Origin of the sequence: Rudanella paleaurantiibacter (assembly GCF_009184635.1) — a bacterium.
GTDB lineage: Bacteria > Bacteroidota > Bacteroidia > Cytophagales > Spirosomataceae > Rudanella > Rudanella paleaurantiibacter.
In genome coordinates this window covers 461,372-519,042 of sequence record NZ_WELI01000006.1, presented here as the reverse complement: position 1 = coordinate 519,042, position 57,671 = coordinate 461,372, and the positions used below count along the sequence as shown (strand labels likewise).

The window sequence follows — 57,671 nt, the reverse complement described above, 5'->3', positions numbered from 1 at the left end:
GTTCCTGCCATATTATTACTACCTGCGCCCCTACCAATTATTGTATTAGAAGCTCCACTCATGTTAAGGTTACCAGCTCCGACTCCAATAATTGTATTATCAGAACCAGGCGTAGATGAAGATGGCTGTGTATTCACGAAATTTGTCTGAGCTATAGTACTGTAACTATAGACCATCAGAAAATATATATTGGCCAATAAAAGTTTTGTATTCATCATTCTCTGTGTTTTGATTCAATTAAACACTCCTCTTTAAACCTTTTTAAGTTCAGTTAATTAAAGCTGATTCACAAAAAGGCTATCGTACCCTAACTTCAACACGCGCCTGGTCATCCTCACCGTTAAGAAATCCATTTCCTGGTACTGAGTCAGAATCAGGAACATCAGTAGTTGCAATCTGAGCATTACTACTCCAATAACCAGTCTGCGCAGCTTTGACTCTAAAATTGATGACTCTCGTTGAGTTTGATCTAATAACGCCTAAGTTATTTTTCAAAATCCCCGCTTCTACAAACCACCCTTCTCCATCCAAAAATGAAAGGCCAGTTGGTAAAATCTTTTGTATTTGTACAGTATTAACATCACGACCTCCCGCGTTATTAACTGTTAACGTACAACTAATGATGTCATTAACTTTGGCATCCATTTTACCATAAACCATATATAAGCTTAGGTCTGCTTTATCCGGACTTGGTGTTACTTCCGCCTTAAAGGGTGGAGGTAGAGGTCTTTGGATTAGGTTTGGCGACACAAATACAGGACTTGAGCTTGTTGTTTGAAATGTCCTAACCTCTTCAGTAGCTGAGTCATCCTCTCCATCCTCTGTTCCAGAGCTCGGTTCGCTATCCGGATCTAGAAAGTTCGAGGTAGCAACCTGTGCCGACAATCGATAAATTCCATCAACTAATGGACGCAAAGTAAAAGTAAAGTTTTTTGTACTACCAGAATTTAAATAGGTAAGGTCTGATCTAATATTACCAGATGAAAAACTTATCCCGCTTCCATTTACAAACTGTAAATTATTGGGTAATGACGCACTCCAAGTGACAGGAACTGAAATGCTGTTAGGCATTGTACTATTCGCTTTTACACTCAGTGTGTATTGTACAAGCTCATTAGGTTTGATGCTCCTCTTCGCTGCTTGCAGGGAAAGACTAACGTCAACAGGCGTTAATTCTGTTCTAAACAGTAATAGTGACGATAGAGAAGGAATACCTACTAAACCACTATATGCTTTCCCTGCTACATCAACAAAACTTCCGTTTGAGTTAAATTCCGTGTCATTTCGTGAGGGGTTCACGAGTAACTTTATGTACTTATCCGCATCAACCTTAGTTATTTCCGCTTCCTGAAAGCTAATGTTATCAAGCCATAAAACTTGACCATCCTCCGCAACACGAATCATAACGATTGCATCACTCTCATCATATTTAGCAGTAAAAGCAACTTCAAATCGGCCCCTTACATTATTTACAATAAAACTATAACGCTCATCAAGGTCATTGTAAGGCGCGTTGCGCTGTCTAATAAATACTTGTACTGCCTTATTTGAAGAGTTAGCTACTGCATCAAGCTTCAAAAGATAACTTTTGCCTTTTACCACTGAACCTATACCATTATATATAAACGAGTAAGAACCTTGCTGTCCAGATGGCGACGGAAAGTCTACCCTTAAGGTTCCCCCATCAATTTTTCCCGTATTGTCATAAGAAGCTTGTCCATTATTATAGTAACTTGTTGGATACCATCCGCTCACATCATTATCAAAAGAACTATATAGTCTTGGCTGCCCAATAATCTGATTTAATGTGAACGGTGCATATATTCTAGGACTCTCTTTTGAGTTAGTATCTTTTCCTAACAGTCGTTGCCACTCTGCAAGCGAAAGGTAACTTGTAACTTGATTGTTGTTGATACTGTAACCAACTAATATTTTTATTGCGTCGTCGAATGGCCTTGCATAGTAGTTATTATCGAATGTGCCATAGTTACCTAAGTCATTAGAGATTGTCTCATATCTTGCTACCCCTTGTGACACATTTTTCGCGACGAATATATTTCCTTGAACTATATTGCTTCTAGCTGGACACCGTCCAAAATTATGATATATAACAAACTGTTCATTATTATCGTAACTTGTATTATTAACAACACTAACGCTATTTGTAGCGTGTAGATAAATGCCCAGACCATTACACGAATAAACGGTATTGTTTGTAACTTCAATTGATCTAGTACAATCATCTAAATATATTCCATTCGCAGCCCCACCTAAATTAGCAGGCTGACCTGCAATAGCACCAATTCCACTCTTTACAACATTTGCAGTCACAATAGACTTTACTGTACTTACATTACTCTCATTTACCGTGTAAAGTCCACCACCATCGCTCTTCGTAAGACAAAAGTTTGACACCACATTACGCTGTATTGTAGAATTGCCCAAGAAAGTTATTCCAGAATATCCAATACTATCCACTAGATTTTCACTTATTGATATACCTCTTGTACTGAAGGAAGTAATTCCTCTATATTGCCCATCACCACTTTTTCCTCTTCCTGCTTGAGACCCAATATCCCTGACAACATTTCGCCTAAATACCGAATTTGAATAATCAATTATGTCAATTGCATTATTATTAGCTCTGTGTATGAGGTTATCCTCAAAAACGACGTTACTTCCAGTACCATAAAAACCTACAGCATCTTCACCTGCATTTAATATATCAACATTATTAACATTAAGATTGGAGACAAAAGCAAATGAAAGATTAGTATTCAAAGCCTCAATCACTTTTATATTTTGAATGTTTACATACGAGATATTAGAGCCTATAACTGCTCCAGGCTGTGCCGTTGCAGTTACAGTTGAACTCTTCACCTTGCCCTTTGTATCTAATATGAGTATTGACTTGTTTGAAGGGTTGTAATACCATTCTCCATCTTTACTGAGTGTTGCTGGATGGTTTTGAAAAAAGAACCCAAAACCATCTGCCAAATCATAAACTGAGTTGTTTGCAATTGTGATTGAGTTTCCACTCTGCTGCGTAACAACTGCTCTATCTAATATGAACTGTGTCGGTCGGATGACTACTTCAGCCCCAACCCAAGATTCTGCCAAGCTCTCACGACTTAAGAACTTTGTCTTTCCTTCGTGTGATAAGACAGTTAGGTAGCCTCTATTTTGATCATCCAAATCTGGGAACCTCCCTAAAGGTAAAGGAGAGCCATCCATAAATACCCCACTCACTACACTATTACAAGAAGGACATGACGCTTGCCATATGTTTCCACTTACCTGTGTCCATCCACTCAGCGTTGTAGAAGCTGCTATTGTTGGTTTTTCTCCGCTTCCATATGCATCAAATATAATCGGGTTTACAGCAGTTCCGGATTGTTGTATTCTTAGCGTTCCTCTAAATATATCTCCTCGCCTGAATAGTACTTTATCGCCAGGTTTTAAAATAACTGAGTTAATCCTATCCAATGTTTGAAATGGAGAATCGATAGTAAGTCCATTATTTGAGTCACGACCTGTTGAAGACAAATAATATGTCGATTGTCCGTTGCTCTGCTTAATATGTAACAACAGGCACAAGAAAAAAAGCGAATACATTCTCAACATATCTACCATTTCCATGATTGTATCTGTCTTGAAACTGACTATTTATACAATTGTTACTAAATTTAATTACTATCGCTGTAAAGACGACACATATTATTCGAAATCATGTTCATAATTTTGATATTGTCAGAAACGTTAATTGCCCATTTCAAGAAGCTCAGCACGAATCTGATTGTATGAGATTCCCAAAATCAACCATAAAGAAGGATACGAGAACTCTGATACACTTGTGAATAAAATGATGTAATTCAACCACAAGGCATATTTTAAGCCTTTGTTGCGCTTGTCTGCGCCTTTCAATTTGTATATGGGGTAAAACACTAATCCTGTAAATAATAAAATACCAAGAAAGCCATTATTGACTAAAAGAGTAGTTAAAAATTCTGGAGAACGTACAAAGCCAAATCCCATACCCAACAGCTTCGTTAATATGGGTAAATCTGAGTAAAAAATGAGGTTATCAATTATAGTCTTAATTCTATCTTCTCCAGAATCACTCTCTTGCCTGAGCTTGGCAAACAAGATTTCATCTACAATCCCACTAGCATATTCATTTGAAAAAACTATCCAAGCCAAAACAATACTAACTGTAATGTATAATAAACTTCGTTTGAGAGTACCACTTGTTACCACTAAAGCAAATGCAAACATTACAACCCCGATCAATAACGTACCTGAGAATGTCAACACAAGAGAGCTAACTAAAACAATAAACATTCTATATTTCCCTGTGTAAAAAAAATATACCGTAATGGGCAAAATAGAGTATACATACATTGACGGCTCACCGACTAAACCTACAAACCGCGATAAACTCACTGGCCCTACATTTATAGTTTGAAAGTGCCCTGGATTCAAATTACCATCACCAAACTCCCTATTTGATATTATATCACCATTCTCGCCTGTCAGTATATAAAACAGCCAGATATAATACCCGAAAATAACAACGAGTAGTGCTCCGATTGCAATGAATTTGTCGTGGTGTTCCTTTCTATAGTAAAGAGTTACGTATACAAATAAACAAATTGAAATAACAAAGTAAATCGACTGAGTTAATATACTACTTCTAAACAGAAGTTTGCTCTCATTACTTACTAATATTAGATGATTATAGTACGGTACACTAGGATCAATCAATAGAGCAAGCTGTGTAACTATTTGGTATAAAAAAAAACACCCGGTGATCACAGCCATTAGACGTACATAATGGCCTCTGGACTTGCGCGCTAGGCATAAAACCACCGGAATACTTAAGCCAGCGAATATAAATGCAGGTGTGGTTCCTTTTATAGAATTGCTAACCACAAAAGATGTAATAAAAATGAACACCAACCAAACCTGCAAGTAAGTTACTAAATTGAGCTTGAAGGCTATTTTACTTCTTTGCAACATCATAGAGATATGATACAAGTTTCTCCGCTGAATGATCCCAATTGAATTTAGCTACTCTTTCAAATCCCTTCTTAACTAGGCTTTGTCGTAAACTTTCATTTGTTACAACTTCTGTTATCACCTTTTCAATGTCATCTACTCTGTAGGGGTTTACATATGCACTTGCGTCACCACAAACCTCTGGTAGGCTGGTAGTATTTGCTACAATTGTTGGACATCCGCAAGCCATAGCTTCTAGAGGAGGAATTCCAAATCCTTCGAAAAAAGATGGATAAACAAATGCAAGTGCATTTTGATACAGCTTAACGAGTTCACGGTCACCAACATAACCTGTAAACTCTACATTATCCTTTTTAGCTGCCAGTTTTTCTATTCCGCTTGCGGCAAATAGGGAGTTGGTATTTCCAACAATAAGAAGTTTCACATTGTCTAATGGAGAATTCATAAATGCATTAATTAACCCAATAAAATTTTTTCGCGGATCCATTGACGATACAGCCAGTAGGTAGTTCGAATTATTAAGATTACTTACTTCAACATTTTTGTCAAATATTTTAGAAACACCTGGATATATGATTTGTATTTTTTGAGGATCGACATTGAAGTATTCAACAAGATCATCCGATGAGGCCTTGCTTATTGTTATTACTCCAATTGACTCTTGCACTAACCTAGGAATCAAAAAATTGTAGTATGCAGAGAATGATTTAGAAAACCATTCTGGATGAAGATGAAAAGATATGTCCATTATAGAGACTACTTTCCGAGTATAATACAACGGTCCTGTATTACACAGGTTTAACAATAATGGGGTACCGTGAGATTTTAAGTATAGAGGTAATTCTATTTGTTCCCACAAAATCCCATTTTTAAAATTACCTATAGTTTTAACCTCAAGTTGTCTAGCCAAATCTTGGTGCAAAATATTTTTAGGAGACACAAATATTAGATCAGGCATCAACTTTTTCAACCGGATTGATAACTCAATGGCAAAACGCTGTGTACCTGTTATTCTTTGCGTTAAAAATCTTGCGTTAATAACAATCTGCTTGTTCATATTGACATTATCCAGTCCGGAGCACACTTAAAACTTTTTTCTTTAGCCAAAAACCAAATTTATTAAGATAAAGCATCGGAAATGATATGATACCATACATATACCAAATATCATAAACTTCGAATGTGGCTTGAACTTTATGGGAGGCTCCCCCTTCCCTAAAGTTCGCGATAATAGAATCTACAGTACGAAAGTCAACACCTGCCTTTTTCAAGCGAAGCATCAATTCGTAATCAGCACCATACTTGTAAGTGGTATTAAACAAGCCATATTTTTCGTATAAAAGTTTGGGTAAAAAGCATGTTGGATGCTCAATCATTTGTTTATTAATCTGTGAGATATTTGTTCTAACTACATTTTTTTCTACATCGTCTTGAATAGTACGTTGAAAACCGTGAATAACACTATTTGCACTCTCTGCATAAGCTTCTACTATCACATTCACAGCGTCTTTCTCATACCAGTCATCGCTGTTAATCAGACCTATTAAATTTCCTTTTGCTATCTTTATACCTTTATTCATTGCGTCATAAATACCGGTATCAGGTTCTGATATTACCTTTATCATGCTGGGATATTTCTTTGCATACTCGTTGATTATATCTACAGTACTATCAGAAGAAGCCCCATCAACAATTATATATTCAATGTTATCGTACGTTTGATTAATAACAGAATCGATAGTTTGCCTTATATACTTCTCACTATTGAAGCATACGGTAATGATGCTGACCAGCGCATTTGAATTCACAGACATTAGTAATTTATCTTTAGAAGAGTTTTAGTCAAGCTCAAAATTATATTACGCTTTAAGCGACGGAAAATGTCATTTTTGTATCTTAAATCCTCTGTTCCAGAAAATCCGTCAAATATCGGTGGACTAATCGGAAAACACCATTTTAACCCAAATGACATAGCGCTATGTATAGCCCTAGCGTATATATGTTCAAAATAAATACCATCGATTTCGCTCACCTTTGGCCCCTGCGGAATAAAATATTCTCTGTAAAAATCCTTTCTTGCAATCATCAGTCTTGAGTCAGCAAATTCAAGGTTATGTTTCATCCAACCCATCACGAAAGCATTCTGTCGAATAACGTCAGACAAAATATTCATCAAATTTTCAACATAATACCTACCTGTTACCTTAATGATCAAATCACTCTCCTGTATAATACGAGAGTTTTTGAAAGCATATTCTATTATTTCTATTTCACCATGGCTCTTACCAAGAGAGCTATTCTGGCTCACATATGTCAGGTACTCCGTATTACTTATTTTTGCTAATTCACTTTTAACATTTTCCGAAGTTGTACCACTGTTTTCAACGAAAACAATGGGCAGGCCATGTGCGATCCATTTACTTACTGACTCTACATAATCTCTTTCCCTATCCAACGCACTTGTCCTTTTTAAGAATGGCACGCTCGTAGGTCTTATTGTCGCGCTTAGTAGTAAACAAACTTTAAGGTTGTCCATTATCGATTGTTAAAATGGCTGTTATTTTGGTGGCAGGTATGGAACTAGTATCTTTTCTCAAAATTTTAATCACTCGCTTAAAATACGTCATTAGTCCAGCGTCAATCAACCCCCTTTTAAGCGAATGTTTTATATCACTATGATCAACTGTGAAAAGAACCTGACCATTTCTGTTAAGCGTCTGAGTACGCCAAGGATCTGATAACTTTGGATAATTTGTTTGTCTTGAAACGAAAGGGGTAAAATCAATAAAGTCACAATTCATATTCAATGAGCTTGCTAACTCTTTGAAACTATTTTTAGAAAACCACCACAGATGTACAGGAGGAAGTTCTGTGTTCCAATATTGACTCGCATCAGGCTCAGCGTCTTTACTGGGAGTAGTAATAAGTAACTTACCCGAGCTAGATAAAAGTGACTTCAAACTAGACACAAAATTCTTAGGGTTGGGAATATGTTCAATAACTTCTGTCAAAATAACTATATCAAATTGACCATGATTTTGTCGAGCGAAATCGTGTACATCAGCACACACATAATAATCCCCATACTTCTTTTTAGCTTCAGCAACAGCCTTTTCTGAAATATCTAATCCTAGCGCATTATAACCATCTTTGTTTAAGGAATATGTTAGATAGCCTAACCCACATCCAACTTCTAAAATCTTGGGATTGACTTGTTTGTTATGCTCCTTCACAAAATGATAGATAGACCAGTAAGTATCCTCAATTTCTGATAGAAAAAGAAAAGGGTTACGTACTTTTAATACATCGTTAGCAAAACGATAATATCTATCATAACCTGGCACAATGTGAGCGTTACTATAAATTTTATTGTAAATATTTTCATCAACTGCCAAAGGATCAGCAAATGACGTGTTACAGTTCTTACAGTACTTGATGTCGTAAAAACTTCCCTCTTGGTATCCAGGTAACGACTGAATTACACTAATCGCGGAACTATTGCAAATTTCACACTTCGTCATAGTACTCGTTTGGACTTTAATAGATACAGGGATGGTAGAATATAGAGTAAAAACATTGGAACACTGGTACTCCAAAAAGCGCCAGGTATACCATAATTCTTAATGCAAATATACTTTATACCTATAGTGATCCCTACAGAAAATGTATAAAGTAAAACCTTGTACTTTATAAATGTATTCGAAAGCATTATATATGACACCAAACATCCCATATTCGCATAAAGAAGCATAAACATTGCTATTGATACCAGTGTTTTTTCGCTCAATACTATATCCCCTCCTACCCAAAAATGTATCAATTGATTTCCCAAAGTATATATTAGTGCTGCACTTACAAACGCCAGCAGAACTGCAAGTGTAATTGTTCTAACAACTATCTTGTTTACCCAATAGTAATCTCCCGTAAGTGTTGCTTCATTTACTGTTGGGGTAAGATAGGGAGCAGATGCTTCTAATGGTATGAGAAACAACAGAGCGAGTTTATAGCCTACATTAAAATCAGATACGGCTTCTGGTCCTGCATAGCTTATCAAAAACATGTTATTGCTGGCAAATAGAAGTAGACCCGTCAGTTGGACAATAAAGAAAGACAAACTGTCACTTATTATCGACCTTACGACAGAGAAATCTGCTAATCTAAACTGAGGACTTATATCAGGCCTTTTCCAAATAAACTGGTGTATAAAGTTTAGTAAAATGAAAAAGGCATTAGACCCATAAATTGCGATTATAAACAAAGGCGTTGATCCGATGTACTCATAACACAAGTAGATGAATACTAGGCTAAATAAATTGCCACATATAGTCCAAAGGTTTGTGTAATATCCTTCTTGAAGTCCAATTTGAATTTTTTGTACGATTGAAAATGGAATCGACACTGTAAAGCAAATTACAAAAAACCATACTGATACATTCGCTTCATCAATTGCGGTTTTTGATTTAAGGTGTAAAACCTCACCCCACAAGATCGAGTTATTTATCAATGAAAAAATCAGCAGAATTGCTATTGATGAACAAACTAAAAAAGCAAAAGTACTAGAGATTGCCTTCCTCAATTCTTGCTTACTTTTTTGAGCTAGATGGGCAATTTTATTTTGCAATCCGAATCCAAGACCTAAGTCAGCAAAATTGATCAATGCTGCCATCGAAGTTATGGTCAACAGCATTCCATATCTTTCTGAACCTATAGAACTAAGTATGAAAGGTAACGTTAAAATCGAAGATAAAATAGTAGTTGCTTTTACAGCTGCGCTACTCACTGAAGCATATAACAGACGTTTTTCACGTACATGTAGAGCGTCTGTATATTTTCTTATCAAACTTTTCATAAAGTCTCGCTTTTCAAAGCGATGAATCTGCTTATAAGCTCTATTGTAAGCTGCTCAATTTCGCTTGAACGATCATTTTGGCTACATCACTCATAGCATATTGAGCTTTCCATCCCAGAACTTTATAAGCTTTTTCAGGCTGAGCATGTCCCTCAGCTATATCAGTAGGCCTGAAGAGACTTTCATCACAGCTCACGTGTAAGGTCCAATCTAAATTCAAGTAGTCGAAAACACATTTGATGAAATCTTTCAACTGAAAAGTTTGGCCAGTTGCTATAACATAATCATCAGGTGTGTTTTGCTGCAACATTAACCACATAGCCTCTACATATTCTGGAGCCCAACCCCAGTCCCTGGCAATATTAATATTACCAAGTACTAGTTTTTCGCTACTGCCTCGCGCAATCCTACATGCAACCGATACAATTTTTTGTGTTACAAAACGCTCTGGACGTAAGGGAGATTCATGATTAAATAAAATGCCCGTGCTCGCATGTAAGTTATATGCCTCACGATAATTAGCTACCTGCCAAAAAGCAGCAGCCTTAGCTACTCCATATGGACTCCTTGGCCTAAAAGGAGTATTTTCATTCGCAGCAAGATTACCAGTATCGCCAAAACACTCACTCGAACCTGCATTGTAAAATCTAACTGGTAATTCGCTAAACCTAATAGCTTCAAGAAGATTTAGGGTACCTACACTTATACTCTCAAGTGTTTCGACCGGTTGTTCAAAAGACAACCCAACAGAACTCTGTCCAGCTAAATTGTAAATCTCATCAGGTCTAACTTTCAATATTGTCTGAAGTACACTACGGAAATCATTAATATTTATCGACAGTAAGTTAACTTTTTCTTTTATCTCCAATTTCGTTAAATTCTTGAACGAGGACATCTGGGAATCACGTGATCCCCCATATACTACATACCCTTTATTCAGTAATAACTGTGCCAAGTATGCCCCATCTTGACCGGAAACCCCACATATAAGTGCTTTTTTCATACAGACGTTATAAAAATGAGCGAACTAATCGAATACCAACAGAGATTAAAATGCCAATAGCAAGACCGGTAATAATCAAAGCGGCCCGGCTAGGAGCACTTTTTCTTAAAGGTATCTTTACAGGTTCAATTACATTAAATACTGGCGTATTCTCTTGAACTTTTACCTTTGCCATTTCAGTCTGCTTTGACAAGGTATTATAAAGGTCTTGAGCTAAAAGAAATTCTGCCTGAATACGTTGCTCTTCTACTTTCGCGGTGTTTAGAAATAACCCTCTGTTCTGATCCCTGTATAATGATAAGGCAAGCTCAGCCTTTTGATATCTTTCTTTAGCAATTTCCACTTGCTTGTTCAAAAAACTCACTTCGCGCCGAGACTTTTCCGTACGATATAATGTGATGTAATTGGTCAGGTACGACAATACGTGATTAGCAACACTCGCAGCCACCACAGGATCTTGCATAGTTGCTGAGATTGAAATTGTACTCGTTTTCTTGTCATACGTTGCAGAAACTCGTGAACCTATCTCTTTAATGTATCCTTCACGTGTTTTGGAGACGTACAAAACCCCATCCATTTTTCTCACCCATGGCCGTGAAGTAATGTCAGACTTCTCCTGCCAAAAAGAATTCAACCACCCAGCAAAACCTTGTTTGCGTTTCTTGGCCAAATAAACTTCAAATTTCTCCGAAACTTTAAACTCATCAGATACAACTTTCTGCTCAAGCATATGTAAGAAGAAAGGAACACTTTGCAGAATATTTGGATATAAATCAGGGCGAATAGCATCTGTACTGGAAGACAAACCTCCAACATCAATCCCGGCCAATCCAGCCAAAGATCCCAAATTCCCCAACGATCCAGCACCTTTACTTTGAATCTCTGGAATTATAGTACAACTAGCAGAATATTCATTCGGCTTGAGAAATGCATATACCCCAAATATTAAGGCTCCAGTAAATCCACCGACTAAGATAGCCCGCCGACTCTGCTTTAGAAAATGGACAACATCGCTGAGTCGAATTTCAATTTCGCTATCCTCCACAAGAGCTGATTTAGTTTCTTCTGTCACAACCTTGGTAATTATTGTGCCCTAGACAGATTAATGATGAGAGTTGTTGCTGTAGCGGCTAAAGTTCCAATTAACGACAGAATACCAATTCGCTCAGTAGGGGAAAGTTTACTTTCTTCCAAAGGCTTGAAGGGCACCACAATTGTCGAGCCGGGCTCTACTCTTGATGAACGACCTACATCTTTCCGGCCATTCTGGTACGTGATGTATGTCTTTTTTCGCCGGGCATTTTCAGTGAATCCACCAGCCTGCTGAATGTAGTCATTTACACTAAACTTCTGCTCAAAATTGACCAAAACAGGGTTTAAGACAGCACCTTGAATACTAACTACTTCCGACTTTTGGCTAACAAACAAACTATCACCATCTTCTAAAAGGATGTTCTGCTCACTACCGGGGTTTTCCAGGACTTTGCGCAAATCGGTAGCGACCAGGTTACCTTTTCGCTTAAACTGAGCTCCAGCCAAATAAGCCGCACTCTTCAAACCACCTGCCAGTTTGATTAGATCAGTCACACGCTCAGTACGGTTCAGGATAGCGTAATTACCAGGGTACATAACTTCTCCATCAACAAAAACACGCTGCTGCCGTTCGTAGAAAGGAGCCGACCGAACCGCCACAATATCAAAGGGCTCAAGCACAAACTGCGTTGCCCCATCACTAATCTTAAGGTCTTTATCGACAGTAAACGTAAATATTTTGACCGTATTCGGGCTACCAGTAGCTACTGTATCCTGGCGGATACGCCGTGAAACTTCGATACGAGAGGCCGATGCGCCTTCCTGGAACCCACCTGCCAGGGCAATCAGGTCGGCCACGCTCAGGTTATTGACAAATGGGTAGATGTCCGGGCGATTCACTGCTCCTTCGATCCGAATGGTGTACTCCTCCCGCAAATCACGCACTGATTGCACCACCACACTATCCTGCCGCAGTAACGGTATATCGGCAATTTCTCCCTTCAACAAACGGCCCACATCGAACGGTATGTTCTCGGTGTCCATGTTGTCGCGCTCCCGGTAAATATTCGCCCGGTTGGTAAACGCATCTTTCCGAAGTCCCTCCGCTTTCTGAAGCAGCTCCCGAACGGTTGTCAGTCCGGGCGTGAGCGCATACTCACCGGGGCGCATTACCGCACCTGTGATCTGAATCCGGTTTTCGTATCGCTCCAAAATCCGGCCTACTGTGTATTTATCTCCGCGTTGCGGCACAAACGTAGCCAGCTCTTCCTGACTGATCGTCAGAATTTTACGCTCACGAGCCGTATTTCGCCGTAACGATATAGAAGCCGTGTAGGCTTCGTCGGTGAAGTTACCCGCAAACCCGAGAACAGTTTTGAGGTTTTCGCCGGGCAATACCTCGTAGATAGCCGGACGGCGTACCTCACCGGCCAATTCCACCCGCACCTCGTAGTCAGCCACCCGGATCACGTCCTGATCCTGGAGTCGAATATTATCGCGTTGGTCGGCCCGGAGCAGGAAATCGTACAGATCGATGGTCCGAACGACCCGGTTACCCCGAATAACACTGATTCGCCGAAATGAACCGGTTTCGGGGTTGGGCCCTCCCCCCAGATAAAGGGCATTGAAAGCCGATCCGAGCGACGAAATCGTGTAGGTACCCGGTCGCACTACTTCGCCAACGAGCGTTACGCGAATACTCCGAATCTGACCAAGCGATATGTTAGCGTAGGTACCGCTGCCAGGCCGGTTCAACCCCTGATACGCCTGCCGCAAGCGGCCGATGATCCGCTGTTCGGCCTGCTCAATGGTAAGGCCCGACACGAAAATGGGAGCCAGATTCTGAACTTTGATCGTTCCCTCGGGGCTTACCCGTAACTTATAATTATCGGCCGAAGCTCCGTATATATCAATGATGATCTCATCGTCGGGGCCAACGATGTACCCACGCGGAGTGGCTATCCGAAGGTTTGGCTCGAAAATGCTACCCGTGTTTTCCTTGTCGGCATTCTGAAAAAGCGACGCTCCGAATACGACGGGGCGTTTCAGGGTATCGAGTTTCGGAAGCAGCAGCAAGGATGTATCGCGCAGGTTGCTGTTACGCCCCATGTTCCGGGAGTTCCGGTACGGACGCGACAGATCGCCCGGCAACGACCGGACCACACCAGTATCAGCCACACTTTGCCCGTTTTGTTTAGCGGTCTGCGAACGAATCTGAGCAATACGCCGACGCATCTTGGCAATATCGTCGAGCGTATAGCCCTGACTCATAGCAGCCTGTTCGATCTGAATCTCGGATAAACCACTTGCCTGAGCCCGGCGGTAGAACTCGGCCACCTGCTCATCGGTAAGCTGATCAACACGGGAGGGTGTTTGCTGCGCCAGTGCCGAAACACAGGCCCCCCACAAGCAAACGAAGACCAGCATCAGGCGGGCACTTCGAAGTAGGGAATGGGTATGTACTGACAATTTGTCGGAAACAGTCATGAAACTAAAGACTAACGAGATGCCTCATTAGAAAGGGCAAAAGTAACGGAAAAATCCTAAAATGACGTACCGTTCCGGGAGCTCTTAGTGAATGGAATCCAATTTGATCCTATTCTGTAGAGTCAATAGGTAGAGAACGTCGTCATGTCACCTTACCCCATTAGCCCACAAATCCTGTCATACTCTCTGCCAAATCGGGTAAAAAGACGGTACGGAGCGGTTCTTGCAGTACCCGTCTAATAAACTAATTTTGTAGAAAATTACGTCAGGAGGCAAATACCGGACCCCAATCGTTTGTTATGTTGTTACAGACTAGCCGATGTAGACCAGCATACTTCTGACTTTTGATCAAACGAAATGATTAATCTCATCACCAAGGGCATTACCAAATTTTTCGGCACCAAGTCGCAGCGTGACATTAAAGAACTGCTGCCCTATGTCGAGAAAGTGAACGCTGAGTTTGCCCGATTGAAAGACCTTTCCAACGACGAACTCCGTCAGCTGACCGCCGAACTGAAGGCGCACATTGCTCAGGAGTTGCAGCCGATTGACAATCAGCTCGATGGCCTGCGGGGGCAGATCAATGACCAACCCGACATGGACGTCAACGCCAAAGAGCGGATCTTTAACCAAATCGATAAGCTCGAAACCGACCGGAATAAAGAACTGGAACGGGTTCTCCTCGATATTCTGCCACAGGCTTTTGCCGTGGTCAAAGAAACCGCCCGGCGCTTTGCCCAGAACGAACAACTCGAAGTAACCGCTACCGAGTACGACCGGGAGCTGTCGTTCCGGAAAAGCAATGTGCAGATCGTGGGCGATAAAGCCTATTGGGCTAACACCTGGGATGCCGCCGGTACCCGCATCAAGTGGGATATGGTGCATTACGATGTGCAGATTATCGGTGGGGTAGTACTGCACCAGGGTAAAATTGCCGAAATGGCAACGGGTGAAGGTAAAACCCTCGTTTCAACCTTCCCAGCGTTTTTGAACGCCCTGAGCGGACGTGGGGTGCATATCGTAACCGTGAACGACTACCTGGCCAAACGGGACTCCGAATGGAACGGGCCACTCTTCGAATTCCACGGCCTACGCGTTGATTGCATCGATAAGCATCAACCCAATTCCGAAGCCCGCAAAAACGCCTACCTCGCCGACTTGACGTACGGAACCAACAACGAGTTTGGTTTCGATTATCTACGCGACAACATGGCGCGTGGTATCGATGAGCTCGTACAGCGAAAGCACCACTTCGCAATGGTTGATGAGGTCGACTCCGTCCTGATCGACGATGCCCGGACTCCGTTGATTATTTCGGGTCCGGTGCCCCGTGGCGACGAGCAGGATTACATTGAACTGAAACCCCGCGTGTCGCGTGTGGTGGAGGCTCAGAAAAAGCTGGTGTACGACCTGCTCAACGAAGCCAAAAAGAAAATTGCTGCCGGCGACGACAAAGAAGGCGGTTTGGCCTTGTTCCGGGCGTACCGGGGCCTGCCCAAGCACAAGCCACTCATCAAATACCTGAGTGAGACGGGTGTGAAGCAGATTCTGCAAAAGACCGAATCGATCTATCTGGCCGAAAACCAGAAGTTAATGCCCGAGGCCGATGCTCCGCTGTATTTCACCATCGATGAGCGGCACAACAACATCGACCTGACCGAAAAAGGTATCGATTATATCACTGGCTCGGGTGAAGACCCGAACTTCTTTATCCTGCCCGACCTATCTATTGACCTCAATGAGGTTGAGAAAGACAGCGAGCTAAGCGATCAGGAGAAGATTCTGCACAAAGAAGCCATCATTCGCGACTACTCGGTCAAAACGCAGCGGATCAATACCGTAAATCAGCTGTTGAAGGCCTACACCCTGTTTGAGCGTGACACCGAATACGTGATCATGGACGGCAAGGTGAAAATCGTGGACGAGCAAACGGGCCGGATCATGGAAGGTCGTCGGTGGTCGGATGGTTTGCACCAGGCCGTCGAAGCCAAAGAAGGCGTAAAGGTGGAAGATGCCACCCAAACCTACGCTACCGTTACGCTTCAGAACTACTTCCGGATGTACCACAAACTGGGTGGTATGACGGGTACGGCCGAAACGGAAGCCTCTGAATTCTGGCAAATCTACAAACTCGACGTAGTGGCTATCCCGACGAACCGGGCCATTAGCCGCAAAGACGAGGAAGATAAAGTGTACCGCTCGGTGCGGGAGAAATACAATGCCGTGGTTGATGAGATCAACGACCTCGTGCAGAAAGGCCGCCCGGTACTGGTTGGTACGACATCTGTCGAGAACTCTGAACTGCTCAGCCGCTTGCTCACGCTCCGCAAGATTCCGCATCAGGTTCTGAACGCCAAATACCACCAGCGTGAGGCCGAAATTGTGGCCGAAGCCGGTAAGCCAGGCACCGTAACCATTGCGACAAACATGGCCGGCCGGGGTACCGACATTAAGCTCACTGCCGAGTCGAAAGCAGCAGGCGGGTTGGCCATTATTGGTACGGAGCGGCACGAGTCGCGCCGGGTCGACCGGCAGTTGCGCGGTCGGGCGGGTCGTCAGGGAGATCCGGGTACGTCGCAGTTCTTTGTTTCACTCGAAGATAGCCTGATGCGTCTGTTCGGTTCCGACCGGATTGCCCGCGTTATGGACCGCATGGGTCTGGAAGAAGGCGAAGTGATTCAGCACTCGATGATTACCAAGTCGATTGAGCGGGCCCAGAAGAAAGTCGAAGAAAACAACTTCGGGATTCGGAAGCGGCTGCTTGAGTACGACGACGTGATGAACTACCAACGGGAGGCTATCTACAAACGTCGGCGCAATGCGCTCTTCGGCGACCGTCTGTCGCTCGATATTGCCAACATCATGTACGACGTTTGTGAAGACATCGTCACCAATGCCGAAGGCAATTTCGACGAGGTGCAGCTTCAGATGCTGACGTCGCTCGGCGTAACAACCGGGCTGAGCCGCGACGAGTTTGTGAAGCTCAAAAAAGCCGATCAGGTTCGCCGGTTATACGAGGAGGCCGAGACGCATTACGCCGATAAAAACGGTGCGATTGCCGAAAAAGCGTTGCCTGTACTGACACAGGTACTGGAACATCAGGGCCACCAGATCCGCAACATTGTGGTGCCGTTCTCCGATGGTCTGCACGAGTTGCAGGTAGTAGCCGACCTCCGCGAAGCTGTTGCCTCGGGCGGGCGCCTGCTCACGACTGAAATGGAAAAAGCCGTATCGCTGTCGATCATCGATCAGGAGTGGAAAGAGCACCTGCGCGAGATGGACGACCTGAAGCAGTCAGTTCAGAACGCCGTTTTCGAGCAGAAAGACCCCTTGCTGGTTTACAAATTCGAATCGGTCGAGCTGTTCAAGCGATTCCTGAGCAAGGTTAACTTTGATACGATCAGCTTCCTGACCCGGGCCGACATTCCGGCACAGGACCCGCAGGAAATTGAGCAGGAGGTGCGCCAGGCCCCCGAGCAACGCTACCCCGAACCTCAGCCCGAGCTGTACACCAACATGGATGATTTCGACGACGACCATCTGGCAACGGGCCCCGAAGAGTACGCCCGTCGGATGGCCCAAAACGAAGCGATGGGCGCGGGAGCCCCACCTATGCCCCGGCAGGTGCCAACGCGGGTGAACAAGGTGGACCGTAACGCCCGCGTAAACGTTCAATACGCCGACGGCTCGGTGAAACGCGATGTGAAGTATAAAACGGTTGAAAACGACATCATGACCGGACGGGCCATGTTGATCGACTAATAAGGGGGCTTGGGCTGACAAAAAGCCACTCCTCCTTCAAGCCTTGCGGGTTTCTAAAACCTGCAAGGCTTTTTGTTCCTTCAACATGAGTAATCACAAATTTAGGGTAGTAGAAGCCTCGACTCGACGCCCCGTTAGGGGCTAAATGTTGGTAGAAAAGACGTCTCCCGCCAATACCAGAGCCCCGAAGGGGCGTAACTTGTTTAAGGTTACGCCCCTTCGGGGCTCTGGTATTGGGTCTATTTTGGGGTTAGCTACCAATATTAGGCCCCTAACGGGGCATCCAAGGAGGAACTTGGGTTATAATCATCAATACCTTAAAAATTCGGGATGACTCATGTTTGTCGCTTCTGAACCAATGCAGATACACTACCTGTTTTAGCGTTAGTAAGCCCGGGCTTACTTCGTACAGCCAGACAATGAACAACCGCATTGGGGTGACTATACTCCTTTCTATACCTTTGTTTACCCTGTTTTTCTCGGCACGGCCGTCGGGAGATATCCTCACATTGCAGCCAGAATTGCCTGGGTTTACGCCAGCAACCTACCACATTGCTACCGTAACCGACGCCCGGCCAACCCCCGGTTTCGGGCGGTGGTTTACGGCCGCGGGCCAACCCGCTACGAGTGTCGACCTGCCGGGTGGCACAGCAGCTGGTATCGGGCAGTTTGTACGACAAAATCTGAAACAGAACAAAAGCACGCGGGCAGTGGCCATGCGGCTCCGTGAGTGTAAAGTAGTCGAAACCGCACAGGGCAACCGGATCAGCGGTACCCTCACCTTTGCCGTTACGTTTGAACTCCTGCGCAACGCCGACGGGGAAGCCATCCCGGTTAAGCTGAATGAATTCAGAACTAAAAGTCAGTACACACGCCCAGCCAGTCAGACCCAGGTTGTAGAGCAGAGCCTGCGCCAGAGTGTGGTAGCCTCATTGCGGGCTTTTGATACGTACATCAAAAAGGAAGGGCTGTCCGACAGTCGGCTGGCAACCCGAATCAATCTGGTGATTCAGGATTATGTACGCAACCGCGATAACGACACGGTATTTTACAGCCTGGACCGGCCGTTGATCTGGGCCGATTTTCAGGCCCCACCCCGAACGGCAAGCCGATACGCGGCCGAGATCAATCCGAACTTTGCGTACGAGGGCCGTAGCAAAGTGGTTAATGGCACGGTGGAGCTTACGCTCACGATGAAAACGTTTATGCTCAAAAGCAGCTCGTGGGTAAAGCCCCCCGCCCTGAACGCTTACAGCCTGAACCACGAGCAACGGCATTTCGATATTGCCCGAATTATCACGGAGCGGTTCAAAAGCAAGCTCCACCCCGACAGCCTGAGCATTGAAGATTATAACAGCAACATTCAGTACCAGTTTCTGGAATCATACCGCGAAATGAGTCGCTTGCAGGAGTTGTACGACAGCGAAACCAACCACGGTCTGAACGTATCGGCCCAGGAACGCTGGAATGCCCGCATTGATGCCGACCTGAAAATGTATGGCATCAAGAAATAAGGAGCCCTCCCCCATTCGGGTGTTGTGCGTGAGCCCAGCCCACCCGCCAAATGACCCGCGCATTCTAAAAACAATCCGTACGCTAAGCACCAACTACGAAGTGCATAGTCTGTTGCCCTGGCGCACGTGTACGTCGGCCGGTGTGTTGCCTACGCACCCGAAACTATTGGTGCGAGTACTGCTGGCTTATCCGGTTATTTGCTGGTACCTGCTACGCCTGCGGCCACAGATTCTGCACATTTTTATGCCCGAACTGCTGCCGGTAGCCCTACTGTTTCGGGGCTTCGGTGGGCGGGTAGTTTACGAAGTTCAGGAAAACCTCCGGCTGAAATTTGGGCGGAAATCCCGCAACAATCACCCGATTTTCCAAGCCATGTTCGAATGGTTTGACCGATGGGCCCGCGAGCACTGTTCGTTTGTACTTACGGAAGATAGCTATCTGACAGAGTACCCCTCGCTGCGACACCTCTACGCGATTGTGCACAATTTCCCGGAGCGACTCCTTGACGCCCAAACAGGCCAACCCATACCCAACTTACCAGCGGATAAGCTGCCCCTATCAACGCAAACCGTTCATCTGGGGTATCTGGGTCTGATTACCCTCGACCGGGGGCTCGATACCATGCTAGCCGTAGTAGCGCGCCTGAAGGCGAGCGAACTGGCTGTAAATCTTCATTTGTTTGGTCGGATGGCCGTCGATGACGCTTCATTGCGAACCCTTCCTTACTACAATGACGTGGCTGCGGACCTGATTTTTTACGGCCATGTATCGCACTCGGTATCCTTTCCGATATTGAAACAATGCACTGCCGGGCTGGCTCTGCTGAAGCCCGTCGGCGACTACCCTGGCTCGTACCCATCCAAACTTTTTGAGTATATGAGTCTAGGGGTGCCGGTTATCACGTCGGACTTTCCCCTGTACCAAGACGTTGTTGAGCGACACGAGTGCGGCTTTTGCGTTGATCCGACCGATGTTGGGGCTATTTACGGATGCATCCGACGGCTTGCAACTAACCCTGATGAAGCCAATCAGTTAAAGATAAATGGCCAACGGGCCGCATACTATCACTATAGTTGGTCTACAGAAGCCAAAAAATTACTGGAATTGTACAAATTATAGACTTTTAATTAGATACTATAGTATTCTTTTAGCAAAAAGTGATATGTTCCCTTAGAAACACTTAACTTTCGGATTCAATGGCTGGTTAAGCTATTTAAGGACTAAAAGTCACTAAGAGCTTGTTACCAGATACGTTTAGTTTTGGACAGGATGTATATTCATGCAGTTAGTCATTATCTGCCCACGCAGGTAGTTGGTAACGAACATTTTACTCAACTCAACGGTCTATCGAACGAATGGATTATTGAGCGAACTGGTATAGCCGAACGGCGCAAGGCGGCCCCCGGCGAAAATACCAACACGATGTCGGTTGAGGCCGTGGCCCGCCTTCAGGAGCAGGCCGACCTCTCGGATGTGGATCTGATTGTGGGGGCTACCTATACTCCACACGACACCATAGCCACGCTGGCCCACGTAGTACAGCATCACTTGGGTATTGCCGATATACCGGTGGTCTCGATCTCATCGGCCTGCTCGTCGCTGCTGAATGCTATTGAGATTGTGGAGGGATATTTCGCTCTTAATAAGGCTAAACGGGCATTGGTTGTGGTATCAGAACACAATACCGCTTATAATAACGATCAGGATAAAGTGTCGGGGCACTTGTGGGGCGATGGAGCCTCGGCCCTGCTGATCACGAAAGAGCGTCAGACCGAAGGCGATTTCGAGGTACTGAGCCTCCTGACAGGCGGAGCCGCCCATACTGGCAAAGCGACCGAGGCCGTAGTACTTAAACCACTGGAACAGGGTGTGATTATGCCCAACGGCCGCGACGTGTTTATTAATGCCTGTACGTACATGCCCAAAGCTAGCCAACAGGCGCTGGAACGGTGCGGCCTTACCATCGATCAGGTCGACTACGTACTGCCGCATCAGGCCAACTTACGTATATCGCGCAACGTAATGAACACGCTTGGTTTACCCGAAGAGAAACTGCTGTCGAACATTCAACGGCTGGGTAATACCGGTTGCGCAGGTTGCGCTATTGCACTCTCCGAAAACTGGTCGATGTTCCAGCCGGGGCAGCATATTGTAGTGACCGTTTTTGGCGGGGGCTACTCGTACGGGGCCATGGTGATTCGGAAATAAGAGGAACAAGGAAAAGGGAGAAAGGAGAAGGGAGTTTTTAGCTGCCTTATTCCTTTTTCCCTTTTCCTTGTTCCTCTTATTGGGCGTCAGGCTTCCAGCTGTTATTGCGCGGGTTTACGTCGGGCAGCTTTTCATCAGGGTCGATGACCACCGAACGCAGGTTAGCGGTTGTCGGTGCTTTGAAGGTCCAGGTGCCGCCCCGCTGCCAGATTTCAACAGGCAGGTTTACACGGGTCTTCTTGCCCGTGGTTTCGGTCAGCTCGATGGTGGCAGGCATGGCCATCTTTTCCAGGTTCTCGATTGTAATGTACGAGCCCCGCTGCGGGTTATTGTCGATATAACGAACCTCCCGCACGGCCTGATCGAGTTTCCAGGTTTCGTAAAAATACCCGCGCCAGAACCAGCCCAAATCCTCACCAGCGGCATCTTCCATCGTCCGGAAAAAATCGTAGGGCGTAGGGTGTTTAAAGGCCCACCGGTTTACGTACGTCTTGAAGGCATAATCGAACCGCTCGGGGCCAAGGACCACATCGCGCAGTAACTTCAGGCCCATACCGGGTTTGTAATACGCCAGAATACCCAGGTTCCGGCTTTGCTGCACGTCCGGAATACTCATAATGGGCTCAGTAGGGCCAAACAAAGCCGGAGCAATGTCGTGCATGGTTCCCCGCTCCCGGTTGTACTCGCCATTGTTGAAATTGGCCGTCGACAGCAGGTTGATAAACGTGTTAAAACCTTCGTCCATCCAGGCAAACTTGCGCTCGTTGTTACCTACAATCATCGGGAACCAGTTGTGCCCGAATTCGTGATCGGTAACGCCCCAAAGCGCGTCTTTTTTGTCGCGGTGGTCGCAGAACACAATACCGGGATACTCCATGCCCCCTACCACACCCGCTACGTTGGTAGCCACAGGATAGCTATACTCGTAAATGTATTTGGAGTAAAACTCGATACAGCCCTTCACGTATTCGGTCGAGCGGCCCCACGAGTCGTTGGTAGCACTCTCGGCTGGGTAAGCTGACATAGCAAGGGCGGTTTTGCCGCTGGGCAGGTTGATCCGGGCGGCATCCCAGACAAACGCCCGCGAGGTAGCAAAGGCCACATCGCGGCTATTGAGACACCGGAACCGCCACGTCAGTTGGCCCGATTGCTTCGGACGTGAATTAGGATTGGTTACCTCTTCTTTGGTGCGCAACATGACCGTTTTATCACTCTGCCGGGCCTGAGCCATTCGGCGGATCTGATCTTTGGTCAGCACCTCTTCGGAGTTAATCAACTCACCCGACCCTACCACAATATGATCCCAGGGCACCGTAACAGCGTATTCAAAATCGCCATATTCCAGGTAAAACTCGCCCGCTCCCAGGTAGGGTAGTACGTTCCAGCCTTCTACATCGTCGAACACACACATACGCGGGTACCATTGCGCAATTTCGTAGATGATACCGTCTTTGCGTTTGAGTTGTCCCATTCGGTCGGAGCCGTATTCGGGTATCTTGAAGGCATACGACAGCCGAATCTTAACAGCGTCGCCACCGGGTTTCAGGGCCTCGGCCAAACGCACCTGAAGGCGGGTATCGGTAATCGAGTACGGAACGGATACAGGCTTACCTTTTCCCTGATCGATTGTTACCGACGTGATGGTCATACCGCCGTTAAAATCCAGATTACCAAACCGGCCACCGGTCACGGGCGTGGTTTTGGCCGCCCGCGAGGTATCGCTGAAGGCGTTCTGATCGAGTTGGAGCCATAAAAAAGGCAAACTCTCCGGCGAGTTATTCTTATACGTAATCTCTACCTCGCCGGTCAGCAAATCCTGTTTTTCGTCGAGGGTGACACTTATCTTGTAGTCAGCGCGGTTTTGCCAGTAGCGGGGGCCGGGCGCACCACTGCTGGACCGGAAATCGTTGCCCGGCTGCATGTTAAAAAGCGGGTGAAATAGCTCCTTCGGGTCGTACTTCGAGGTACTTGTTGATGAGGTGGACTGAGCCAGCACTTGCCCGGCTAAAAGGCAGGCTGCCACCAGAAGTTTGTTCTTCATTGATTGCTTGTTAGGCCGTAGGTAGAAACGTGTATTCCTTTAAAACCACAAACCATAGATTAATTAACGACCACAGGCTGCGATTTCGTCATCTATCGCAGGGCTTCGTACAGAATTTCGGCCGGGTGTTGGGCTGTGCGGCCGGTACCATCATGAATCTGATGCCGACACGACGTACCAGCCGCAGCAATGAGTACATCGGCCGGTTGCTGCCGAACAGTCGGTAACAGCACTAGTTCACCAATTTGCATCGAAATGTCGTAATGCTCTTTTTCGTACCCAAACGAGCCGGCCATACCACAACAACCCGACGGAATCAGCTGTACCGAATAATTCTGAGGCAACGACAGCATTTTTTTGCTCGGCACCAGCGACGACACCGCTTTTTGCTGGCAATGCCCATGCAGCTTAATCAGGCGGGTTTCGGTCGTAAACTGCTCCGCCCGGATTCGTTTGGCGTCGATTTCGCGAGCCATAAACTCCTCAAATGTCAACGCCTGCTTAGCCAATCGGCGGGCATCGGCTACCAACTCCTCACGTACCAGATCGGGGTATTCGTCGCGGAAGGTCAGAATCGCCGAGGGTTCGATACCCACCAGCGGAGTTTCGTCGTTCACCAGCCCGGCCAAGGCCCGTACGTTGGTTTCGGCCATAGTGCGGGCCATTTTCAACAAGCCTTTCGATAAAGCCGCCCGGCCGCTTTCGCCATGCGAAGGCATTATCACCTCATAGCCCAGCCGTTCGAGCAACTGAATAGCCTTCTGCCCAATCTGAACATCATTATAGTTCGTAAACTCGTCGCAGAAAAAGTAGAGCTTGCGGCCATTCGATGGCCCGCGCTGCACTTGCCGCGACGAACTTCCGAACCATTTGCGCAACGTTTGTTTACTCAGCAGGGGCATCGACCGGTCGGGGTGAAACCCAACAAGCCCGTTGGCGATCCGCCGGAGCGCCGGTGTCCCCAATACACCATTCCAGGCCCAGGGTACGTAACTTGCCAGCCCAGCCAACCGGGTAAAATTGGCCACCAGCCGCGACCGCACCGGTACGCCGTTGGCATCGTAATAATGTTGCAGAAACTCGGCTTTCAACTTGGCCACATCGACGTTCGACGGGCACTCGGACTTGCACCCTTTGCACGACAGACAGAGGTCGTACACTTCTTTGATTTCGTGGTGATCGAACCGGTTTTCTTTGGGCGAGCGGGTCAACATTTCGCGCAGCATGTTGGCCCGGGCGCGGGTGGTATCTTTCTCGTTGCGGGTAGCCATGTAGCTGGGGCACATGGTTCCACCCGAAAGGTGCGTTTTGCGGCAATCACCCGACCCATTGCACTGTTCGGCATGTTGCAGTACGTCCTGATCCTTATACCGGAAATAGGTCTGGAAAGCTGGCGTCTGCTGACCAGCTTCATACCGCAGAAACGTGTCCATTGGGGGCGTTTCTACAATTTTGCCGGGATTGAAAATACCTTCAGGGTCCCAGGTATGCTTTAGTTGCCGCATCAACTCGTAATTGTGCGGCCCTACCATTTTCGGGATAAACTCACCCCGCAGGCGGCCATCGCCATGCTCTCCCGAAAGAGAGCCATCATATTTTTTCACCAGGGCGGCAATTTCCTCGGCAATCATCCGAAACTGCCGGTGCCCTTCGGCCGTTTTCAGATTGATGATCGGGCGCAGGTGCAGCTCACCCGACCCAGCGTGGGCATAATGCACCGAGGTCATGCCGTGCTTTTTCAGAATCTCGTTGAAGTCACGGATGTAGTCGGGCTGATCGTGTACATCCACGGCCGTATCTTCAATTACGGCAACAGCCTTTTCGTCGCCCGGCAGGTTGCCCAGCAAGCCCAGCCCGGCCTTACGGAGTGTCCAGATTTTTTTGCTGTCTTCCCCAAACAGAAGCGGGAAATGGTAGCCCATACCGGCGGCCCGCATCTCGGCCTCCATCTGCGCGGCCAGTTGCGACACCTCCTCGCGGGTGTCGCGCGATAAATCAACAACCAGAATAATCGGGAAAGCCCCCTCTTCGCTGCTACCGGGTGTTGCTTCGTTCTCGGCGGGGACGGTTACCGGCCGACGCTGCACAAAAAAACTGTTGTTGCGCTGCTCGGCATTCGTGTTGGCCCGCTCCAGAATAATATCATCGATAACCTCTACGGCATACGGCCGGTATTTCAAAGCAACGAGCGTAGCGCGCAGGGCTTCATCAATCGACTGGCAGTGCACGGCTACCAAACCCGACTCTTTAGGTGGCAGCGGCACCAGATTCAGTTTGATTTCGGTCAGGAAACAGAGCGTTCCTTCCGAACCAGCAATGAGTTTGCAAAAGTTAAACGACTCGCCATCTGGGGTAAACGGAGCGCAATCGAGCAGCATATCCAGGGCATAGCCGGTGTTACGCCGTTCGATGCTACGTTTGGGGAAGTTCCGGCGAATTTCGGCCTGATTGACCGAGTCCGACAACATGGTGTTCGTTTGCAGGTAGATCTTGTCTAACAGCGAGGCCGACCCATTTTTCTGTGCTGCCTGCTGTACACATTCGGTAAACTGAGCAGGCTCGGTGGCCGAAAACTCAACCTCTGAACCGTCGGCCAGAATAGCCTTCACCGATAACAAATGTTCCCGTGCTGACCCATATACCACCGAATTGGAGCCACAGGAATTATTACCTACCATTCCGCCAATCATGGCCCGGTTAGCGGTTGAGGTCTCGGGACCGTAAAACAAGCCGTATGGTTTCAGAAACAGATTCAGCTCATCGCGAACCACACCCGGCTGCACCCGTACCCAGCGCTCGGCTGGGTTAACCTCCAGAATCTGGTTAAAATGCTTCGAGACATCAACCACAACACCATTACCCACTACCTGCCCCGCCAGCGATGTACCAGCCGTGCGCGGAATGAGCGACAGCTTGTTGGAGCGGGCGTATTCGATGAGCCGGTGCAAATCGGCAATGGTTTTAGGCATCGCCACGGCCGCTGGCTTTTCCCGGTAGGCTGAAGCATCAGTTGCGTATACTATACGAATGGTATCATCGTCGAAAAACTCGCCGTCGAGCTGCGGTCGCATATAAGCCATTGGAGTAGGAATGTAATACGAAAAGGAACCTCTTTTTCGTAAAAATTGCACCCCAAAATTAACATTTTTTTAGATATGGAAGCTCCCGAATTCAGACCTATCAATACTATGAATAGTTATATTGATCCCATAAATTCGTAAGGCTAAGTAACTGTGAATGACTACAAATTAATCGAATTAATATAAGTATAATACAAAAAAGCTTGTCACGCCTATTTGACAAACTAATACCATTTTAACCTACTCTTACTGCATTTTAGCAAACAGCTATTTGTATTTTAAGAATCACAGATTGTAATTTGCTTAATGGTTTGCCGGTAATGTTCTACTCCATCAGGCAAAGATGCTAAGTTACCTCAAGATCAGTTAGCCATGTGCTACTCTTGTAAAGGATGGTAATTATGGCATTTACTTGTCTGCTTTACCGTGAGTGGTTAATTATTTCCTTCGCAAGCCACAAAACGCCCAACTATTTTTCAAACTTTTTCAAAAACCTATGATGGACAAATCCTACACAAGAAGCCAGTTTGTTGGCAACGTAGGTCAGGTTGGCAACCGCCAACTCCAGTCGTCTGGACGCACCACATGGCTTAGTTTTATAGCCATGCTGACGCTAATGGTTCTGGTAACCGTACAGTCAGCCTGGGCTCAGGGCCAAACCGTTTCGGGTAAGGTAACCGCCAGCAGCGTGGGGATTCCCGGCGTAACGGTGCAGGTTAAAGGTGAGTCGCGGGGAACCACGACCGATGCCGATGGTAACTACCGCCTGAACAATGTAGGTGGCAACGCTACCCTGATTTTTAGCTCGATTGGTTACACGTCGCAGGAAGTAGCTGTTGGTAACCGCACTACCGTTGACGTACAACTCGCCGAAGACAACAAAACGCTGAGCGAAGTTGTCGTAATTGGTTACGGTACGCAAAAAGTAAAAGATGCAACGGGTTCAGTAGTTGCACTCGGCTCGAAAGATTTCAACAAAGGGGTAATTGCATCGCCTGAGCAGCTTCTCCAGGGCCGGGCGGCTGGTATCCAGATTACGCCTGCCAGCGGTGAGCCAGGTGCGGGTATCAACATCCGTATTCGTGGTACAGCTTCGCTGCGTTCTAACAACAACCCTCTGTTTGTTGTTGATGGCGTGCCCCTCGACGGTGGCGATGTATCGAACGGTGACCGGAACTTCGGTACCGGCCGTCAGCCTGCGCGTAACCCGCTGAACTTCCTGAACCCCGACGATATTGAGAACATCTCTGTTCTGAAAGATGCGTCGGCTGCCGCTATTTACGGTGCACGGGGTGCCAACGGGGTTGTTTTGATTACGACTCGCAAAGGTAAGGCAGGTGCTCAGACCCTGAACATATCAGCTAACACGAGCATCTCAAGCGTGCTGCGCAAGTATGACCTGCTCAACGCCAGTGAGTATCCTGACGCTGTTCGCCGGGCTGGTGGCGACCCAACTACCCCATCCGTAAACGGTGGTGCCAGCACCGATTGGCAGGACGCCATTCTGCGCACAGGTGTATCGCAAAACTACAACATCAGCTACGGTGGTGGTAACGACAACACGCGCTACCAGATGTCGCTGGGTTACTCAGATCAGCAAGGTGTTATCAAGAAGGCCGCGCTGCGTCGTTTGACCGGCCGGATCAATGCTTCACACGAGCTGTTCAATGATAAGGTAGTTCTGGACCTGTCGATGACTACGTCGGGTCTGACTGACGTTCTGGTGCCTAACGGTGACAACGCCGGTTTCCAGGGTAACCTGATCACGGCGGCTATCCAGGCTAACCCAACGTATCCGATCCGCGATGCGCAGGGCCGTTTCTTCAACCCGGATGGCTACAACAGCGCAGGCCGCCCGAACGGTAACACGTTCCGTAACCCGGTATCTCTGCTGGAGATGATCGACGATCAGCAAAAAACGGTTCGTACGCTCGCCAGCCTGGGTGCTACCTGGAAGATCACCGACGGGTTGTCGTACAAAATGAACTTTGGTCTGGACAACGCCCGGGCCGAACGTCGGGGTAACATCCTCCGTAACATTCCTGGTTTCGACATTACTGACAACGCCGGATCGGCATTCATTCAGAACCGGACTCGTCAGTCACGTCTGATCGAGCATACGCTGTCGTACAACAAGAAACTGGGTGTTGGTACCATAGACGCCGTTGCCGGTTTCTCGTACCAGAAGTTTGAGAACCTGGGTAGCTTCGTAGCCGCCAGCCGCTTCATTCCTGAGGCCGACCTGCTGTTCCCCTACACCAACAACCTGGGTGGTGCCAACAACTTGGGTACGAACAAAGCGTACGAAGGTGGTTCAGACCGGGATCAGAGCGAGCTTCAGTCGTACTTCGGTCGGGTGAACTACAACATCCAGGACAAGTACCTCCTCACAGCTACGGTTCGGGTCGACGGTTCGTCGAAGTTCGGGGTTAACAACAAATACGGTACGTTCCCTGCATTTGCAGCCGCCTGGAAAGTTTCGCAGGAAGAGTTTGCCAAGAATCTGGGTGTAGACATCAAGGTTCGGGGTAACTGGGGTATCACTGGTAACCAGGAATTCCCCTCTACGCTGACTCGTAACCGCTTCTCGTTTGTGAACAGTGGTTCAGGGGTTGCCCGCGATATTACGCCAAACGACAACCTGCGCTGGGAGCAAACCATGCAGTATGGTGCGGGTGTTGACCTTGGTTTCTTCGATGGTCGGTTGACGGCTACGGTTGACTACTTCAACCGGAATACCAAAGACCTCCTGTTTGAAGCCCTGTACGCTGCACCAGCACCGGCTCGTGCCCGCTGGATCAACCTGCCTGCCAACGTAATCAACAGCGGTTTGGAAGTAGCGGTTAACTATGACATCTTGCCACAAAGCAAACTGCGCTGGGATGTGTCGGCCAACGCTACGTTCCTGCGGAACCGCGTATCGAACTTCTCAGGTCTGTACAACACGGGTGAAATCAACGGTCAGGGTCTGACAGGTGCTTTTGCTCAGCGGATTGTAAACGACCTCCCGCTGTTCTCGTTCTTCATGCCGACGTTCTCTGGCTATGATAACAACGGTTTTGGTCAGTACACCGACCCCTCGCTGCAACTGGTTTATCAGGGAAGCGCCATTCCGACGTTCAACTTCGGTTTGACGAACAACTTCACGTATGGCAACTGGAGCGCCAGCATCTTCCTCAACGGGGTAACCGGTGGCTACATTTACAACAACACCGCCAACGCTGTATTTACGAAGGGTAACCTGCGTAACGGCCGTAACGTAACCCGCGAAGAGGCCAATAGCGCCGAAAACGCCCTGAACCCACCGCTGGTTTCTACCCGCTTCCTGGAGAAGAGCGATTTCGTTCGTCTGTCGAACCTGACGGTAGGTTACAGCCTCCCACTGAAGTCTGCCACGTTTGCCAAGAGCATCCGCTTCTCGGTAACGGGTCAGAACCTGTTGCTGTTCACGAACTACTCGGGTATCGACCCAGAGGTGAACGTCAGCAAGTCAATTGACGGTATTCCTTCACTGGGTATTGACTACGGTGCATTCCCAACGGCCCGCACGTTCACCTTTGGTGTTAGCGTAGGCTTCTAATCTGTTTGTTCATCAGAATTTGTCTCCAGACAGATTTCAAGAAAAAGTATAACAATTTAGTTCAACACACAATTCTTGCTTGTGCAAGGAACTGTTAACTTTTTTGTTCAAATACGAAAACAAAAAATGAAAACCTCCAATTTGACTCTTGTCATTGCAGCTACTCTGGCGTTTACCGCTGTAGGCTGTACGGACCTGGAAGATAAAGTAATTGGTCAGCCAGTCGACGTTACCCAACGTCCGGGCGCTCAGGTCGATTTGACCAGTCTGCTCAGTGGTGTTTACGGTCAGTTGAACGGCCTTACGGACCAAGCGAACACCTACGCCATGGGCGAGCACTCATCCGATGAGATGATGGGGCCAACCCGTGGTACTGACTGGGACGACTTTGGTACCTGGCGCCGTTTGCACCAGCACACCTGGGACGCTACGCACAACCAAATTGTAGCTACCTGGAACCAGCTGAACACGGGTGTTTTCCGGGCAACGGAACTGATTGCTGCGGCTCAAAGCAACCCCTCGGTATTGGCGCAGGGTCGTTTTCTGCGGGCGTTCTTCATGTACCACATTGTTGACCTCTACGGTCAGGTACCTTTCCGTGAAGCCAACGCCAGCTTCGACACCAACCCACGGGTACTCTCGCGGGCTGAAGCCACGCAGTTTATCATTGACGACCTGACAGCGGCCATTCCAGGCCTGCCCACAACGGCCAACGCATCGCAGACTACAGCGACACGGGCCGCCGGTCAGTTCCTGATGGCTAAAGTGATGCTGAACAAAGCTGTGTTCGTACAGAACCCACAGCAGCCACAGGGTCCTTTCACGTTCGCTCAGGGCGACATGAACGCGGTGATTGCTAACTGTGATGCAATCATCAACTCAGGCACGTTTGCTCTGGAGCCATCAGGCCAGTATTTCGACAACTTCCACTGGGACAACTCAACGCTCTCACGGGAGCTGGTATTTGCCCTGCGGAACGACAAAGGAGCCGCTCCGGCCAACGCCCGGAACCGGTTCTACATGACGCTGCACTACAACCAGACGCCATCGGGCTGGAACGGCTTTACAACGCTGGCTGATTTCTACAACAGCTTCGAAGCTAATGACCAACGTCGGGGGGCTACGATTCCTGGCATGACCGATGTTATTGGTCTCCGGGCTGGTTTCCTGGCTGGTCAACAAACCAACGGCGCGGGCCGTCCGCTGACCGACCGCGGTGGTGCTCCGCTGACGTTTACGCCTGATGTAAACCTGCTGTATGCTAACGAGCGGATGGGTATCCGGGTTGTTAAATACTTCCCAGATCCAACCGACATCGATAACAGCGGTAACGACTACGTTATGTTCCGCTACGCCGACGTACTCCTGATGAAAGCTGAGGCTATCCTGCGCGGTGGCACGGCTACGGGTGGTGCTACGGTAGCTAGCCTGGTTAACCAGGTTCGGACCGCCCGGGGCGCTTCAAACCTGACCAGCGTGAACGAAGCCGCTCTGTTGGCCGAGCGTGGCCGCGAACTGTACTGGGAAGGCTGGCGCCGGAACGACATGGTTCGGTTCGGTACTTTCCTGAATCCGTTCGATCAGAAGCCGACTCCAACGCCCCCGCACCGCGTGGTGTACCCAATTCCGCAGCAGGCTATCGATACAAACCCGAACCTGAAGCAGAACTTCGGTTACTAAGCGTAACTAATCTGTATTTCGGCAAACAGCAGCTCGTTGAGGGCTGCTGTTTGCATTCTAACCTGACCAGAAAGGGTAAGAATCTACCCGGATGGCTGCACTTATCACGAGCGATAGACGTTTTAACGGGTAATGAGAAACCTAGTATTGTTGAGTGCGTTACTCGCTCTTGGCTCCTGTTCAACGGACACTCCGTTGTTTGAAAAAACCGACCCGGCCCAGACCGGTATCACGTTTACCAATCAACTACAGGAAACAGAGGGGGAAAACGTACTCGCATTTGAGTATTTTTATAATGGAGGGGGGGTAGCCGCTGGCGATCTGAACAACGACGGCCGGGTCGACCTCCTGTTTACTGGCAATCAGGTTGGCAACAAGCTATACATCAACCAAACCGAACCCGGCACCGCCAAACTGGCCTTTTCGGACATGACCGACAAAGCCGGTATCTCGGGGCGGCCGGGCGGCTGGAAAACCGGTGTAACCCTCGCCGATGTAAACGCTGATGGCTGGCTCGATATCTACATTTGCTACTCGGGGCTCCACCCCGAAACCGAGCGGCCAAACCAACTTTTCATCAACAACCACAACCTTACCTTCACCGAACAGGCGGCTCAATACGGCCTCGATGACCGGGGTTATTCGGTACAGGCCACCTTTTTTGATTACGACCGCGACGGCGACCTTGACTGTTTCCTAATCAATCACAACCTCTCAAACTACCAACGGCAGGAGGCCGCTGTAATGCGCAACCGGCGCGACCCCAACGCGGGCGACAAGCTGTTTCGGAATGAGGGCAACCGCTTCGTCGACGTATCGGAGCAGGCAGGCATTCGGGGCAACCCCCTCGGTTTTGGGTTGAGCTGCGCTGTATCGGACCTGAACAACGACGGATGGCCCGATATTTACGTCACCAACGATTTCGTGGAAGACGATTACTGCTACATCAATCAGGGAACAACCGGCACAGATGGCCCCGTTTTTCGCGACGAACTCCGGTCCCGAATCGCCCATACTTCATACTCATCGATGGGTGCCGATGTAGCTGACATCAACAACGATAACCGCCCTGACCTGATGACGCTCGACATGATGCCGGAGAGCAACGAGCGTCAGAAAACCCTACCCTGGCCCGACAACTGGAATGTGTATCAGGCCCAGCTTCGCAATGGTTTCTGGCATCAGAACATGCGCAATATGCTTCAGGTGCAACAGCCCAACGGCACCTTTTCCGAACTGGGTCAATTGGCGGGCGTAGCCGCTACTGACTGGAGCTGGGGAGTGCTACTGGCCGACTACGATCTGGATGGCTTCAAGGATATTTTTGTGACCAACGGGGTACTGCGCGACTTTACCGATGCCGATTTTGTCAAATTTTCGGATGATGCCGAAGGGAAGTCGCTGCCAGTGCTGGAGCAGATTAAGCAGATGCCCAGTACTCGCTCTAAAAACTACATTTTTCGCAACAACGGCGATCTGACCTTCAGTAATCAGCAGCAAGCCTGGGGTTTTGACGAACTCACCACGTCGAACGGGTGCGCCTATGCCGACCTCGACAACGACGGCGACCTCGACCTGATCACCAACAACCTCAACGAACCAGCCCGCGTGTACCAAAATCAGGCCCGCGAGCGTACCCAAAGTCATTACCTGAGCCTCCGGCTACAGGGACCTACCCAAAACCCCTTTGGCATTGGGGCGCGTCTGACGGTTGAACGAGCCGGGCAAACGCAGGTGCAGGAGTATTTCCCAACGCGGGGGTTCGAATCGTGCAGCCACGATAACCTGCTGTTTGGGCTGGGAGCCTCGGCCGAGCCCGTTCGGGTGACGGTGCGCTGGCCCGACGGACGCACGCAAACGCTCCCCTCGGTCAAACCCGATCAAACACTGACCCTCTCGTACCGCAGCGCAACGGCAACCCAGCAACCCACTACGCCAACGCCAGCAACCCTATTTACAGCCGGGCCTACCGTGCCGTACGCGCACCGACCCGATTCCATCAACGCGTTTGACCGGCAGGTGCTGCTACCCATGCAGTACACCGCCACCGGCCCCCGAATGGCTATTGGGGATATTGATGCCGACGGACAGCCCGACCTGTTTGTATGCGGTAATGCCCGGCAACAGGGGCAACTCTTTCGCCAGGCAGGCGGCACATTCCAACCCGTTGCGGTTCCCGGACTGGACGGTCCCGGACTGGACCGTCCGGTCCGGGAGGGAAAAACCAATCAGGATGCCCTGCTGGCCGACTTAAACGGCGACGGAACCCTCGACCTGTACGTGGTGAATGGCGGGTATGCCGCGCGCGAGCCCGACCACCGGCAGGATGGGCTTTGGCTCAACCAACAAGGGCGGTTTGTGCCGGCCCCGCTACCGGCCGAAACTACCAATAGCAGTTGCGTGAAGGCACTCGATCTGGACCGCGACGGGGATCTGGATTTGATTGTGGGCGGGTCGATTCAATCGTACCGGTTCCCGCTATCCGACGAAACCTTTTTACTCATCAATGAGGGCAAGGCCCGGTTCCGCAAACAGTCGCTGGGCAACCTGGGGCTGGTTTCCGACATTGCCGTGACCGACCTGGACCGCAACGGCTGGCCCGATCTGGTGGTGGTGGGTGAATGGATGCCCGTAACAACCTTACTTAACCAACGCGGCACCTTCGACCCCAAGGCGGCCCAACGATACGACGACCTGGCCGGCTGGTGGAATCGTCTTGAAAAAGCCGACCTCGACGGCGATGGCGACGACGACCTGATTGTAGGCAATCTGGGGCTGAATACGCCCATTCGGGCGTCAGCAGAGCAACCTGCCACGCTTATTTACAACGACTTCGATGCGAATGGCACCATCGATTTTGTGATGAACTACACTGTGGGTGGTGGGGTATTCCCGGCTTACTCCCGCGATGAGCTGTGTGAGCAGTTGCCAGTGTTACGCCGGAAATTTACGAGCTACAAACTCTACGCAGGGGCAACCCTCGCCGATTGCTTCGACCCTGAACAGTTGAAACAGAGCCAACAGAAACAGCTCACAACGGTGCAGACCCTCGTGCTTGAAAACAACAACGGTAAGCTGGTGCCGCATACGTTGCCCATACTGGCGCAGTCGGCACCGGTGTACGGGATTGTAGTCCACGATTTCGACCGGAACGGCAAGCCCGACCTCCTTTTGCTGGGCAACAACAGCCAGTTTCGGTTACGCATTGGCAAGGTCGATGCCAACCGGGGTCTGGTACTGGCTAACCGCGGAAACTGGCAGTTTGCTGAACTGCCCTCGACCCAAACCGGCCTGTTTGTACAAGGCGACGTACGCGACGCCAAGCAGGCCGGGAATCAACTCTTTATTAGCACACACGGCCAAGGAATCACCGTACTGAACAAAGGAAAGTAAAACCCATGTTGAACTCATTCCCTAAATGGATTGGCGCAGCAGCCCTCACTACCCTACTGGTCGGATGCGGAGGAACCGACGGCCCGACGCTGTTTGAAAGCCTGCCCGCCAGCCAAACCGGCGTCGACTTTGCCAACCGGAGCTTAGACCGTAAAAACTTTAATATCTTCAACTACCGGAACTTCTACAACGGGGGTGGAGTGGCCATTGGTGATGTGAACAACGACGGCCGACCTGACCTGTTTCTGACGTCTAATTTTGAGGACAACCAGCTCTATCTCAACAATACACAGCCCGGCACAAGCGACATCAAGTTTGTGAACGCCACCCAATCGGTGGGTATCAGCGGCAAGAAGTTCTGGTCGACGGGGGTAACGCTGGCCGATGTGAACGGTGATGGCTGGCTCGACATTTACGTGTGCAACTCCGGCAGTCGCGACGAACGCGGCAATCAGCTCTACATTAATCAGGGCGTGAAAACCCCGGCCAAACCCGGCGAGGTAGCCATGCCCACCTTCGTGGAGAAAGCCGCTGAGTACGGGCTGGTCGACGGGGGCTTCTCGACCCACGCGGCCTTTTTCGACTACGACCGCGACGGTGACCTCGATATGTACCTGCTCAACAACAGTTTCACCCCGATGGACCGGCTCGGTTTTGCCAACACCCGCGACACCCGAGACCGACTGGGGGGCGACAAACTGTTCAAAAACAGGCTGGAGGAACGGAAGAAAGAGGGGAAAGCGAATGCGTCATCCGAAGCAGCCTCCTCTCCTCTTTTCGTCGACGTTTCCGAAGAAGCGGGTATTTACGGTTCGCTCATTGGTTTCGGGCTGGGCATCACCATCGGCGATGTGAACAACGACAATTGGCCCGACATTTATATTTCCAACGACTTCTACGAGCGCGACTACCTGTACATCAACCAACAGAACGGCACGTTTAAGGAAGACAGCAAGAACCAGATGGGCCACATCAGCCTGGCCTCGATGGGTGCCGACGTAGCCGACATTAATAACGACGGTAATCTGGACATCTTCGTGACCGACATGATGCCCGAAAACGATTATCGGCTTAAAACCACCACCTCGTTCGACAGCTACGAACTGAACCAACTGAAAGAGTCGCGGGACTTTTACCATCAGGACTCGCGCAACATGCTGCACCTCAACAACGGCAACGGCACATTCTCGGAAATAGGCCGTATGACGGGTACCTACGCCACTGACTGGAGCTGGGGTGCCCTGCTGTTCGACATGGACATGGACGGCCTGAAAGATGTGTTTGTGGCCAACGGGATTCTGAAAGACCTTACCGATCAGGACTTTATCGCATTTTTGGCCGACAACCCCGACTTGCAGAGCATGATTGAGGGCACCAAAAAGTTTGATTACAAAGAGTACGTCAACAAAATGGGCTCCACGCCCCTGTCCAATTACGCGTTCCGCAATCTGGGAGCCAATGGTTTGCAGTTTGCCAACGAAGCCAAAGCCTGGGGCCTCGACACGCCCTCGTTCTCGAATGGCTCGGCCTATGGTGACCTCGACAACGACGGCGACCTCGACCTGGTAGTGAACAACAACGATGCGCCCGTTTCGATCTATAAAAACCGGGCCGTGGAGCAGTTTAAGAAGCAATACCTGCGCGTAAAACTGGCGGGCAACGGTGGTAACCCCAACGGCATTGGAACAAAGGTATTTGTGCATCAGCCCGGCCAAACCCAGTATCTGCAACAGATGCCCAATCGGGGTTTTCAGTCGTCGGTCGACTTGACGATGGTGTTCGGCCTGGGCGACTCCCCCGCCATTGACTCGGTCACGGTAATCTGGCCCGACAACCGGAAACAGGTCATTCGGCAACCCAAAGCCAACACGACTCTCACGCTGGCTTACACCAAAGCGGACCAAACGGCCCCGGCCGTACCGGTAGGGGCGGCTCCCATCAAAAGCGGAAACTGGTTTGCCGACGTGACCGAGCCTGCCCGGTTCAGCCTCGTACACCGCGAAAATGAGTTTGTCGATTACAACCGCGATGGGTTGCTGAAACAGATGCTCTCGCGCGAGGGACCGGCGTTGGCCGTGGGCGATGTAAACGGCGATGGCCTCGACGATGTGTTTATGGGTGGGGCCGTTGATATGCCCCGTGTACTTATGCGCCAACGCCCCGATGGCACTTTTGAGCCGCAAAAACAGCCTTTCCTACTCGATGCCCTATACTCTGAGGATGTAGCCGCTACCTTTTTCGACGCCGATGGCGACCGTGATTTAGATTTGTACGTAGCCACGGGCGGCAACGAGTTCGACGACCCCGGCCCCCTGCTCGACCGCCTGTACATCAACGACGGAGCCGGTAACTTTGTCTGGGACCGTCGGTTGGCCCGCACGCTGGTGGCTAACTCCTGCGTAAAAGCCGCCGACTTCGACCGCGATGGTGACCTCGATTTGTTTGTGGGTGGACGGCAAATACCCGGTCAGTACGGCAAAAACCCACCGCAAGTCTTGCTGGTGAACGACGGTAAGGGCAATTTCCGCAACGACGTAGCCACGCTGATTCCGTTTGCCGACGAAATCGGGATGGTGAAAGATGCCGTTTGGGCTGATATAGACAAAGACAGCTACCCCGACCTGGTTCTGGTTGGCGACTGGATGCCCATCACGATTCTGAAAAACAAAGCGGGCAAGGGTTTCGAACGCCTGGAGAGCGACGTGCTGGAGCAATCGGGTGGCTGGTGGAACAGTATTCAGGCTGCCGACCTCGACCGCGATGGCGACCTTGACTTTGTGGTGGGTAACCTTGGGCTTAACTCCCGACTGACGGCCACCCCCGACGAGCCCGCCCAACTATACGGCAACGATTTTGACCGCAACGGAGCCTATGAGCAGATCATGACTTGCTACCGACCCACGCAGGACGGGGAGCGCCGACCCTGCGTGATGGTGCAAAAACCCGATTTGCAGAAACGGATTCCGTCGATTAAAACGCAGTACATTAAGCATACCGACTACGCCAATGCCAGCTTTGAAGCTATTTTCAACGCTGGGCAGCGCGAAGGCATGACCGTTCGAACGGTGCATACCGGGGCTACCTCGCTGCTCATCAACGATGGTAACGGGGTGTTCCGACTACAGGCCCTGCCGCTGGAAGCCCAAACCTCGCCTATCCACGCGATTCTGGCTGACGACTACAACCGCGACGGACATCTCGACCTGCTGCTGACCGGCAACTTCTTCGACGTGCTCACCGAACTGGGTCGGTACGATGCCAACTACGGCCTGTTGTTGCTGGGCAATGGTAAGCTTCAGCTTAAGCCAACCCGCCCCGAACAAACTGGTTTCATGGTGCGCGGACAAGTGCGTCAGATGTTACCCGTACGCGGTGCCAACGGCAAGCAATTCATTGCATTGGCCAAGAATAATGACCGGGCCCAACTTATCTCCCGGCTGAAGTAAGACTCAACTCCATGACCCAACTACGCGTTTTTCTCGGGTTAATCATCGGGCTACCGGTGCTGCTGTCGGCCTGTTCGGGCGGCTCCGAACCGGCTAAAGATAGCCTGTTTGCCCGGCTCGACTCGACCCGGACCGGTATCCGTTTCCAGAATCAGCTGCACGAAACCGACAGTCTGTCTATTCTGGATTACCTCTACTTCTACAACGGAGGAGGGGTAGCCGCCGGCGATTTTAACAATGACGGTAAAACTGACCTGTATTTTGTTTCGAACCAGCAGCCCAACAAGCTGTACCTGAACCGGGGCGGGATGCAGTTCGACGACGTGACCCAACCCGCTAAGGCCGACAACGGTAAGGCCGACTGGCAAACCGGCGTCACCGTGGCCGATGTAAACGGCGATGGCTGGCTCGATATTTACGTGTGCGCTGTGAGTCAGTTCAAAGGGTTGAAGGGTGCCAATCAGCTGTACATTAACAACGGCCCCGGTACGAAAGGCCCCGACGGTCTGAGCATTCCGACGTTTACCGAACGAGCCGCCGAATATGGTCTCGATTTTGCTGGCTTCTCAACACAAGCCACCTTTTTCGATTACGACCACGATGGCGACCTCGACTGCTTTCTGCTCAACCATGCTGTGCACACCTCCCGCAGTTACGACCACGTGCGCACCCGGCTCATCCGCAACCGCGAATCGGGCGATTACCTGTTTCGGAACGATGGTGGCACCAAAGGCTTTACCGACGTAAGCGAACAGGCCGGTATTTTTGCCACCGTAATGGGCTACGGGCTGGGGGTATCGGTAGCCGATATAAACAACGACGGTTGGGAAGACCTGTACATTTCCAACGACTTCCACGAAGACGATTACTACTACGTTAACAATCAGAAAGGCGGCTTTCGGGAAGAAGTACGGAAAGCGTTTGGCCATACAAGTCGTTTCTCGATGGGGAACGACGTGGCCGACATCAACAACGACGGATTTCAGGATGTGATTTCGGTGGATATGTACCCCGAAGACCCGGCTGTTGAGAAAGCCTCCAACGGCGAAGACCCACTCGACATTTACCAGTACAAACTCACGTACGGGTACATGAACCAATACACCCGCAACTGCCTGCAACTGAGCATGGCCGGGCAACGGTTTATCGATATTGGGCTCATGGCCGGGATTGCCGCCACCGACTGGAGCTGGGCACCCCTGCTGGCCGACTTCGATAACGACGGCATCAAAGACCTGTTTATCTCCAACGGTATTGTTCGGCGACCCAACGACCTGGAGTATCTCAAGTACATCTCGTCGCAGACGTTTGGGCCAAATGCCTCCAACGATGCCCTAGCCCAAATGCCCGATGGCCGCGTGCATCCGTACCTCTACAAAGGCACCGACAGCCTGCAATTTGTGGACAAATCGTTCGATTGGGGCTTTGCCGAGACGGGCTACACCAACGGAGCCGCCTATGCCGACCTGGACAACGATGGCGACCTCGACCTGATTACGAACAACATAAACAGCCCGGCCGGTATTTTCGAAAACCAGGCGAACACGCTCACCAACAACCATTTTCTGCAAGTAAACCTGACCGGCACCGGCTCAAACCGGTTTGGGGTAGGCGCCAAAGTGGTTCTGAAAACGAAAACCGGCCTGTTATTGCAACAAAACAGCCCAACACGCGGCTTTATGTCGTCGGTAGAGCCCCGCCTGACCTTCGGGCTGGGCGGTCAGAACACCGTCGATTCGCTGTGGGTGCTTTGGCCCGATGGTACGGGGCAGATTCTGACCGGTGTAAAGGCCAATCAGGCCCTGACGCTTAAGCAAAGCAACGCCCGGCCGGGCATTGCCAACCCGGTGCGCCCCCCGGCCCAACCGCTGTTTGCCGAGGGCGATAGCACACAGGTGGCCTTCCAACATGCCGAAAACATGTATTTCGATTTCGGTCGCGAGCCGCTACTACCCTTCAAGGTATCGACCGAAGGCCCCAAACTGGCCGTGGCCGACGTCAACGCCGACGGGCTCGACGATTTCTTTATGGGAGGTGCCCGTCACCAAACGAGTTGCCTGTTTGTCCAGCAACCGAACGGCACCTTCCGCACGGATTCGAGCGCGTTTAGGGCCGATGTCAACTGCGAAGACGTAGGTAGCCTATTTTTTGATGCCGACGGTGATGGTGACCCCGACCTGTACGTGGTGTCGGGGGGGAACGAGTTTACCGGGCAGAGCCTCGAACTGCTCGACCGGCTTTACCTGAACGATGGTACGGGTCGGTTCCAGAAAGACTCGCTCGCGTTGCCCTCCCTGCACGCCAATAAAAGCAGTGTGGCAGCCGCCGATATTGACCGCGATGGCGACCTCGACCTGTTTGTGGCGGGCCGGGTGGTGGGCTTCCGGTACGGACAGTCGCCCCCGTCGTTTCTGCTCATCAACGAAGGCAAAGGACGAGATGGTCGCGTGCGGTTCTCGGACCAAACCGCCCGGCGGGCCCCGGCTTTGCAACAGGGCGGTATGCTGACCGACGCGTTCTGGCATGACCTCGACCGCGATGGCGACCCCGACCTGGTTACGGCTGGTCACTGGGCCCCAATCCGGGTGTACCGCAACGACGGTGGCAACCTGACCGAAGCCGACGATACCGGGCTGGCGCAGGCCGTGGGATTCTGGCAAACGCTCAAACCCGCCGACCTCGACGGTGATGGTGATATGGATTTTCTGGCCGGAAACCTGGGCCAAAACACCAAATTCCGGCGCGGAACCGACGGGGCCGTGCGGCTATATGCCCGTGACTACACCAACTCAGGTGCGCGCTTCGATCAGGTGATGGCCTACCGGTACCAGAACAAGTGGTATCCGGTAGCCACCAAAGATGAACTGGGCAAATCACTGCCGTTTCTGAACAAACGATTCGACAACTACCGCGATTTTTCGGGCAAGACCCTGGACGAGATTTTTGAGTCCTCGGAACTGGTTGAGGATGGCATGCGGGAGGTTAATACGTTCGAGTCGGTGTGGATTGAGAATCTGGGGACCGAGTCAGACAAGTCGCTGCGGTTTCGGATACACAAGCTACCCGTGCTGGCTCAAACCGCGCCCATTTTTGCGTTCGATGTACAGGATGTCACAGGCGACGGCCGGCCCGACGTACTACTGGGGGGTAATTTTTACAGCGTCAGCACGTATCAGGGCCGATACGACGCCAGCTACGGCTTACTCCTACGCAACAACGGTGCGGGCAAATTTACCGCCGTGCCACCTACCGAAAGCGGTCTGGTACTCCGGGGCGAAATTCGGGCGATTAATCACATTCGTACAGGGCAGGGACCGTTGGTTCTCGTTGCGCGCAACGGGGCTCCTATGCAGGTATTTCGACCTCTGCGCTCGGGTGCAGGCAGTAGAGGTTGATGAACCACTGCAGCCTGTACCCGGCACACTCAAAATGTCAGCTCGCGGATTTTTTCCATATACGACCGGCTCACCCGGACCACGTCGCCGTTTTGCAGGATAACATCGTAGCTCGACGGGTATTTCTGAATCTCGCGAACGTAATGCAGGTTGACAATGTCGGAACGATGCACCCGAATAAACTGACGCGGGTCGAGCCGGGCCTCCAGCGCGCCAATGCCATAATTGCTCAGGTGGCGGCTTTGGGCCGTTACCAACATGGCATAATCGCCCTCGGCCTCGATCCGAATCACATCGGCCACGGCCACCGTTACGAGCCGGTTGCCTGTTTGCACCAGCACCTTGTCGGGGTAGCGTTCAGCGGCTACGGCCGGGGTAAGCAGGCTTTCGGCTAAGGGCTGAAGCCGCTGAATATTGACCGAATCGGGCCGGGTTACGCGCTGCACAGCCTGCGCAAATCGCTCGCGGGTGTAGGGTTTGAGCAGATAGTCGACCGCGTGTACCTCAAAAGCCTGCAAGGCATATTGATCGTAGGCGGTCGAGAAAATCACCTGCGGAATTTCGTCCAGATGCCCCAGCACCTCAAACCCCGAAAGGCCGGGCATCTGCACATCCAGAAAAATAAGATCGGGCCGAAACTCGCGAATCAGCCGCACGGCATCGACCCCATTGTTGGCTTCGCCCACCACTACAAGGGCGGGATAATCGGCCAGATACTGCCGGATGAGTGTTCGCCCGGCGGCCTCGTCGTCTATGATAATGACTTTTTGCATCGGTATCTGTTCCGCTACGGGTTAACTACGAATTGGGTGGCCGGTTGCCCGTCAGTTTTCTGAACCTCACCCGCCATTAGTCTGAGAGGTACCCGAAAGGCTACCCGGGTGCCCTGTGGTTCGTTAGCCATCACGGTCAGCTCACCGCCAAACATTTTCTCCAGCCGCAGCCGGGTATTGGCCAGCCCGACCCCCTGCCCGGCCCCCACCGACGTACGCATGCCCGCACCCGTATCGGCTATTTCGACCAGCAGGGCGTTGGCCTCCCGATGCAGGCTAACGCGAACCTCGCCCCCCTCAATCAGGGGCGATATGCCGTGCTTAACCGAGTTTTCGACGATAGGTTGCAACAGCATGGGCGGAATGGCCAGATTCAGTACCTCATCGGGTACGTCGAGCCGCACCTGAAGCCGGTCGCCGAAGCGGGCGGTTTCCAGATCAAGGTATTTCCGAACAAACGTCAGCTCATCCTGCACGGGTACCCACTCGGTCCGCGACGCCCGCACCTGGTACCGAAACATATCCGACAAATCGGCCAGTAACTCGCGGGTATGCTCCTGCTCGGGCGGCACCGACGCGCTAATCGTGTTGAACACATTGTACAGAAAATGCGGGTTGAGCTGCGCTTTCAGGGCCGAGAGTTCACTTTGCACGGCCAGCTCGCGCAGTTCGGCCTCCCGGATACGGTGCCGCTGATGATCCCGGTAGTAGCTGTAGGCGTGAAAAATCCCAAACTGAACCAGGTAGAAAAGTGTGGAAATATACGTATCCCAAACAATGCCGGTTCCGCGAAGCCGACCCAGGCCCAGCCCATCCGAAATGGTGTAATATACTACCTGCCAACCAACAATGTACAAGGGCAAAAACAAGAGGTGCAGGCCCACGCGCCGAACCAGCGGCACGTGCCGAAGCCGCACAAACAGAACATACCAAACCGGCAATGTAAACGCCAGCTTACACAGGTAGTCGAGACCGATACGGGGAAGCCCCTGCCAGAAATCGACCCAGAGGGAATCCTGGCTCCAGGGCCGCTCACTGATACACAGGGCTAGATTATACAGCAGGGCCGCTACGCTATAAAAGCTCAGAATCAGCGCCAGCTGCCGGAGGGTAATCCCCCAAAGAAGTGTTCGGTTCCAGTTCATGCGGAGCGGGGAGGTAAGTGGGATAAACTTACGGAATCTACGGCCCCGTCGGTCGTCTTTTCCGACGAATTGACAAATACGCCGACGAATGACAACCGCCCTTCCGTTGGGCGACCGAATCGGCAACTCGTCGGATTGCGCTCGGCCACGCCCCGTTGGCCCGGTAGTTTTGGTTCATCAAAGCGCCAATCCGATGAACAAGATCATGTACCTCCTGTTTTTGCTGACGGCCACCCTCAGCACCACGCTGGCTCAAACCGCTACCCTGAGCGGCACCGTCACCGACGCCACCGGCCAGCCCATCCCGTTTGCAACGGCCGCCCTGCTGCACGGAACCGACTCGACCGTAACCAAAGCCGCCGTAGCCGATGCCGCCGGGGTGTACACCTTCGGCGGGGTGCGCGCCGGTACGTATCGGGTCCGACTCAGCAGCCTTGGCTATGCCGGGTTGGTGTCTGAACCGGTGACCCTCACCGACGGCCAAACCACCTTTATCCCCACCATTGTACTGCCCGAAGCCAACCAGAACCTCAACGCCGTGACCGTTACGGCCCGCAAGCCCCTTGTGGAGGTGCAGCCCGACAAACTGGTACTCAATGTGGAAGCCAGCCTGACAGCCGCCGGAAGCTCGGCGTTTGAACTGCTGCAAAAGGCACCCGGCGTTCTGCTCGACCCAAACGACAACCTCATTGTACAAGGCAAAAACGGGGTTCGAGTGTATATCGACAGCAAACCCTCGCCCCTCGGCCCGGCCGATCTGGCAGCTTATCTACGTACATTGCAGGCCACCGATATCGAAGCCGTTGAGGTCATTACGCAACCCTCTGCTCGCTACGATGCCCAGGGCAACGCGGGTATCATCAACATCCGGCTTCGGAAAAACGCCCGCACCTATGGCACTAACGGCAACGTAGCTGTAGGGGTAGCCGCTGGGGCTTATTACCCTAAGTACAACGGCTCAGTAAGCCTCAATAACCGTAGTAATCGGCTCAACCTGTTTAGCACCTACAGTGGGCGTACCGGCCGCGACTGGTCGTTTATCAATTTATATCGCCAGCAAAGTGGGCAGTTTTTCGATCAACGCAGCCAGACCCGCTCCTGGTCGGCCAACCACAACGCCCGTGCCGGGGCCGACTGGACCCTGAGCAACCGCAGCACGCTGGGGGTGCTGGTCAGCGGCTCGCTACGCGACGCCCGCAACCTGACCGACGGCCGCACGCCCATTGGTTCTCTGGGGACGGCTCCGACCAGTCTGCTGTTGGCCAACAACCGGAGCGAAAGCGAGCGGCTCAATGGCAACGTAAACCTCAACTATCGGTACAGCGACACCACCGGCCGCGAGCTGACCGTAGACGCCGATTACGGCCGGTTTCGGAACCAGAGCGACGCCCTGCAACCCAACCGCTACGTAAACCCACTAACCGGGGTATTGCTGGACGAGCGCAATTACCGCATGACGACCTTTACCGACATTAATCTCCAGACAATCAAAGCCGACTATAGCCAGCCGTGGCTTGGCGGAAAGCTAAGCGTTGGGGTGAAACTGTCGTCGGTACAGACGGGTAATGGATTCGATTTTTTCGATCAGATCGACGGTCGGGATAAACTGAATCCCCAGCGCACCAACCAGTTTGTGTACACCGAAGTGATTCGGGCGGGGTACGGCGCGTACGAGAAAAGCTGGAAAAAATGGCAGGCTCAGTTGGGGCTTCGGGCCGAACAAACCCTGTCGCGAGGGGAGTTGAACAGCGCCCGCCCCCAAACCGATGCCGATGTGAGCCGCCGGTACCTCAACCTGTTTCCGAGTGCGGGCCTGACGTTCAATCCCGCACCCAACCACAGCTGGGCCGCCACGTACAGCCGCCGAATCGACCGGCCCACGTACCAGAGCCTGAACCCGTTTGAGTCGAAGCTCGACGAATTGACATACCAGAAAGGCAACGCTTTTTTACAGCCTCAATACACCAATACGATTCAACTTTCGCATACGTTCAAGTACAAGCTGACTACGTCGATTAGTTACAGCCACACCCGCGACTTTTTCACCGAAATTACCGACACCACCCAGCGCGACCCCGACAACCGGCCTCGCAACTACATCACAACCCGCAACCTGAGCAGTCAGGATGTATGGTCGCTGAACGTGAGCTACCCGTTCAACATTGCCAAATGGTGGAGCGTATTTGCCAATGTGAGTGCGTACCGGTCGACCAACCGGGCCAACCTGGAAGGGCGGCTCATTGGGCTATCGGCCAATGTGCTGAGCCTGTACGCCCAGCACACCATCAGCTTACCACGTGGGTGGAACCTCGAAGTATCGGCCTATTACACTTCGCCATCTATCTGGGGCGGCACATTCCGCAACCAGCGATTCTGGGGATCGAGCGTAGGCATACAACGAAAAGTTTTGGCCGAACGGGGCACCCTGGTGTTCACCGTCACCGATCCATTTAACAGCCAGCAATGGCGGGGTATCAGCCAGTTTGGCGGGTTATACATGGACGCCAGTGGAGGCTGGGAGAGCCGACAAGCCCGAATCAACTTCACCTACGCGTTTGGGAGCAAGAAAATCAAAGCCGCCCGCCAGCGCAAAACCGGCCTCGACGATGAAAGCAAGCGGCTGTAGGGGTTTGGGGTTTATCGTTTTTGGTTTATCGTTTCGGGCGGTTGAGCATTAATGTGGGTACGATCAGGTGAATCATCTGTTTTTAACCACAAACGATGAACGATAAACCAGAAACTATAAACCAAAAACTGTAAACCAGAAACCCGGCTCCGGCTCCGGCCCGAAACATCGATTTATGCAACCCACGCCCGGCCGTAGTCGTTATACAGGTAAAATTCGTTTACAGGTAGGCGTTTTGGTTCGATGCTACCCCGGCTGGGGTGCCTCAACCAGGAACCATAAACGTAAAACTATAAACGCTAATTACCATTCAGCATCGATTGCCATGACTCAACGACATGAACGACTTACCTACGCGGTAAGACTCTTTTCTCTATTACTACTGACCGTGCCGTTTACGCAGTGCCGCAAAGCGCCCAAGACGGTCAGTATGAGCGAAAAATTAAGCCAAACCCGGCGCTTTGCCGACTCCCTTGGCATCGACACGACGCGGTATGTGCTACCTGCCAGCGCTACCCAATCGCCCGAAACCGCCGAGCCTGTAGCCGCCGAGCAACTGAAAAAGCTGCTGGTTGAGCTTCGGTACGGGCACCGCCCCGCCGATCAGTCGGTGAGCCGCTTGCCTGAGCAGGTTGATACGGCCTGGGTAAGCCAAACCGCTCAGAACGACTCGGTTATTACGGCCCTGACGGCTTCGGCCAGTCAGTTTGCGCCCTACCGCGCGTTGGTGCAGCAGTATAACCAGATTCGGAACACAGCCACGCCCGACCAACTCCGGGCCGTACGCGAAACGCTCAACTTTTACCGCTACCTGGGCCGGTTCGACATGGACAAGTTTGTGGTGGTTAATATTCCGGCTGCGCGCCTGACGGTATTTGATAAGGAAGGCCGGCGGGATATGCCGATGGACGTGATTGCCGGGAAAGCCGATAAGCAAACTCCGCGCTTCAACTGCTACCTGACCGATATTGTGGCTTATCCGTACTGGAACGTGCCGGAGGGCATCGGGCTCAAAGAAATTCTGCCCAAGGTGAAGGCAAACCCCGATTTTCTGGACAGTCAGAACATGGAAATTCTGGATGCTAAAAACAGACCCGTCGATCCATACAGCGTTGACTGGGCGACCATTTCGGCCGATGATTTCCCCTACCGGTTCCGGCAAACGTCGGGCTGCCACAACTCCCTTGGCCTGATCAAGTTTACGCTTGACGGACCACCGGCCATTTATTTTCACGATACCAACGCCCGTCAGTTATTCGATGTCACGAAAGATCGGTGGCGGAGTCACGGCTGTGTGCGGCTCGAAAAACCCGTTGAGTTTGCCAATTATGTATTGGGGCAAACCAAGTTCGATCAGGGCTTTTACGACCGCTGCCTGGTCGACCAGAAACCCCAGTCGTTTAAATTACCTAAGCCATTCCCGGTTTTTGTGACGTACCAGATTGCCGATCTGGATGCGAGTGGTAAGCTGGTTTACTACAAAGACATTTATGGGCTGGAAAAGCGATTGGCAGCCAGATAGAATAGCACGCAGAAATAGAAAACGGCACGCGGATGACGCGGATTGAACGAATTTACACCCATTGTATGCAAAGAAAATCGGTGTAAATCCCTCTAATCCGCGTCATCCGCGTGCCGTTTTACCTGCACAAGATGGCAGCTCAACCCAAAAACGAGGAGGTTTTCAGGTACGTAGGATCGGGGTAGTAAACAAACAGGCACGAGCCGCCTTTGATGGCCTGAATAATGGGCTTGCTCTCAGCGTTGGAAACGGCCGGGCAACCCTGACTCCGCCCCAGTCGGCCGGTGTTTTTAATAATATCTTCGCAAACGTAGTCGGCCCCGTGCATCACGATAGCCCGTGAGAATGCGTTATCGTTAAAGCCTCGCTCAAGCCCCTGTAACTGAAGAGACAACCCGTGCTTGCCCGAATAGGTACCCAGTGTTTTGTAGAAACCGAGGCTCGACTGATACGACGAGTTGGTGTTGGAGAATTTTTCGGCCAGCAACACGCCCGAATTACGTCCGTGCGCAACGTAGGTGTTAAAAAGCAATTTACGGCTCTCCAGATCAATCACGTACAAACGCTTCCGATTGGAAGGCTGGCTCATATCGACAATCGACAGCACGGGCCGGGCACCGGGCATTTTCTGCATCCCGCGCAAGGCGTATTCATACACCGAACGGCTCAGACCGCGCATTTCGAGTCCTAACTCATCGAATACATTCGCGTAAGTAACTGCACGGTTTGGTGCCGTGATTTTTTCGTTCATCCGGGCCGAGAGATGATTCTCATGACCAATCGACGTGAGGCTAAGCAGAGAAAAGAGGAGGACCAGTGCTTGTTTCATAGACATCAAAAAGGGGTTGAGTACTGCCGGAATCTGTACAACCAAAACTCTACCAATTTAATTCGCTACTGTAGACAAACGACCCCGAAACGGGGTTTATTTTACCGGTTATACTACGGAGTCTCAACTCAGTCACAGGCTTCTTATCCTTAATCTGGTAATTCACAGCCGGGCATCCTACCTTTGCGGCACAAATTTTAGCCGCCAGGAGTCAGTAATGAGTTATTTACCAATCAAGCAGATTCTACAGGCCCCCACTGTTGGGCAGGATATAACCGTCAAAGGATGGGTTCGGACCAAGCGCGAAAGCAAAAACGCGGTTTTTATCGCCCTCAACGACGGCTCAACGATTCATAATATTCAGGCTGTTTCGGAAGCCGGTCAGTTACCCGACGATACGCTCCGGCTCATCACAACGGGCGCTTGTGTGGCCATCACGGGTACACTGGTCGAATCGTTGGGAAGCGGGCAGGCGGTAGAAATCAAAATCGCGGAGGTGCACGTGTATGGCCCCGCCGATCCTGAAAAATACCCGCTACAGCCCAAGCGGCACTCGCTGGAGTTCCTGCGCGAGATTGCCCACCTCCGCCCCCGCACCAACACGTTTAGTGCTATTTTGCGGATTCGGCACGCCCTCGCTTTTGCCGTACACAAGTATTACAACGACAACGGTTTTTTCTACCTCAACACGCCCATCATCACGGCTTCGGACGCGGAAGGGGCTGGCGAAATGTTCCGAGTGTCGACACTCGACCCCATCAATCCGCCCAAAACCGAAGACGGTAAGATTGACTACAGCCAGGATTTCTTCGGCCGCGAAACCAACCTGACCGTATCGGGGCAGCTGGAAGGCGAGCTGGGTGCTATGGCTCTGGGTAAGATTTACACCTTCGGACCCACGTTCCGGGCCGAAAACTCGAATACCACGCGCCACTTGGCCGAATTCTGGATGATTGAGCCCGAAATGGCCTTCTACGAACTCGAAGACAACATGGCCCTGGCCGAAGACTTCGTGAAGTCGGTGATTCGTTACGCGCTCGATAATTGCGCCGACGATCTGGCGTTCCTCGACAACCGGCAGAAGGAAGAAGAGAAAAACAAAAAGAAGGAAGAGCAAAGCGAAATGAGCCTGCTCGAAAAACTTCGGTTTGTGGTCGACAACGATTTTGAGCGGCTTACCTACACCGAGGCCGTCGAGATTTTGCGCAACTCGAAGCCCGCCAAAAAGGGGCAGTTCCAGTACGAGGTATCATGGGGCATCGACCTACAGTCGGAGCACGAGCGGTATCTGGTCGAGAAGCACTTCAAGAAACCGGTTATCCTGACCAACTACCCGCGCGAGATCAAGGCTTTCTACATGAAGCAGGACAGCGAACCGGCCACCAATAGCCGGGGCGAGGTGTTCGGGCCGACGGTTCGGGCGATGGACGTGCTGTTTCCGGGCATTGGCGAGATCATCGGTGGTTCGCAGCGCGAAGACGACCTCGACAAGCTCACGGGTCGCATGGCTGAGGTGGGTATCGAGCCCGAAGCCATCTGGTGGTACCTCGACACACGCCGGTTTGGCACGGCACCGCACTCGGGCTTCGGTCTTGGCTTTGAGCGGCTGGTGCTGTTTGTTACGGGAATGGGCAACATCCGCGATGTGATTCCGTTCCCCCGCACGCCCAAATCTGCTGAATTCTAATTGTAGAGACGCAAGATATTGCGTCTCCCAGGCGTCAGCAAAACCATCCGGTCAGGAGACGCAAGATATTGCGTCTCTACAATTGCTACCTCATGCTCGCTCTTCCTATTTTTCTCGCTATCTCGTCTGGTTTTGTGGTGGTTGGGGTGTACCTCGAACGCAAAATCTCGGCGTTTATTCAGGATCGGCTCGGGCCGATGGAGGTGGGCAAATGGGGATTGCTTCAGCTCATTGCCGACTTGCTCAAATTGCTTCAGAAAGAAGACATTGTACCGGCAGCCGCCGACCGACGTCTGTTTCTGATGGCACCGGCCGTTATTTTCGCGTCGATTTTTGCGGGGTACGCCGTTATTCCGCTCACCCCTGATCTGCTGGGGTCGAGTACGGCCGTGGGCGTTTTTTACCTGCTCGCCATTATCTCGTTCGACGTGGTCGGGATTCTGATGGCTGGCTGGGGTTCCAACAACAAATACTCGCTGCTGGGCGCTATGCGGTCGGTGGCGCAGATAATCTCCTACGAAATTCCGCTGGGTCTGGTCGTACTCTGTGTGGTCATGCTCTGTCAGACTCTCAACCTACAGGAGATTAGCTTTCAACAGGGCATATACACCTACGAAACCACGTACCTGTTTGGGCAACGCTGGCTGGGTATCGACGTTACAGACTGGGGCGGCATTTTCGCCTGGAATGTGGTACGCCATCCGCTGCTGCTGGTGGGTTACGTGATTTTCTTTATCTGCACACTGGCCGAAGCCAACCGCGCCCCCTTCGACCTGCCCGAGGGCGAGTCAGAGATTGTATCGGGCTACGCTACTGAGTATTCGGGGATGCGCTTTGCCCTGCTGTTCCTGTCCGAATACGCCATGATGCTGCTGGTATCTATGCTGGGCGTTATCCTGTTCTGGGGTAGCTGGAACACCCCCCTGCCCAACTTGGGGCCGGTGCGGCTCGCCGACTGGACAAGTGGCGAACCCGGCACCGTTTGGGGCAACGTAACGGCTGTTTTCTGGCTTCTTTCCAAAGCTTTGCTGGCCGTACTGGGGCAAATGTGGGTGCGCTGGACGTTCCCGCGCGTCCGGGTCGATCAGATGATGTTTCTGGCCTGGAAAGTGCTCACCCCAGCCGCCCTGATTCTGCTGCTCATTACCGGCGTATGGCGGTTACTCGGGTAGCCAACTGCCCCTGAACACAGCTTCCCGGTTCAGATGGTCCGGTATTGCCACCAATCCCTTACTTTTGTTCCGTTATGGGAATTCGTTCGGTATTGAGTAAGCCGCTGGCCCGCTGGGTCGCGCAACGGCAACAGGATTGGATGTATGGGCCCGGCGCGGCACAGCAGCGTTGGTTTACACGCTTGGTCGAAACGGCCCGGAACACCGAGTTTGGCCGGGATCACCACTTTCGCGATGTACACACCGTGGCCGATTTCCGGCAGGCGGTTCCTGTTCGCGACTACGAAGACCTCAAGCCGTATATTCAGAAGGTGGTCGATGGGCAGGAGAATATCCTGTGGCCGGGCAAACCTGTCTACTTTGCCAAAACATCAGGCACCACGTCGGGCACCAAATACATTCCGCTGACCAAAGAGTCGATTCCGAACCACATCAACTCGGCCCGCGATGCCCTGCTCAATTACGTACACGAGACAGGCAACAGCCGGTTTCTGGACGGTAAGCTCATTTTTTTGTCGGGTAGCCCCGAGTTGACTCAGAAAAACGGCATCCACGTCGGTCGGCTATCGGGTATTGTGAATCACCACGTACCGGCTTATCTGCGCACCAACCAACTACCCTCTTACGAAACCAACACCATCGACGATTGGGAAACCAAACTCGAAACCATCATCGACGAAACCATCCACCAGCCGATGTCGCTCATTTCGGGGATTCCGCCCTGGGTGCAGATGTACTTCGACCGGATTCAGGCCCGCACCGGCAAGAAAATAAAGGACGTGTTTCCCGACTTTTCGGTTTTCGTGTACGGGGGTGTCAACTTTGAGCCGTACCGGGCTAAGTTGTTTGAGAGCATCGGCAAACGCATCGACTCTATTGAGACATACCCCGCTTCGGAGGGCTTTATTGCCTATCAGGACACCCAAACCGAAGAGGGTCTGCTGATGCTGCTCGACAGCGGGATTTTCTTCGAGTTTATCCCGACCGAGGAGTATTTCTCCGAAAATCCACGTCGGCTCACCATTGAGGAGGTTGAGCTGGGCAAAAACTACGCCGTCGTGATTAACAACAACGCTGGTTTGTGGGGGTACTCCATTGGTGACACGGTCAAGTTTGTAAGCCGCGACCCGTACCGGCTGTTGGTTACGGGCCGAATCAAGCATTTTATTTCGGCCTTCGGGGAGCACGTCATTGGCGAAGAAGTAGAAAAAGCGCTTCAGTACGCCATGCAGCAACAGCCCGAAACCGAGGTTGTCGAGTTTACGGTGGCCCCGATGGTGGCCCCGGCCGAAGGGTTGCCGTATCACGAATGGCTCGTGGAGTTTGCCACGCCCCCGCACGACCCCGCCCGTTTCGCCCACGACCTTGACAACCGGCTGATCGAACTAAACGTATATTACGACGACCTCATCACGGGGGCTATTCTACAACCCCTCCGGCTCACGAGCCTGCCCCGGGGCGCTTTTCAGCAGTACATGAAAAGTCAGGGCAAGCTGGGCGGACAAAACAAAGTGCCAAGGCTGGCCAACGACCGCAAAATCGCGGACGGGTTGCTGGCTGTAATGAATAACGGATAATGTACACCGACTCCAACAAACGCCATATTGCCATTCTGGGCTCCACCGGCTCGATTGGCACCCAAGCCATCGACGTAGTCCGCGCCCACCCCGATCAGTTCGTAGTGGAAGTACTCACGGCCAACTCCAACGCCGACCTTCTGATTCAACAAGCCGAACTGGTGCGGCCCAACGTGGTTGTGATCTGCGACGAATCTCGCTACGATCAGGTCTTTGCGGCCCTCGATCCACTCGATATTAAAGTCTACGCCGGAGCCGCATCCGTGGCCTCTGTGGTGCAGATGGACAGTATCGATATGGTGCTTACCGCCATGGTCGGCTATGCGGGCCTGCTGCCTACCATCCGGGCTATCGAAGCAGGCAAGCACATCGCCCTCGCCAACAAAGAAACGCTGGTAGTGGCCGGCGAGCTGATTACCCGGCTGGCGGCCGAAAAAGGGGTGAACATCTACCCTGTCGATTCGGAGCACTCGGCTATTTTTCAGTGCCTGGTGGGTGAATTTCATAACCCCATCGAGAAAATTGTGCTCACGGCCTCGGGCGGGCCTTTCCGGGGTAAAGACCGGGCCTTTCTCGAAACCGTCACCAAAGCGCAGGCTCTCAAACACCCCAACTGGAGCATGGGTGCCAAGATCACTATCGACTCGGCTACGCTCATGAACAAAGGGCTGGAAGTAATCGAAGCCAAGTGGTTGTTTGGCCTCACGCCCGAACAAATTGAGGTGATTGTGCACCCGCAGAGCATTATTCACTCGCTGGTGCAGTTTGAAGACGGTAGCATGAAAGCGCAGATGGGGCTGCCCGATATGCGGCTGCCCATTCAGTTTGCGCTGGGCTACCCCAACCGGCTCAAGTCCGATTTTCCCCGTTTTGATTTCCGGCAGTTTCCATCGCTCACTTTTGAGCAACCCGATCTCGAAACCTTCCGCAACCTGCAACTCGCTTTTGATGCACTCCGGCAAGGCGGCAATGCCCCCTGCATCATAAATGCAGCCAATGAAGTTGCCGTCGACGCGTTCTTACACGAACGGTTAAGTTTTCTGGGAATTTCCGACGTTATTGCGGAGTGCCTGGCAACGGCAACGTTTGTTGCCGCGCCAACCTACGACGACTATGTCAGCACGGACACCGAAACTCGCCGGTTGGCTTCCGAACGAATTAAAAGTCTGGTTTAACTGTTTTACTGATGACTATCTAAGGATGTTATTTTATGCCCAATCAACGTTTTGTATAAACTAGTGGATATAGCGCGCAGATTAGCGTATTCATCGTTTGGTACCTACGGGGCGATCGTTAAAATAGCCAATACATTTCCCGACACCTGTACGATTTTGCACTAAACACACATATGGAGGAAGTATTAATAATGGCCGGACAGCTCATTCTGGGCCTGTCTCTGTTAGTTGGATTACACGAACTGGGTCACCTGCTGGCGGCCCGGATGTTTGGCATGCGCGTAGAGCAGTACTTTATTGGCTTCCCGCCCCGGGTGTTTAGCTTCAAAAAAGGCGATACCGAATACGGTCTGGGGGCCATTCCGCTGGGTGGCTACGTGAAAATTTCGGGGATGATCGATGAATCGCTCGATACGGCGCAGATGAAAGCTGAGCCGCAACCGTACGAGTTTCGGGCCAAACCCGCCTGGCAACGCCTGATTGTGATGCTTGGCGGTATCATTGTCAACGTGATTGTGGGGATCATCATCTTCGTAGCCATCACCTACAAAAACGGCAATACCTACCTGCCCGCCAGCGAAGCCAAATACGGTATTGTGGCTCACGACCTGGCCAAGCAAATCGGGTTGCGCACTGGCGATAAAATTGTCAAAATCAACGGTAAGGAGTTTAAAGACTTCAACGACATCCGTAGCACCGACGTTTTCCTGAACGACAACAGCTACTACACGGTGGAGCGCAACGGGAAACTCGAAGACATTTACGTACCCAACGATTTTATCGACAAGCTGGCCGACAAAAAAAGTGCGGGTCCGTTCATCGAGCCCATTCAACCGTTTAAAGTAGGCGAATTGGTGCCCGATCAGCCCGCCGTAAAAGCTGGTCTGAAAACGGGTGATGTCATCACGGCCATCAACGGTAAGCCCGTTCGGTTTTACCACGAGTTCGGCGAGATTGCCAAGCCCCTGAAAAATCAGAACCTCGCCCTGTCTATCAACCGGGCCGGGCAGCCGGTTACGCTCAACGTGAAAACCACTGCCGAGGGTACCATTGGTTTTTATCCCGAGTTTCTGCTCAAAACCGTAACCGAAGAGTACACCTTCGGCGAGGCCCTGAGCGTAGGCACGCAGCGGGCGTTTGGCGTGGTGTATGACAACATCAAAGGCTTTGGCAAGATTTTCCGGGGCGATGTGTCGCCTTCGAAGGCCCTGAGTGGCCCAATCGGCATTGCGCAGAACCTCTTTGGCGGAGTTTGGGTGTGGGATCGGTTCTGGACCGTAACGGGCCTGCTATCTATGGCGCTGGCTTTTATGAACGCCCTTCCAATTCCAGCCCTCGACGGCGGCCATGCCACTATTCTGATGTACGAGATTGTGTCGGGTCGTAAGCCATCCGATCGGTTCCTCGAAGCCGCTCAGAAAGTAGGTATGGTTATTTTGCTCGGACTGATGGCCTTTGCCATTTTCAACGACGTATTCAAAGCCGTATTTTAAGTCTCAACGTCATTACCGGCGGCTCGGCTTCGGCACGGGCCGCCGTTTTCTCTTTCCGTTACCCATGCTTGGACGAATCGGAGTTCTTGTTCTTTCGCTTTTTCTGATTGCCAGCCGTTCGGCGCATGAGTACCATGCGAGCGTCACCAACATGCAGTATAACCCCAAAGAGCACGCGTTTGAGATTAGTGTTCGGATGTTTACCGACGATCTCGAAAAGGCACTCACGAAAGAAAACGGGGCCCAACGGGTGGTGTTTAGTGCAGCCAATACAACAAAAAACGACCCAATACTCGAAAAATACGTTCGCAGGCACTTTGCCGTGCTAACTCCGCAGAAACAAAGAAAATCATTTGACTATATTGGTCACGAAACGGAGGCTGATGCCCAGTGGATTTATCTGGAGCTACCGTATTCGGAAGCGTTCCGAGGTGGGCAAATGCAACAAAGCGTTTTGACCGACTTATTCGATGACCAGGTTAATCTGGTGACTATCAGCTACAACGGACAGAAAAAGACTTTTTTGTTTAAAAAAAATCAAACCGTTCAGGATATTAGTTTCTGATAATAAGTTTTCAGAAGCGATTCGCGGGTTGCGCCGTATTTTTGCGGTTGTTACTACCCATGGGCTGCGTCGTCCTATATACGCTGGCACGCGCCTTGCACAGGTATAGTATATCTGCTCCTAAGCCTTAACAGTACCCACAAGCATCATGAAATGCTGTCAGTTTGGCAGTCTCCCCTATGTTACAAAACGATTTAGCAACTCGATTACTGCTGGCTGACTTCGACTCCGACAATCTGGAGATCGTGCCGTTGGGCTCGCCGGAAGGAATCGATGACGATTACGAACTTCCTCAAAATTTACCTATACTCCCCGTTCGCAATACAGTTCTGTTTCCCGGCATGGTCATCCCCGTGACGGTAGGTCGGCAAAAGTCGATCCGGCTGGTTAAGAAGGCGTACAAGGGAAACCGAATTATTGGCGTTGTTGCCCAGCTTAATCAGAATAAAGATGAACCCACCGCCGACGACCTCTACCGGTTGGGTACGGTGGCGTACATCATCAAAATGATTACCCTGCCCGATGGCAACATCACCATCATTATTCAGGGGAAAAAACGCTTCGAGATAAACCAGATTACGCAGGATGAGCCTTTCCTGACGGCCTCCGTCCGGCAG

Annotated in this window: 33 protein-coding genes (1 of these 33 cut by a window edge); 18 read left to right on the top strand and 15 right to left on the bottom strand. The window is 50.9% G+C overall.

Going from position 1 to position 57,671, the window contains the following annotated elements; translation table 11 throughout:
* Nucleotides 1–297 precede the first annotated feature (297 nt).
* From F5984_RS17230 to F5984_RS17185, 10 genes are all read right to left on the bottom strand, one after another.
* Nucleotides 298–3,639, bottom strand: coding sequence for a right-handed parallel beta-helix repeat-containing protein (locus F5984_RS17230; RefSeq protein WP_152125444.1), 3,342 nt, complete (start codon nt 3,637–3,639; stop codon nt 298–300).
* Nucleotides 3,640–3,759: 120 nt separating this feature from the next.
* Nucleotides 3,760–5,022, bottom strand: a complete 1,263-nt coding sequence (locus F5984_RS17225) for a hypothetical protein (protein WP_152125443.1) — start codon at nt 5,020–5,022, stop codon at nt 3,760–3,762.
* On the bottom strand, nt 5,003–6,076 hold the full coding sequence (locus F5984_RS17220; protein WP_152125442.1) for a glycosyltransferase family 4 protein: 1,074 nt from the start codon (nt 6,074–6,076) through the stop codon (nt 5,003–5,005). Before F5984_RS17220 ends, F5984_RS17225 begins: the two co-directional genes overlap by 20 nt.
* A gap of 7 nt (nt 6,077–6,083) precedes the next feature.
* Nucleotides 6,084–6,833 (bottom strand): glycosyltransferase family 2 protein, encoded by a 750-nt coding sequence (locus F5984_RS17215; protein WP_152125441.1) that lies wholly within the window; start codon nt 6,831–6,833, stop codon nt 6,084–6,086.
* Nucleotides 6,833–7,555: a hypothetical protein gene (locus F5984_RS17210; RefSeq protein ID WP_152125440.1), complete on the bottom strand. Its 723-nt coding sequence runs from the start codon at nt 7,553–7,555 to the stop codon at nt 6,833–6,835. Before F5984_RS17210 ends, F5984_RS17215 begins: the two co-directional genes overlap by 1 nt.
* The gene (locus F5984_RS17205; protein ID WP_185155539.1) at nt 7,542–8,414 is read right to left on the bottom strand and encodes a class I SAM-dependent methyltransferase; all 873 of its coding nucleotides are present in this window, start codon (nt 8,412–8,414) and stop codon (nt 7,542–7,544) included. The genes F5984_RS17210 and F5984_RS17205 overlap by 14 nt, the downstream gene beginning before the upstream one ends.
* A 122-nt stretch (nt 8,415–8,536) precedes the next feature.
* Entirely contained in the window at nt 8,537–9,868 is a 1,332-nt protein-coding gene (locus tag F5984_RS17200; protein ID WP_152125438.1) for a lipopolysaccharide biosynthesis protein, read from the bottom strand.
* Between the two features lie 40 nt (nt 9,869–9,908).
* Nucleotides 9,909–10,871: a GDP-mannose 4,6-dehydratase gene (locus F5984_RS17195; RefSeq protein ID WP_152125437.1), complete on the bottom strand. Its 963-nt coding sequence runs from the start codon at nt 10,869–10,871 to the stop codon at nt 9,909–9,911.
* 7 nt (nt 10,872–10,878) lie between these two features.
* Nucleotides 10,879–11,943, bottom strand: coding sequence for a GumC domain-containing protein (locus tag F5984_RS17190; RefSeq protein WP_152125436.1), 1,065 nt, complete (start codon nt 11,941–11,943; stop codon nt 10,879–10,881).
* Between the two features lie 11 nt (nt 11,944–11,954).
* Nucleotides 11,955–14,330: an SLBB domain-containing protein gene (locus F5984_RS17185; RefSeq protein ID WP_152125435.1), complete on the bottom strand. Its 2,376-nt coding sequence runs from the start codon at nt 14,328–14,330 to the stop codon at nt 11,955–11,957.
* 417 nt (nt 14,331–14,747) lie between these two features.
* Between F5984_RS17185 and secA the strand changes: the two genes are divergently transcribed.
* The 4 genes from secA (at nt 14,748) to F5984_RS17165 (ending at nt 21,875) form a co-directional block, all read left to right on the top strand.
* A complete protein-coding gene (gene secA / locus F5984_RS17180; RefSeq protein WP_152125434.1) occupies nt 14,748–18,152 on the top strand; it encodes a preprotein translocase subunit SecA in 3,405 nt (1,134 codons plus the stop codon).
* Nucleotides 18,153–18,571: 419 nt separating this feature from the next.
* The gene (locus F5984_RS17175) at nt 18,572–19,666 is read left to right on the top strand and encodes a hypothetical protein (protein ID WP_152125433.1); all 1,095 of its coding nucleotides are present in this window, start codon (nt 18,572–18,574) and stop codon (nt 19,664–19,666) included.
* Nucleotides 19,650–20,786 carry a glycosyltransferase gene (locus F5984_RS17170; RefSeq protein WP_152125432.1) on the top strand — a complete coding sequence of 379 codons (1,137 nt, stop codon included), beginning with the start codon at nt 19,650–19,652 and terminating at the stop codon, nt 20,784–20,786. Before F5984_RS17175 ends, F5984_RS17170 begins: the two co-directional genes overlap by 17 nt.
* A gap of 150 nt (nt 20,787–20,936) precedes the next feature.
* Nucleotides 20,937–21,875, top strand: a complete 939-nt coding sequence (locus tag F5984_RS17165) for a 3-oxoacyl-ACP synthase III family protein (protein ID WP_152125431.1) — start codon at nt 20,937–20,939, stop codon at nt 21,873–21,875.
* Nucleotides 21,876–21,951: 76 nt separating this feature from the next.
* On the opposite strand, the gene F5984_RS17160 is transcribed toward F5984_RS17165, so the two are convergent.
* On the bottom strand, nt 21,952–23,916 hold the full coding sequence (locus F5984_RS17160; RefSeq protein ID WP_152125430.1) for a M1 family metallopeptidase: 1,965 nt from the start codon (nt 23,914–23,916) through the stop codon (nt 21,952–21,954).
* Nucleotides 23,917–24,008: 92 nt separating this feature from the next.
* A complete protein-coding gene (locus F5984_RS17155; RefSeq protein ID WP_152125429.1) occupies nt 24,009–26,996 on the bottom strand; it encodes an FAD-binding and (Fe-S)-binding domain-containing protein in 2,988 nt (995 codons plus the stop codon).
* A 496-nt stretch (nt 26,997–27,492) separates the two neighbouring features.
* Here F5984_RS17155 and F5984_RS17150 point away from each other — a divergent pair, with 496 nt between their 5' ends.
* The 5 genes from F5984_RS17150 (at nt 27,493) to F5984_RS17130 (ending at nt 42,490) form a co-directional block, all read left to right on the top strand.
* Entirely contained in the window at nt 27,493–30,576 is a 3,084-nt protein-coding gene (locus tag F5984_RS17150) for a SusC/RagA family TonB-linked outer membrane protein (protein ID WP_246169073.1), read from the top strand.
* 126 nt (nt 30,577–30,702) lie between these two features.
* Complete coding sequence (locus F5984_RS17145; RefSeq protein WP_152125428.1) at nt 30,703–32,256, top strand: RagB/SusD family nutrient uptake outer membrane protein; 1,554 nt, start codon at nt 30,703–30,705, stop codon at nt 32,254–32,256.
* Nucleotides 32,257–32,388: 132 nt separating this feature from the next.
* A complete protein-coding gene (locus tag F5984_RS17140; protein ID WP_152125427.1) occupies nt 32,389–35,649 on the top strand; it encodes a VCBS repeat-containing protein in 3,261 nt (1,086 codons plus the stop codon).
* Nucleotides 35,650–35,654: 5 nt separating this feature from the next.
* Nucleotides 35,655–39,095 (top strand): VCBS repeat-containing protein, encoded by a 3,441-nt coding sequence (locus tag F5984_RS17135; protein ID WP_152125426.1) that lies wholly within the window; start codon nt 35,655–35,657, stop codon nt 39,093–39,095.
* Nucleotides 39,096–39,106: 11 nt separating this feature from the next.
* The gene (locus tag F5984_RS17130; RefSeq protein ID WP_152125425.1) at nt 39,107–42,490 is read left to right on the top strand and encodes a VCBS repeat-containing protein; all 3,384 of its coding nucleotides are present in this window, start codon (nt 39,107–39,109) and stop codon (nt 42,488–42,490) included.
* Nucleotides 42,491–42,519: 29 nt separating this feature from the next.
* Here the strand turns inward: F5984_RS17130 and F5984_RS17125 are convergent, their stop codons facing one another.
* Entirely contained in the window at nt 42,520–43,263 is a 744-nt protein-coding gene (locus tag F5984_RS17125) for a LytR/AlgR family response regulator transcription factor (RefSeq protein WP_152125424.1), read from the bottom strand.
* 14 nt (nt 43,264–43,277) lie between these two features.
* A complete protein-coding gene (locus F5984_RS17120) occupies nt 43,278–44,408 on the bottom strand; it encodes a sensor histidine kinase (RefSeq protein WP_152125423.1) in 1,131 nt (376 codons plus the stop codon).
* Between the two features lie 88 nt (nt 44,409–44,496).
* Between F5984_RS17120 and F5984_RS17115 the strand changes: the two genes are divergently transcribed.
* Nucleotides 44,497–47,034 (top strand): outer membrane beta-barrel family protein, encoded by a 2,538-nt coding sequence (locus F5984_RS17115; protein ID WP_152125422.1) that lies wholly within the window; start codon nt 44,497–44,499, stop codon nt 47,032–47,034.
* 325 nt (nt 47,035–47,359) lie between these two features.
* A complete protein-coding gene (locus tag F5984_RS17110; protein ID WP_246169071.1) occupies nt 47,360–48,556 on the top strand; it encodes a L,D-transpeptidase family protein in 1,197 nt (398 codons plus the stop codon).
* A 139-nt stretch (nt 48,557–48,695) separates the two neighbouring features.
* On the opposite strand, the gene F5984_RS17105 is transcribed toward F5984_RS17110, so the two are convergent.
* Nucleotides 48,696–49,385, bottom strand: a complete 690-nt coding sequence (locus F5984_RS17105; protein ID WP_152125421.1) for a murein L,D-transpeptidase catalytic domain family protein — start codon at nt 49,383–49,385, stop codon at nt 48,696–48,698.
* A 217-nt stretch (nt 49,386–49,602) separates the two neighbouring features.
* On the opposite strand from F5984_RS17105, the gene asnS reads away from it, so the two are divergent.
* From asnS to lon, 7 genes are all read left to right on the top strand, one after another.
* Complete coding sequence (gene asnS / locus F5984_RS17100) at nt 49,603–51,072, top strand: asparagine--tRNA ligase (protein ID WP_152125420.1); 1,470 nt, start codon at nt 49,603–49,605, stop codon at nt 51,070–51,072.
* Nucleotides 51,073–51,164: 92 nt separating this feature from the next.
* Nucleotides 51,165–52,244, top strand: coding sequence for a complex I subunit 1/NuoH family protein (locus F5984_RS17095; protein ID WP_152125419.1), 1,080 nt, complete (start codon nt 51,165–51,167; stop codon nt 52,242–52,244).
* 74 nt (nt 52,245–52,318) lie between these two features.
* Nucleotides 52,319–53,821 (top strand): GH3 auxin-responsive promoter family protein, encoded by a 1,503-nt coding sequence (locus tag F5984_RS17090; RefSeq protein ID WP_152125418.1) that lies wholly within the window; start codon nt 52,319–52,321, stop codon nt 53,819–53,821.
* Nucleotides 53,821–54,996 carry a 1-deoxy-D-xylulose-5-phosphate reductoisomerase gene (locus F5984_RS17085; protein ID WP_152125417.1) on the top strand — a complete coding sequence of 392 codons (1,176 nt, stop codon included), beginning with the start codon at nt 53,821–53,823 and terminating at the stop codon, nt 54,994–54,996. Before F5984_RS17090 ends, F5984_RS17085 begins: the two co-directional genes overlap by 1 nt.
* Before the next feature lie 173 nt (nt 54,997–55,169).
* Nucleotides 55,170–56,489, top strand: a complete 1,320-nt coding sequence (gene rseP, locus F5984_RS17080; RefSeq protein WP_152125416.1) for an RIP metalloprotease RseP — start codon at nt 55,170–55,172, stop codon at nt 56,487–56,489.
* A 64-nt stretch (nt 56,490–56,553) separates the two neighbouring features.
* A complete protein-coding gene (locus F5984_RS17075; RefSeq protein ID WP_152125415.1) occupies nt 56,554–57,054 on the top strand; it encodes a DUF6702 family protein in 501 nt (166 codons plus the stop codon).
* A 179-nt stretch (nt 57,055–57,233) separates the two neighbouring features.
* Nucleotides 57,234–57,671, top strand: partial view of an endopeptidase La gene (gene lon / locus F5984_RS17070; RefSeq protein ID WP_152125414.1) — the beginning only. Its footprint extends 2,178 nt past the window's final position; 438 of the gene's 2,616 nt are visible here — the first part of the coding sequence; it begins with the start codon at nt 57,234–57,236; its stop codon lies beyond the right edge, outside the window.

Bases quoted from the DNA above. Each gene is read 5' to 3' on its own strand.
- F5984_RS17230 (WP_152125444.1), bottom strand. From the start codon at position 3,639: ATGGAAATGGTAGATATGTTGAGAATGTATTCGCTTTTTTTCTTGTGC.
- F5984_RS17225 (WP_152125443.1), bottom strand. From the start codon at position 5,022: ATGATGTTGCAAAGAAGTAAAATAGCCTTCAAGCTCAATTTAGTAACT.
- F5984_RS17220 (WP_152125442.1), bottom strand. From the start codon at position 6,076: ATGAACAAGCAGATTGTTATTAACGCAAGATTTTTAACGCAAAGAATA.
- F5984_RS17215 (WP_152125441.1), bottom strand. From the start codon at position 6,833: ATGTCTGTGAATTCAAATGCGCTGGTCAGCATCATTACCGTATGCTTC.
- F5984_RS17210 (WP_152125440.1), bottom strand. From the start codon at position 7,555: ATGGACAACCTTAAAGTTTGTTTACTACTAAGCGCGACAATAAGACCT.
- F5984_RS17200 (WP_152125438.1), bottom strand. From the start codon at position 9,868: ATGAAAAGTTTGATAAGAAAATATACAGACGCTCTACATGTACGTGAA.
- F5984_RS17195 (WP_152125437.1), bottom strand. From the start codon at position 10,871: ATGAAAAAAGCACTTATATGTGGGGTTTCCGGTCAAGATGGGGCATAC.
- F5984_RS17185 (WP_152125435.1), bottom strand. From the start codon at position 14,330: ATGCTGGTCTTCGTTTGCTTGTGGGGGGCCTGTGTTTCGGCACTGGCG.
- secA (WP_152125434.1), top strand. From the start codon at position 14,748: ATGATTAATCTCATCACCAAGGGCATTACCAAATTTTTCGGCACCAAG.
- F5984_RS17175 (WP_152125433.1), top strand. From the start codon at position 18,572: ATGAACAACCGCATTGGGGTGACTATACTCCTTTCTATACCTTTGTTT.
- F5984_RS17170 (WP_152125432.1), top strand. From the start codon at position 19,650: ATGGCATCAAGAAATAAGGAGCCCTCCCCCATTCGGGTGTTGTGCGTG.
- F5984_RS17165 (WP_152125431.1), top strand. From the start codon at position 20,937: ATGTATATTCATGCAGTTAGTCATTATCTGCCCACGCAGGTAGTTGGT.
- F5984_RS17160 (WP_152125430.1), bottom strand. From the start codon at position 23,916: ATGAAGAACAAACTTCTGGTGGCAGCCTGCCTTTTAGCCGGGCAAGTG.
- F5984_RS17155 (WP_152125429.1), bottom strand. From the start codon at position 26,996: ATGGCTTATATGCGACCGCAGCTCGACGGCGAGTTTTTCGACGATGAT.
- F5984_RS17150 (WP_246169073.1), top strand. From the start codon at position 27,493: ATGATGGACAAATCCTACACAAGAAGCCAGTTTGTTGGCAACGTAGGT.
- F5984_RS17145 (WP_152125428.1), top strand. From the start codon at position 30,703: ATGAAAACCTCCAATTTGACTCTTGTCATTGCAGCTACTCTGGCGTTT.
- F5984_RS17140 (WP_152125427.1), top strand. From the start codon at position 32,389: ATGAGAAACCTAGTATTGTTGAGTGCGTTACTCGCTCTTGGCTCCTGT.
- F5984_RS17135 (WP_152125426.1), top strand. From the start codon at position 35,655: ATGTTGAACTCATTCCCTAAATGGATTGGCGCAGCAGCCCTCACTACC.
- F5984_RS17130 (WP_152125425.1), top strand. From the start codon at position 39,107: ATGACCCAACTACGCGTTTTTCTCGGGTTAATCATCGGGCTACCGGTG.
- F5984_RS17125 (WP_152125424.1), bottom strand. From the start codon at position 43,263: ATGCAAAAAGTCATTATCATAGACGACGAGGCCGCCGGGCGAACACTC.
- F5984_RS17120 (WP_152125423.1), bottom strand. From the start codon at position 44,408: ATGAACTGGAACCGAACACTTCTTTGGGGGATTACCCTCCGGCAGCTG.
- F5984_RS17115 (WP_152125422.1), top strand. From the start codon at position 44,497: ATGACAACCGCCCTTCCGTTGGGCGACCGAATCGGCAACTCGTCGGAT.
- F5984_RS17110 (WP_246169071.1), top strand. From the start codon at position 47,360: ATGACTCAACGACATGAACGACTTACCTACGCGGTAAGACTCTTTTCT.
- F5984_RS17105 (WP_152125421.1), bottom strand. From the start codon at position 49,385: ATGAAACAAGCACTGGTCCTCCTCTTTTCTCTGCTTAGCCTCACGTCG.
- asnS (WP_152125420.1), top strand. From the start codon at position 49,603: ATGAGTTATTTACCAATCAAGCAGATTCTACAGGCCCCCACTGTTGGG.
- F5984_RS17095 (WP_152125419.1), top strand. From the start codon at position 51,165: ATGCTCGCTCTTCCTATTTTTCTCGCTATCTCGTCTGGTTTTGTGGTG.
- F5984_RS17090 (WP_152125418.1), top strand. From the start codon at position 52,319: ATGGGAATTCGTTCGGTATTGAGTAAGCCGCTGGCCCGCTGGGTCGCG.
- F5984_RS17085 (WP_152125417.1), top strand. From the start codon at position 53,821: ATGTACACCGACTCCAACAAACGCCATATTGCCATTCTGGGCTCCACC.
- rseP (WP_152125416.1), top strand. From the start codon at position 55,170: ATGGAGGAAGTATTAATAATGGCCGGACAGCTCATTCTGGGCCTGTCT.
- F5984_RS17075 (WP_152125415.1), top strand. From the start codon at position 56,554: ATGCTTGGACGAATCGGAGTTCTTGTTCTTTCGCTTTTTCTGATTGCC.